Raw genomic sequence first — 49,102 nt, forward strand, 5'->3', positions numbered from 1 at the left:
CCAGTGTGTTGACGAAGAAGCCGACCAGGTCGTCGAGCGCCTCGTCCGAGCGGCCGGCGACCACCGAGCCGATCGGTACGTCGGTACCGGCTCCGAGCCGGGTCAGCAGCGCGGCCAGCGCGGCCTGGAAGGTCATGAACAGGGTGACCCGGTGCTCGCGGCTCAACTCGACCAGGGCCCGGTGCAGTGCGGCGTCGATCGGCAGGGCGACCCGGTCGCCCCGGTGGTCGGCGCGGGCTCCGCGCGGCCGGTCGACGGGGAGCGTGAGCTCCTCCGGGAGGTCGGCCAGAGTGTCGCGCCAGTAGGCGAGTTGGCGTGCGGCCAGGCTCTCGGGGTCGTCCTCGTCGCCGAGCAGCTCGCGCTGCCACAGCGCGTAGTCCGCGTACTGGACGGGCAGCGGCTGCCAGTCGGGCGCCGAGCCCTCGCTGCGGGCGGTGTAGGCGGCGGTGAGGTCGCGCAGCAGCGGGCCCATCGACCAGCCGTCGCCGACGATGTGGTGCAGGGCGACGACCAGGACGTGCTCCTCGGCGGCGACCCGGAGCAGGGTGACCCGCACGGGCGGTTCGGCGGCCAGGTCGAAGGGGCGGCGGACGGCCCGGTCGATCTCGGCTTCCACCGACTCCGGTGCGCAGTCGAGCGGTTCGACGGGCAGTGCCGCCTCGGCGGGGGCGAGGACCAGCTGGTGGGGTTCGCCGTCGTGCTCGGCGATGACGGTGCGCAGGATCTCGTGCCGGGCGACGAGGTCGCCGAGGGCGCGTTCGAGTGCGGCCGGGTCGAGCGGGCCCGTGAGGCGCAGCGCGAGCGGCATGTTGTAGAGCGCGCTCGGCCCCTCCATCCGGTCGATCAGCCAGAGCCGCTGCTGGGCGGAGGAGAGGGGCAGGCGCTCGGGGCGCTCGCCGGCCGTCAGCGCGAGCCGGGCGCCGGCGCCGCCGTCGAGCCGCTGGGCCAGGCCGGCCACCGTCGGCGCCTCGAAGACGTCCCGGATGCCGAGTTCGGCACCGAGCACCGCACGGACCCGGCTGAGCAGTCTGGTCGCGAGCAGCGAGTGGCCGCCGAGGGCGAAGAAGTCGTCGTCGGCCGAGACCTGTCCCGTCACCCCGAGCACCTCGCCGAACAGGCCGCAGAGGATCTCCTCGCGCGCCGTCCGGGCCGCCCGGCCGCCGGTGGCCGCCGCGAAGTCGGGGGCGGGCAGCGCGGACCGGTCGAGCTTGCCGTTGACGTTGAGCGGCAGCGCGTCGAGCAGTACGAAGGCCGCCGGGACCATGTAGTCCGGCAGTGCGGCGGCCGCGTGGGCGCGCAGTGCGGCCGGGTCGAGCGGGGTGTGCGCGACGACGTAGGCGGCCAGCCGGGTGCCGGCCGCGGCGTCCGCGCCGTCCCGGTGCGGCAGCACCGCGGCCTGCAGGACGTCGGGGTGCGCGGCCAGGACGGTCTCGATCTCGCCGGGTTCGATCCGGAAGCCGCGCACCTTGACCTGCTGGTCGGTGCGGCCCAGGTACTCGACGCGGCCGTCGGGGCGGCGGCGGGCGAGGTCGCCGGTGCGGTACATCCGCTCCCCCGGCGCGAACGGGTCGGCGACGAACCGCTCGGCGGTCAGGGCCGGGCGGCCCAGGTAGCCGCGGGCCAGGCCGGCGCCGGACAGGTACAGCTCGCCGGGGACGCCGGGCGGGACGGGCCGCAGTCCGCCGTCCAGGACGTGGGCGCGCAGGTTGGGCAGGGGGCGGCCGATGAGCGGGCGCGGGTCCGCTGTGAGCCGGTGGTGCAGCGCGTCGACGGTGCACTCGGTGGGGCCGTACATGTTGAGGGCGACGGTGTCGGGTGCGGCCGCGAGCGCGGCCCAGAGGGTCTGGCCGAGGGCCTCTCCGCCGACCATCAGCAGGGCGGGCCGGCAGCGGTCGAGCAGGCCCTCCTCGACCAGCCGCTCGGCCTGGCCGGGGGTGACGTCGAGGACGTCGGCGCCGGTGTGCTCGGCGTAGCGCACGAGCGCGGCGGCGTCGCGGCGCAGGTCGTCGTCGAGCAGGTGGAGTTCGTGGCCGGCGACCATCCAGAGCAGCGCCTCCAGGGCCGTGTCGAAGGAGAGCGAGGCGGTCTGGGCGAACCTGAACCGGTGTCCGGGGTGGTCCTGCCGGGCGGCGGGGATGGTTTCGGCGCGGTGGAAGGCGAGCAGGTTGGCGAACCCTCCGTGGCGGACCACGACGCCCTTGGGGCGGCCGGTGGAGCCGGAGGTGTAGATGACGTAGGCGGCGTTCGAGGGGTGGAGGCGGACGGAGGGGGCGCCGGCGGGCCGGTCCGCCCAGGTCCGTTCGTCGGCGTCCAGGACGGCGAGGCCCTCCAGTACCTCGGGCAGCGGCCAGCCGGGACCGGTGAGGACGGCCGCCGGGCGGGCGTCGGCCAGCATGTGGGCGATCCGCTCGCGGGGGTAGTCGGCGTCCAGCGGGAGGAAGGCCGCACCGGCCTTGAGTACGGCGAGGACGGCGACGAGGGAGTCGGCGGAGCGCGGCAGGGCGAGCGCGACCACGTCCTCCGGGCCGGCGCCCGCGGCGATCAGGCCGTGGGCGAGCCGGTTCGCGCGGGCGTCCAGCTCGGCGTAGGTCAGCCGGGTCTCCCCGAAGACCAGCGCGGTGTCGTCCGGGGTCGCGGCCGCCTGGGCGGCGAAGGCCTCCGGGACGAGGACGTCGGCGCCGGGCCGGTCGGTGTCGTGCCACTCGGCGAGCGCGGCCCGGCCGGCCCCGCCCAGGACGTCCAGCTCGGCGACCGGGCGGTGCGGGTCTTCGGCGACCTGGGCCAGCAGGCGCGACAGGGCTTCGGCGAGCCGTTCGGCGGTGGCCTGGTCGAACAGTTCGGTGGCGAACTCCAGGCCGCCTTCGAGGCCGGCCGGGGCGCCGTCCGGGTGGTGGCGCTCGGCGAGGTTGAGGGTGAGGTCGAAGGCGGTGGTGGGCAGGCCGAGCGGCTCGTAGGCGGTCCGGGTGCCGGGGAACTCGGGGCCGCCGCCCGCGGTGTTGTCGAAGGCGATCATCACCTGGAAGAGCGGGTGGCGGGCCAGCGTGCGGGCCGGGTTGAGCTCTTCGACCAGCCGCTCGAAGGGCACTTCCTGGTGCGCGTAGGCGGCCAGGTCGGCCTCGCGGACCCGGGCCAGCAGCTCGGCGAAGGTGGGCCGGCCGGTGAGGTCGGTGCGCAGGACCAGGGTGTTGGCGAAGAAGCCGACGAGCTCGTCGAGGGCCGGGTCGAGGCGGCCCGCGAGGGGGGTGCCGATGGGGAGGTCCTCGCCGGCGCCGAAGCGGTGCAGCAGGGTGGCGTAGGCGGCCTGGAGGACCATGAAGAGGGTGGCTCCGTGCCCGGCGGCCAGCTCGGCGAGCCGTGCGTGCAGGTCCGCGTCCAGCTCGACGGGGACGACGTTGCCGCGGTGGCCGGCGACCGCCGGGCGGGGGCGGTCCAGCGGGAGCGGCAGCTCGTCCGGCAGCCCGGCCAACGCCTGCTTCCAGTAATCGAGTTGGCGGGTGAGCCGGGACTGCGGGTCGGTGTCCGCGCCGAGCGTCCGGTACTGCCACAGGGTGTAGTCGGCGTACTGGACCGGCAGCGGCTCCCATGCGGGCGTCTCGCCGCCGAGCCGTGCGGTGTAGGCGTCGGCGAGGTCGCGGAAGAGCGGCCGCAGCGACCAGCCGTCGCTGGCGATGTGGTGCATCACCAGGAGCAGTACGTGCTCCTCGGGCGACTCGGGGCGCAGATAGGCGTGCAGGGGCACGTCGGTGGCCAGGTCGAAGGTGTGGCCGACCAGCTCCTGCACCGGGCGGTCGGTGATGGTGAGCAGCGGGGCCGGCGGCGCGGACAGGATCCGCTGGTACGGAACGCCGTCGTGGTCGCCGAAGACCGTACGGAGCGTCTCGTGGCGGGCGACGACATCGCCGAGGGCGCCTTCCAGGGCGGCCGCGTCCAGCGGTCCGGTGAGCCGCAGGGCGAGGGTGACGTTGTAGGTGGCGGCGGGGCCTTCGGCCTGGCCGAGGAACCACAGCCGGCGCTGGGCGAAGGAGACGGGCAGGCGCTCGGGCCGGGCTTCGGGGCGCAGCGCGGGCCGGGCCGGCTCGGTGGCGAGCTTGGCGGCGAGGTCGGCGACGGTCGGGGCCTGGAAGAGGTCGCCGATGGCGAATTCGGCGCCGAGCTCCGTACGGGCCCGGCCGACGAGTCGGGTGGCCAGCAGCGAGTGGCCGCCGAGTTCGAAGAAGTCGTCGTCGATGGTGATGTCGTCGATGCCGAGGATCTCGCCGAAGAGCGCGCACAGGGCCTGCTCGCGCTCGTCGCGCGGGGCGCGGCCGTCGGTGTCGGCGCCGAGCTCGGGGGCGGGCAGCGCGCGCCGGTCGACCTTGCCGTTGGCGTTGAGCGGGAGGGCCGGCAGGACGACCACGGTCGAGGGGACCATGTAGGCGGGGAGGGTCTCGGCGGCGAACCGCTTGAGTTCCGCGCCGAGTTCGGGCTGCTCCTCGAGCGTGGCGCCGAGCACCGAGCAGTAGCCGGCCAGCCGGGTGTCGCCGGGGCGGTCCTCGCGGGGGATCACGATGACCTGGCGGACGGCGGGGTGGCGGGAGAGGACGGCCTCGATCTCGCCGAGCTCGATGCGGAAGCCGCGCAGCTTGACCTGGCCGTCGATCCTGCCGAGGAACTCGATCGCGCCGTCGGCCCGGCGGCGGACCAGGTCGCCGGTGCGGTACATCCGCTCCCCCGGCGCGTACGGGTCGGCGACGAAGCGCTCGGCGGTCAGCGCGGGCCGGTTCCAGTAGCCGCGGGCCAGGCCGGCCCCCGCCACGTACAGCTCGCCGGGGACGCCGGGCGGGACGGGCTGCAGGCGGGCGTCGAGGACGTGGGCGCGCATGTTGTCGAGCGGGCCGCCGATCGGCGGCCGGGGCCCGGCGAGGTCGGCCGGGGCGAGGTGGTGGTGGGTGGCGAAGGTGGTGGCTTCGGTCGGCCCGTAGACGTGGGCGAGCAGCAGGTCGGGGCAGTGGTCGAGGACCCGCCGCATGAGGGTGCCGGAGGCGGCCTCGCCGCCGGTGCAGACCGTGCGCAGGGCGCGGAAGGTCTCCGGGGCCTGCTCGGCGACCAGGTCGAACAGGGCCTTGGTGAGGAAGACGGCGGTGACGGCGTGCCGGGTGGTGACGGCGTGCAGGGCGGCGGCGTCGAGGCTGCCGGGCGGGGCGACGACGACCGTGCCGCCGGACAGCAGCGGCGTCCACAGCTCGTAGGTGGCGGCGTCGAAGGCGTGCGGGGAGTGCAGCAGGATCCGGCGGTGCCGGCCGTCCTGCCAGCGGCGGTCGGCGGCGAGGCCGACGACGTCGCGGTGGCGGACGGCGACGCCCTTGGGGGTGCCGGTGGAGCCGGAGGTGAACATCACGTAGGCGAGCGCGTCGGGGTGGACGGGGACGCCGGGGTCGTGGGCCGGCGCGGCCGCCTCGTCGCCGGGCCGGACCACGGTGGCGGTGTGCGGGAAGCCCGGGTCGGGGCGGTCGGTGAGCAGGACGGGGGCGGCGGTGTCGGCGAGGAGCGCGGCCATCCGCTCCGGCGGCAGGCTCGCGTGCATCGGGACGTAGCAGCCGCCGGCCTTGGCCACGGCCAGGGTGGCGACGACCAGGTCGACCGAGCGCTCCATCAGCAGGGCGACCGGGGACTCCGGGCCGACACCGGAGGCGATCAGGTGGTGCGCGAGCCGGTTGGCCCGGGCGTTGAGCTCGGCGTAGCCGACGGTGCCGCCGTTGTGGGCGAGGGCGACCGCGTCCGGGGTGCGGGCGGCCTGGGCCTCGAACAGCTCGGGCAGCGAGCCGGACGGCAGGGGCGCGGCGGTGGCGTTCCACTCGTCGCGCAGGAGGCCGCGCTCCTCGGGGGCGAGGATGTCGAGGGTGCCGATCGGTGCCCCGGGGTCGGCGGCCGCGGCGGCCAGCAGCCGTCCCAGGCGCTCGAAGAGGGTGGTGACGGTGGCGCGGTCGTAGAGGTCGGCGGCGTACTCGACCGATCCCGTGAGGCCGTCGGGCGCGCCGTCGGGGGTGCGGCGCTCGGTGACGCCGATGTTGAGGTCGAACTTGGCGACGCGCAGGCCGAGCGGTTCGGGCGCCGACTCCAGCCCCGGCAGGCCGAGTTCGCCCTCTTCGTGGTTCTGCATCACGAGGAGGGTCTGGAACAGCGGGTGGCGGCCGAGGGCGCGGGCCGGGTTGACCTCCTCGACCAGCCGCTCGAACGGCACGTCCTGGTGGGCGAAGGCATCGAGCTGGGACTCCCGTACCCGGCCGAGGAGTTCGGCGAAGGACGGGTCCCCGGAGGTGTCGGTGCGCAGGACCAGGGTGTTGACGAAGAAGCCGACCAGGTCGTTCAGCGCCTCGTCGGAGCGGCCGGCCACGCCGGTGCCGAGCGGGATGTCGGTTCCGGCGCCGAGCCGGGTGAACAGCGCGGCGAGGCCGGCCTGCAGGACGGAGAACAGGGTGGCGCGGTGGCGGTGGGCCAGGCCGGTGAGCGCGGCGTGCAGTTCGGGGCCGTAGCCGAAGGGAACGGCGTCTGCGGCTCCGGTCGGCGCGGGCGGGCGGGGGCGGTCCACCGGCAGCTCCAGCTCCTCCGGCAGGCTGGCCAGCAGCCCCCGCCAGTAGCCGAGCTGACGGCTCATCAGGCTGTCGGGGTCGGTCTCCTCGCCGAGCACTTCGCGCTGCCACAGCGCGTAGTCGGCGTACTGGACCGGCAGCGGCTCCCAGTCGGGGGCGCGGCCGCCCCTGCGGGCGGCGTAGGCGTCGGCGAGGTCGCGCAGCAGCGGGCCGAGCGACCAGCCGTCGCCGGCGATGTGGTGGAGCACGAGGAGCAGCACGTGCTCGGCGGAGTCCCGGTCACAAGACTCGGGGGAGAGCGAGAAGACCGTGACCCGGATGGGCAGTTCGGAGCTCAGATCGAAGGCGTGGGCGGCGGCCCGGTCCCGCAGGGCGGGGTAGTCGCCCGGTGCGCAGTCCACCGTCTCGAAGGCGATCTCCGCCTCCGCGGACGGCAGGATCCGCTGCACCGGGACTCCCCCGGCGACCGGGAACACCGTGCGCAGGGCTTCGTGCCGGGCGACCACGTCCGCCGTCGCGGCGCGCAGTGCCGCGGTGTCGAGCGCGCCGCGCAGGCGGACCGCGAACGGCAGGTTGTAGAGCGCGGTCGGCCCTTCGATCTGGTCGATCAGCCAGAGACGCTGTTGTGCGTACGAAACCGGGATCACGGTGCTTCCTCTGCTCACGTCACGGCGCGGATGGTGTTCGGGGTGCCTCAGGCGGGGACTGCGGTGGTGGGGTGCACCGTGGGCCGGCAGTCCGCGAGGTCGACGGGGCGGCCCATGGCGACGGCGATCTTCCGGTCGCCGCCGAACGGGTCGCGGCCGTGCGCGCACAGCACGTTGTCCACCAGCATCACGTCGCCGGCCTGCCAGGTCTCGCGGACGGTGGCGGCGTCGTAGGCCGCGTTGAGGGCGTCCACGTCCTCCCGGGTGAGCGGTTCGCCGTCACCGAAGCCGGTGTTGAACGGCAGCCCGTCCGGGCCGAACTCGTCGACCATGGCCTCCCGGATGTCCGGGTCGAGCGACCACTCGTTCCAGAAGGCCAGGTGGTTGAACCAGACCTCCTCACCGGTGTGCGGGTGGTGGATGGTGGCCGAACGCAGCTGGCTCGTCCGCAGGTTGCCGTCGGGCTGCCACTCCACGGAGATGCCGTTCTCCCGGCAGTACCGCTCGACGTCGGCGCGCTCCTCGGTCCCGAAGGCGGTGCGCCAGCCGAGCGAGATGTAGTCCGAGTAGCTGCGGGTGAGCGTCCAGCCGGAGGTCCGGCCCCGCTCCGCCAGGTGGTCGGGGAGCGCGGCGAGCACCTTGCGGACGTCGGCGGTGGGCGTGGCGCCGCCCGTCGCGGGGGCGGTCAGGCAGGCGAAGAGCAGCCGGCCGGGGAAGGTCAGGGTGTAGCTGTTCTCGTTGTGCATGCGGATCGACTGGGCGGGAGGCAGGTCGGTGGAGGAGAAGACGCCGTTGCCGAAGTCGCTGCGCGGGGTGGCCTTCTCCCGGTACGGGGTGGGCTCGGGGATCAGCACGTCGCGGACGGCGGCGACGTCCGCGCTCTGCGCCACCGGCAGCCCGCGCAGGAAGATCGTGCCGTGCTCGTGCAGGGCGGCGGTCAGCGCGGCCTCGTTCTCCCGCAGCCATGCGCAGGCCTCGGCGAGGTCCGCGGTGGCCGGCACCCGGGCGAGCGCCGGGCGGCCGGGGTTCAGCTCCCAGGTCGGCATGGCGGCGCTCACCGCTGGTCGAGGGTGGCGAGCAGGCTCGCCGGGCGGATGTCGGTCCAGTTCGCCTCGATCCAGTCGAGGCACTCCTGGCGGGTGGCCTCGCCGTGGGCGGTGGTCCAGCCGGCCGGCACGTCGATCCAGACCGGCCAGAGCGAGTGCTGGTTCTCGTCGTTGATCAGGACCAGGTAGCCGGAGTTGTCGTCCTCGAACGGGTTGCTCATCATGGTCTCCGCAGGGTGAGAGGTGTTCTGGGGTGTGATTCGAAGGTATGGGTGCCGGGCGGGCGCGAGCGGCACAAGCTCCGGCAGGTGAGCGGCAGTTGCGGCGTCCGCCGAAGGCGGCCTCCTGCCGCCTGGTCGGCCGTGGCCGAGGGGCGGGCAGGGCGAGCGGGGCCAGGGGGTGTGGTGCGGTCAGCGCGGGGTGAGGCGGACCGGGAAGTGGTCCAGGCCGAAGTTGATGATCGAGCGGTTGTAGCGGACCGGCTCGGCCGGCTCGATGAGGGCCGCCTTCTCCAGCGCGGCCGAATACAGCGCGCTCAGCTCCGCCTTGGCCAGCGGGGCCCCGATGCAGTAGTGGGCGCCCAGGCCCAGCGCGAGGTGCTTGTTGGGCGAGCGGTCGAGCCGGATCTCCTCCGGCCGGTCGAAGGCCTCCGGATCCCGGTCGGCCGACCACACCCAGACCGCGACCCGGTCGCCCCGGCGGATCCGCCGTCCGCCCAGTTCGATGTCCCGGGTGGCGGTGCGCAGCGTGTGGAGGCCCACCGAGGTCCAGCGCAGCAGCTCGTCCACGGCGGAGTCCATGGAGACCTCGCCCCGCTGCAACTTCTGCCACAGGTCGGGCCGTTGGACCAGGGTGTGCAGTCCCATGGCCGCGGTGTGGCGGACGGTCTGGACGCCGCCGACCACGATGTTGTCCAGGTTGAGCACCACGTCCTCGATCGGCAGCAGCCGTCCGCCGACCTTGTACGTGGCCATCATGGAGATCAGGTCGTCGCGCGGGTCGGAGCGGCGCAGCATCACCTGGTGCAGCAGGTAGGGGATCAACTGCTGGTGCCCGGCGCGGCGTTCCTCCGGCGTACGGCCGAGGAACGCCACGTCGCAGACCCGGACCACCATGTCGCGGTCCTTCTCGGGCACGTCCAGCAGGTCGCACATGACCGCGAGCGGCAGCGCGGACACCACGTCGACGAGGTCCACCTCGCCCTGCTCGACGGCCTGGTCGAAGAGCTCGCCGGCCCGTTCGGCGATCGAGCGGGCGGCGCCGCGCACCCCGCCCTTGGAGAAGAACGGGTTGGCGGGTGCGCGCAGGTCGCGGTGGCGGGGCGGGTCGGTGAGGGCCATCATCCGGCCCGAGCCGACCGGCACATTGCCCTCTCCCGAGCCGAGCAGCGAGCCGGACTCCGAGCTGAACACGGCCGCGTTGCGCAGTACGTCCGCCGACTCCTTGTAGGTGAGCACCGACCAGACCGGGCCGTCGTCGGCGGTGTCGGTCAGGTGCACGGGCGCCTCGCGGCGCATTTCGGCGACCAGGGCCGGGGTGTCGGGGCGGGCCCACAGGTCGGGGTCGGTGAGGTCGACGGAGCCGCCGAGGGTAGCGGTCGAGGTGGCGGCCATGGCGGCGTTCGTGGCGGTGGTGGCGGTGGTGGTCGTCATCAGTGCTCCCCGGGGGTGTGGTGGAAGGGGGCGGATGCGTGGCGGTCCGCCAGAAGTGCGGTCAGGAGGTCGACCGGGCCGGGCAGGTCGACGGTGGCGAGGAGGTGCCCGCCGGGGACGACGCGGTGCCCGAAGGCCCCGCGGGTGTGGGCGGCCCAGCCCGCAAGTCCGGTGGTGGCGAGCAGGTCGTCGGCCCCGGCCAGTGCGTGGATCGCGGAACCGATCGGCGCGTGCGGGCGGTGCCGGTAGGTGGCGCTGACGGCGAGGTCGGTACGGATGGCCCCGAGGGCCAGCTCGGCGAGGTCGGGCTCGGCCCGGACCACCTCCTCCAGCCCGTTGAGCCTGAGGAGTTCGGCCGCGTCCAGGTCCTTGGAGGTGCGCTCGGCCCACTCGGCGGGGCAGGGCGCTCCGGCCGCGACCACCAGCTCGGGCCGGCGGTCGGCGGGCAGGGCGCGGGCGACCTCGTAGGCGAGCAGCGCGCCGAAGCTCTGTCCGTAGAAGGCGAACCGGCCGTCGGCCGCGCCGGCCAGGTGCGGGGTCAGCGCCTCGGCGACGGCGGCCACCAGGGAGTCGAAGTCCGGCGGCATCGGATGGCGGCTGCGGCCGCCCCGGGCCGGCGGGCGCAGCGCCCAGACCTCGGCGGCGGGGGCCAGGGCGCGGGCCAGCGGGGTGTAGGCGGTGGCGTCGCCGCCGGCGTGCGGGAAGCAGAACAGCCTTACGGGGCGGTGGGGTTGGGGGACGGGTACGAGGAGCCAGTCGCCCTCGATCCGGGGGCGGGCGGTCCGCGGGGCGGGAGCACCGAGCCTGGTGGCCGGGGCGGTCGGGGCGGTCCGGGTGGTTGAGGCGGTGGAGGCGGTGGAGGCGGTGGAGGTGGCCGAGGTGGTCGTGGTCGTCATCGGACGGCCTCGCGGCGGGCGGTGAGGGCGGGGCGGACGGCGGCCGGACCGGCCTCGGCGGCGCGCCGGACGGCGGCGGTGAAACCGGCCAGGTCGGCGGCGTCCAGCAGGTCGCGGAGCTGGAGTTCGACGTTGAGCTTGCGGCGCAGCAGGTGGACGACGCGCAGGGCGGCGAGCGAGTGGCCGCCGAGGGAGAGGAAGTCGTCGGTCGGCTCCACGCCGGGCACACCGAGCACGGTGCGCCAGACCTCGGCGACCTGCTCGTCGACTCCGCCCGGTGCGTACGGCCCGGCGGCCGTGCCCGCCCCGGCGGCTTCCGCCGCCGGGGCGGGCAGGGAGCGGTGGTCGACCTTGCCGTTCGGGGTGAGCGGCAGGGCGTCCAGTACGGTCACGGTGGACGGCACCAGGTGGGCGGGCAGGGTACGGCGCAGCTCGGCCAGCAGGTCGGCGGGGCGGACGCCGGCGCCGGTGACGTAGCCGGCCAGCCGGTGGTCCCCGGGCGCCGCCTCGTGGACGGCGACCGCGGCCGCGCTCACCCCGGCCAGGGCGCCCAGCGCGTGCTCGACCTCGCCCGGCTCGACCCGGAAGCCGCGCAGCTTGACCTGGCGGTCCACCCGGCCCGCGTACTCCAGCAGGCCCTCGGCTGAGCGGCGGGCCTGGTCGCCGGTGCGGTACATCCGGGCGCCGGGCTCCGGCGCGAACGGGTCCGCGAGGAACCGGCCCGCGGTCAGGCCCGGGTGGCCGGGGTAGCCGTGCGCCAGGCCGGGCCCGGCCAGGTACAGCTCACCGACCGCGCCGGCGGCCGTGACGGGGGCGAGCCGGCCGTCGAGCAGGTAGGCGCGCACGCCGGGCAGCGGCTCGCCCAGGTGCGGGCCGGGGCCGGTGACGGGGGCGGTGATCGCGTCGACGGTGCACTCGGTGGGCCCGTACAGGTTGAGCGCGTCGATGCCGGCGTCGGCCAGCTCCCGCCAGGTCCGGGCGGGCACGGGCTCGCCGCCCATGAACAGCCGCGGCACGCGGGCGCCGGCCAGCGGCTCGCGCAGCAGCTGCCAGTGCGAGGGGGTCAGGTCGAGGTCGGTGACGCCGTGTTCGGCGAGCAGCCGCACGAGGCGGGCCGGGTCGGCCCTCCGGGCGTCGTCGATCACCACGAGGGTGTCGCCCCGGCAGATCCGGATCCACTGCTGGACGGAGGCGTCGAAGGAGACGCTGGCGTTCCAGGCGACGACGCCCGGCTCGGGTCGGTAGGCGCCGCTGAGCTCCAGGGCCGCCGCGAGGTCGGCGACGGCCCCGTGCGGGACCTCCACGCCCTTGGGGCGGCCGGTGGAGCCGGAGGTGTAGATGACGTAGGCGGAATCGAGCGGGTGCGCGGTGAACCCGGCCGCCGGCCCGTCGGACTCCGGGGCGTCGGCGTCCGGGCGCAGCACCGCGACCCCGGCCGGTACGGGCGGCGCGGCGTCGGCGCTGACCACGGCGGCGAGGCCGGCGTCGGCGGCCATGAAGGCGATCCGCTCGGCCGGATAGGCCGGGTCGAGCGGAACGTATGCGGCGCCGGCCCGCCAGGTGGCGAGCAGTGCGACCGGCAGGTCGGTGGTGCGGGCCAGATGGATCCCGACCCGGTCGCCCCGCCGGACCCCGTGCGCCCGCAGGGCGCGGGCCAGGGCGGCGGTACGCCGGTCCAACGCGGCGAAGTCGAGGCTCCCGTCCACGGCGTGCACGGCGGGCCGCGCGGGGTGCCCGGCGACGACGGCCGCCAGTCGGGCCAGCAGGTCACCGGCGGGGTCGGGGTCGGGGGTGGGGGTGATGGTGGCCGGCTCGGCGAAGGTGGTCATGCGAGGGCGCTCCTCGAAGGTCGGTGGGACGGGATGGATGGATCACGAAGGGTCGATACGACCGGCGCGTCGGGCGGGGCGTTGGGTCGGGGCGGGCGGCCGAAACCGACAACCGGCCGTACGAGTCCGGCCGTACGAGCCGCGCCGGACCGGCCCGCCCTACCGGGCCCGCGGCGGGGGTCCGGCTGTACGAGAGGGGCCGCAGGCGGTCCCTCTCGTACAGGGCCCGGCTGTACGGGTCCGGGGCAGGGGCCTGGCCGTACGGGCCCGGCCGTACGCAGCCCGCCGTGCAGGTGCGGTCGTACGGGACCGGGCAGTTCCCGGTGGGCGGGCCGGCCACGGGTGGGGTCGGCGCTGCGACGCCTGTGCGGGCTCCGCGGTCCCGGGCTGCCGTACCGCCGACCGCTCGGGCCCCGAAGGCCCAGGCGACGGCCGTGCGGCCGACTCCACGGGCCCGGCAGCGGGCCCGGCCGCCCGGGCCGGTGCGGCGTGCGGTGGTCAGAGCTCGGCGGCCAGTCGGGTCAGGGCCGTCGCGTAGGTGTCGATGAACTCCTCCGCCGTCGCGTCGTCCACCAGCGCGCGCTGGTGGTCCACGGCGAGGAGCACGCGCTGGGACACCGGGTCCTGGATCAGCGAGGCGCCGAAGGCGAAGCTGTTGGGCTCGTGCCGCAGGGTCGGCTCGCAGCCGATCCGGCCGTCCTCGATCCGGGCGGCGCTCAGCCGGCCCAGCGCGTGGAACCGCAGGTAGCCGAACTGGCTGTCCAGCGCGGTGTCGGCCATCATCCGGGCCAGCCGGGCGAACGGCACCCGCCGGTGCGGCATCATGTCCAGCTCCTCCCGGTGCACGTGCCGCACCAGCGCGGCCAGGTCGTCCCCGTCCGGCTCCGCGACCAGCGGGACCGTGTTGAGGAACAGTCCGTACACCTCGGTGCCGCCGAGCCGTTCCAGCCGGCCGTTCATCGCCAGCCCGGTGGTGACCCGCCGGCGCCCGGTGATCCGGGCGAGGGCGTGCAGGTGGGCGGCGAGCGCGACCGACTTGACCGGGACGGCGAGCGCGTCGGCGACCGCCCGCAGCTGCCCGGGGGCGTCGGGCAGCACCCGTTCCACCGTGCGCGGCAGCTCGTGGACGTCCTCGCTGCCGGGCCAGAGCTGGCCGGTGGCCCCGTCGAGCCGCTGCTGCCAGTACGCCAGGGACTCCCGGTCGGCGGCGGCCTCCCGTTCCACCGCGACGAAGTCGCGGAAGGCGGTGCGGGGCGGCGGGGTGGGCGCGGAGGCCTGGTCGGCGGCGATCGCGGAGTGCCGTTCGAGGATCTCCGTGAGCAGCGAGGTGAAGCTCCAGCCGTCGAGGATGGCGTGGTGCTCGGAGATGGTGAGCTGGAAGGCGTCGTCGGCGAGCCGTTGCACGGTGATCCGGAAGAGCGGCGGTTCGGCGAGGTCGAAGGGCCGGTCCCGGTGGTGCTCGAAGACGGTGCGGATCCTGTCGTCCTGCTCAGCCTCCGGCGTCCCGCGCAGGTCCGCGCACTCGACCGGCGCGGGCAGCGTGCCGTGCACCAGTTGGAGCGGTTCGCCGTAGCCGGAGAGGTCGAGGCCGGTGCGCAGGACGGCGTGCCGGGCCATCGCCTCCTCGACCGAGCGGCGCAGGGCGCTGTCGTCGAGGTCGCCGGTGATCCGGTAGGAGTTGACGTTGTGGTAGCTGTCGGTGCCGCCGGCGACCTCCATGTGGAAGACCATGGAGAGCTGCATCGAGACCATCGGGTAGGCGTCGACGATCCCGGTCGGCAGGTCGGCCCGGTCCTCCTCGGAGATCAGCGCGAAGGGCCGTTCCGCGGCGGGGTCGGCGGCCACCGGGCGGGCCAGCGGCAGGAGTTCGGCGACGGTGGGCGCGTTGAAGACGTCCCGCAGGCTGACCTGCCAGCCGCGGTCGTGCAGGGCGCCCGCCAGCTGGACGGCGCGGATGGAGTCCCCGCCGAGGTGGAAGAAGTCGTCGTGGACGCCGATCCCGCCGACCCCGAGGACGTCCGTCCAGACGCCGGCGAACAGCTCCTCCTCCGGGGTGCGCGGCTCGACGTGCCGGCCGGCCGTCCCCGGCGCGGCCCGGTCGGGGTCGGGCAGCGCGGCCCGGTCGACCTTGCCGTTGACGGTGAGCGGCAGCGCGTCCAGCACGGTGACACTGGCCGGGATCATGTACTCGGGCAGTGTGCGGCCGAGGTAGGTGCGCAGGTCCGCGGGCTCGGCCGGGGTGCGGCCGGTGATGTACGCGGCGAGCCGGTCGTCGTGCACGGTGACCACGCAGGCGTCGATCTCGGGGTGGGCGGCGACGGCGTTCTCGATCTCGCCGAGCTCGATCCGGAAGCCGCGCAGCTTCACCTGGAAGTCCGCCCGGCCGACGTACTCCATCCCGCCGTCCGGCAGCCGCCTGGCGACGTCGCCGGTCCGGTAGAGCCGGGCGCCTGGCGGGCCGTACGGGTCGGCGACGAAGCGGCCGGCGGTGAGGCCGGGGCGGCCCCAGTAGCCGTGCGCGAGGCTGCCGCCGCCGATGTACAGCTCGCCGGGGACGCCGGGCGGGCAGGGGCGCAGCCAGTCGTCGAGGACGAGCGCGGTGAGGTGCGGCATGGGTTCGCCGACGAGGCTGCGTTCGAAGCCCGCGCCGCCCTCGGCGACGTCGTGGACGGTGACGTGGACGGTGGTCTCGGTGATGCCGTAGAGGTTGCAGAGCCGGGCGGGCGGCAGCGGGTCGAGCTCGTGCCAGCGCTGGACGACGCCCGGGTCGAGCGCCTCGCCGCCGAGCATGATCCACCGCAGTGCGGGCAGGGCTCTCGGGTGGCGGCGCAGCGCCGGTTCCAGCTGCCGCAGCGCCGAGGGGGTCAGACAGAGGTGGGTGACCCCTTCGTCCTCGAGGAGGCCGGCGAACTCGTCGGGCGAGCGGCTGGTGAGGTGGGGGACGACGACCAGGCGGGCGCCGTGCAGCAGGGCGCCCCAGAGCTCCCAGACGGTCCAGTCGAAGGCGTAGCTGTGGAAGAGGGTCCAGACCGTGTCCGGGCCGAAGCCGAAGTGGTCGCGGCCGGAGTCGAGGAGCCGGCTGACGTGCTCGTGGGCCACGGCGACGCCCTTGGGGCGCCCGGTGGAGCCGGAGGTGAAGATGAGGTAGGCGAGGTCGCCGGGGCGGCCCGCGGCGGGGGGCCGGACGGCCGGGTGGGCGGCGATCTCCTCGGCCCGGGCGGCGAGGTCGAGGACCTGCCAGGGGCCGTCCGGGGCGCGGTCGGGCCGGTCGGTGAGCACCACGGTGACGGCGGTGTCGCCGAAGACCAGGGCGGCCCGGTCGGCCGGGGCCGCGAGGTCGACCGGCACGTAGGCCGCGCCGGTCTTGAGCACGGCCAGGATCGCGGCCGGCACCGCGGTGGTGCGCTCCAGCAGCAGCCCGACCCGGTCTCCGGGGCGTACCCCGCGGGCGAGCAGGGCGTGGGCCAACCGGTTGGCGCGGCGGTCGAGTTCGGCGTAGTCGAGGGTGCCGTCGCGGTCGCTGACGGCGGGCCGGTCGCCGTACGCGTCGGCGGCCCGCTCGAAGAGGTGGTGCAGGCAGTGGCCCGGGTCGAGCCGGGCGGGGCGGTGCGGCTGCCCGGCGGAGGTGAGCCGGAGCACGGTGGTGTCCGGGTCGGCGAGGGCGGCGTCCAGCAGGCCGGCGTAGTCGGCGGCGAGGCGGCGCACGGTGTCGGCGTCGAAGAGGTCGCTGCTGTACTCGGCCTCGCCGCGCAGTTCTCCCCCGCCGGCGTCCTCGAAGACGGACCAGGTGAGGTCGAACTTGCTGGTGCCGTTGGAGCGGACGGTGCGCTCGGCGGTGGCGGCGCCCAGTGCGAGCGGCGTGCGGTCCTCTGCGTGCGCGCCGAACACCACCTGGACCAGCGGCGGGTGCTGCGGGGTGCGGGCGGCGGCGAGCAGGTCGACCAGCTGGTCGAAGGGGACGTCGAGGTAGCCGAAGGCGTCGAAGGCGACGTCCTGGAGGTCGGCGAGCAGCCCGCGGAAGGTGGCGTCGGGGGCGAGCCGGACGCGCAGCGGCAGCAGGTTGACGAAGTAGCCGAGCAGATCGGCGACTTCGGGCCGGTTGCGGGTGGTGACCGGGGTGCCGACGAGCAGGTCGTCGGCTCCGGTCCAGCGGCCCATCAGCAGGGCGAAGGCCGCGAGTTGGACGGTGTACGGGGTGACGCCCTCCTGTTCGGCGAGCTCCCGGACCCGGGCCGCGGCGCCGGGGGCGAGGCCGAACGGCTCGGTGGCCCCGCGCTGGCTGCGCTCGGCGGGCCGCGGCCGGTCGCCGGGCAGCTCCAGCAGGGTGGGCGCGCCGTCGAGGCTCCGCTTCCAGTGGGCGAGGTGCTCCTCGTACGAGGTGTCCTGCTCCTCCTGCGCCCAGTCGGCGTACTGGGTGGTGAGCTCCGGTAGGACGGGGGCCCGGCCTTCGGCCGACGCGTTGTAGAACTCGGCCAGTTCGCGGTCGAAGATCTCGGCCGACCAGCCGTCCCAGATGATGTGGTGCACGACGAACAGGAGCGTGGTGCGGTCGTCGGCGAGCCGGAGCGCCTCCGCGCGCAGCAGCGGACCCTGCGTCAGGTCGAAGGGCCGGGCGGCCCGTTCGGCGATCAGCTCCTCGGCGCGGTCGCCCCGCCGGGGCTCGGGCAGCTCGCGCAGGTCGTGGACGGTGAGCGGCACGGCGAGGGTGCGGTGGACGTACTGGCGCGGGCCGTCGGGGTACAGGGCGAAGGTGGTGCGCAGCGCCTCGTGCCGGGCGACGACACCGTCGAGCGCCCGCTGGAGTCGTGCGAGGTCGAGCGGGCCGGTGACGTCGTAGGTCCACGGGGTGGTGTAGGTGGCGGCCCCGGGGTTCCACCGGTCGAGGAACCACAGGCCGCGCTGGAGCCCCGGGACGGGCGCGGTACGGACCAGGCCGGCGGGCAGTTCGGCCGGCGGAGCGGCGGGCAGGTCGGCCGGCGCGGTGGCGGGCAGGTCGGCCGGCGGGGCGGCGGGCAGGTCGGCCGGCGGAGCGGCGGGCAGGTCGGCCGGCGGAGCGGCGGGCAGGTCGGCCGGCGCGGTGGCGGGCAGGTCGGCGGACGGGCTCACGGCCTCGTTCCCTTCGGTCGGTCGGGTGGGCTGGCGGGCGGGCGGGCCGGGGGGCGCGGCATCACGAGGCCAGCCGCTCGGCGATGGCGCCGATGGTCCGGCCGCGGAAGACCGCCTGCGGCGGGACCTTGGCGCCGGTCTGCTGGGAGAGCCGCATGGCGACGCGTACGGCGGCCAGCGAATTGCCGCCGATCCGGAAGAAGTCGGCGTCCGGACCGAGGCCGTCGGCCAGCCCGAGGACGGCGCGCACGGCGTCGGCGACGAGCCGCTGCCGCGGGGTCAACGGGTCGGCGGGGGCGGCCTCGGCGCGTTCGGCCGGGGCGGGCAGGGCCCGGCGGTCGACCTTGCCGTTGGGGTTGAGCGGGAGCGTGTCCAGCACGTCGAGCGTGCCGGGCACCATGTGCTCGGGCAGCAGCGCGGCCAGGTGGTCGAGCAGCGCGCCCGGGTCGGGTGCCGGTGCTCCGGCGGTGGCGGCGAGGGTCACGTACGCGGCGAGCCGGCGGTCGCCCGGGGCGGGTTCGTGCACGGTGACGGCGGCCTCCCGCACGGACGGGTGGCGGGTCAGCGCGTCCTCGATCTCGCCGGGCTCGACCCGGAAGCCGCGGATCTTCACCTGGTCGTCGATCCGGCCGGTGATCTCCAGCACCCCCTCCGCCGTCCGGTGGCCGAGGTCGCCGGTGCGGTAGAGCCGCTCGCCGGGCGCCCCGAACGGGGAGGCGACGAACCGCTCGGCGGTCAGCCCGGGCCGGCCGACGTATCCGAGGGCGAGCCCGCCGCCGGCCGCGTACAGCTCACCGGTGGCGCCGTCCGGGACGGGGCGCAGGTGCTCGTCGAGTACGTGGACCTCCTTGCCGTGTAGTGCGCGGCCGATCGGGATGGAGGCGCCGGCCGCGTCCTCGGGGGTGGCGCGGTGGCAGGTGGTGAGGCCGAGGCTCTCGACCGGGCCGTAGCCGTTGGCGACGACCAGGTCGGGGTACTGGTCGAGGGCTTTGCCGACATGGGTGACGGAGGCCCGCTCACCGGCGGTGAAGGCCACCTTGAGGTCGTCGTAGGTGTCCGGGAACTCCTCGAGCAGGAAGTTGAACAGGCTGGCGGACAGCTGGAGTTGGGTGACGCGGTGGCGGCGGGTGAGGGCGGCGACGGCCTGCGGGTCGGGCCGCTGGCCGGGCTGGAGCACGCAGGCCCCGCCGAAGGCCAGCGCCCCGTACAGCTCCAGGGCGAAGGCGTCCCAGGAGACCGGGGAGCACTGGAGCCAGACCTCGTCGGGCCCGCAGCGGGCGTAGTCCTGGCCGAGGTAGGTGGTGGTGAGGGCGCGGTGCGGGACGGCGACGCCCTTGGGGCGGCCGGTGGAGCCGGAGGTGAACATCACGGTGGCGAGGTCGGTGCCGGTGACCGGCAGGCCCGGGTCGTGGCCGGGGCGGGCCGCGACGGCCGCGGCCTCGGCGTCCAGGTCGAGGTGGCGGGCGACCGGGAAGGGCGGGCTCGCCCGGCGGTGGGTGACCAGCAGGGCGGCGCCGCAGTCGGCGACCGCGCCGGCCAGCCGCTCGGCCGGGAAGTCCGGGTCGAGCAGGGTGTAGGCGGCGCCCGCCTTGAGCGCGGCGAGCAGGGCGACCACCAGGTCCGGTCCGCGCTCGACGAGGACGGCGACGGTGTCGCCGCGGCCGATGCCCGAGGCCCCGAGGTGGTGGGCGAGGCGGTTGGCCCGCTCGTTCAGGGTGCCGTAGTCGACGCGGTCCTCGCCGGAGACCAGCGCCAGCGCCTGCGGGTTCCGGGCGGCCCGGTCCTCGAACAGGGTGTGCACGGGCGCCTCGACGGCGGCGGCGAGGGTGCCGAGCCAGGCCTCGCACAGCTCGGCCATGGTGGCGGGGTCGAAGAGGTCGGAGTCGTACTCGAAGCGGCCGGTGAAGTCGGTGCCGCGGTCGTCGACGGAGATCGACAGGTCGAAGCGGGAGACCGGGTTGGAGTGCAGCTCGCGGGTGACCTCGGTGCCGCCGATGGTCAGCGGGCGGCTGTCCAGCGGGTGCAGTTCGAGCAGCACCTGGCAGAGCGGGTTGCGGTCCTCGGTGCGGTCGTCGGGGCGCTCCTCCATGACGGCGCCCGCGATGGCGTCGAACGGCGCCTCCTGGTGGCGGTAGCCGTCGATGGCCACCTCGCGGACGTGCCGGACCAGATCGCGGAAGTCCGCCCCTTCGTCGAGCCGGACGCGCAGGGGCAGCAGGTTGACGAAGTATCCGATCAGTGCGTCGAGTTCGGCGCGGCCGCGGACGCTCACCGGGGACCCGATCACCAGGTCGCGCCGGCCGGTCCGCCGGTGCAGGGTGAGCGCGAGCCCGGCGAGCAGCACCATGAACGGCGTCGCGTCCTCGCTGCGAGCCAGGGACCGGACGGCGTCGGCGACCGGGCGGGGCATCGCGAACCGGTGGAACGCACCGCGGAAGGCCTGGAGTTCGGGGCGCGGCCGGTCGGTGGGGAGCAGCGGTTCGGTGGGTGCGTCGCGCAGGTACTCGCGCCAGTGGTCGAGTTGCCGCTCGGCGGTGCCGTCCTCGTGCTGCCAGCTGCTGTAGTCGGCGTACTGCACGGCGAGTTCGGGCAGTTCGGCCGGGCGGCCGGCGGCCAGGGCCTCGTACAGGGCGGCCAGCTCGGTCTCCAGGACGGGCAGCGATCCCTCGTCCCAGACGATGTGGTGGCAGAGCAGCAGCAGGGTGGACGTCCCGCCGGTGCGGTAGAGGTGGGCGCGGACCAGCGGGCCGGTCTCCAGGTCGAAGGGAACGAGTGCGGCCTCGGCGACCAGGCCGTCCAGGGCCTCGGCGGTGGTGTCCAGGACGGTGAACGGCAGCTCCACGGAAGGGTGGACGACCTGCCGGGGGCCTTCCTCGCCCAGCGCGAAGGTGGTGCGCAGCGCCTCGTGCCGGTCGACCACCCCGGCCAGGGCGCGGCGCAGCAGCTCCGGGTCGACCGGACCGGCGAAGCGGAACACCCAGGGCACGATGTAGGTCGGCGCGCCCGGGTTCCACTGGTCGAGGAACCAGAGTCCGCGCTGGAAGTTCGCGAGGGGCGCCTCGGTGGCGCCGGTCCGGTGCAGTGCCGGGCGCTCGCCGCCGTCCGAGGCGGCGGTGACCGCGGCGGCGAACTCGGCGAGGGTGGGCGCGTCGAAGATGGTGTACGGGGACACCATGCCGAACACGTCGTAGACCCGGCCGACCACGCGCACGGCGGTGAGCGAGTCCCCGCCCAGGTGGAAGAAGTTGTCGTCGGCGCCGACCTCGGGCACTCCGAGCACGTCCGCCCAGACGGCGGCGATCAGCTGCTCGGCGGGGGTGCGCGGCGCGCGCCGGACGGCGGCCGGCAGGGCGGGCGCGGCCAAGGGCTCGGGGAGCGCCGTCCGGTCCACCTTGCCGCCGACGGTCAGCGGGAAGGCGTCCAGCGGGGTGACGGTCGCCGGGACCATGTGCTCGGGGAGCCGCTCGGCGAGGTAGGCGCGCAGCTCGGCGGTGTCGGGGGCGGTGCGGGTCGCTGCGTCGGTCGCGGCGTCGGTCGCGGCGTCGGTCGCGGTGCGGGTCGTGTAGGCGGCGAGCCTGCCCTCGTGGGCCACCACGACCGCTCCGGCGACGTCGGGGTGGCCGGCCAGGACCAGCTCGATCTCGCCGGGCTCGACCCGGAAGCCGCGGATCTTCACCTGGTGGTCCGCACGGCCGACGAACTCCAGCGGGGCGTCCGTACCGGACCGCCGGACCACGTCACCGGTGCGGTACATGCGGGCGCCGGGCTCCTGTGTGAAGGGGTCCGCGAGGAACCTGCCGGCCGTCAGACCCGGGCGGCCGTGGTAGCCGGAGGCCAGCAGCGGCCCGCCGAGGTACAGCTCGCCGGAGGCCCCGGGCGCCACCGGCCGCAGCCGGTCGTCCAGTACGTACGCGCGGCGCGCGCCGAGCGGGCGGCCGACCGGGACCGTGTCGCCCTCCCCCGCGGCCGGGCCCGCCGCCGCGTGGACGGTGGCGGTGACGACGGTCTCGGTCGGCCCGTAGGCGTTCAGCAGCGGGACGCCGGTGGCGGCGCTCCAGTGGGCCGCGGCGTCCGGGTGGAGCCGGTCGCTGCCGGAGATCATCAACCGCAGGGTGCGGGGCGGCCGGCCGTCCTCGCGGAGCGCGGCCACCACCTCCTGGAAGTATCCGGCGGCGAGGTTGGCCACGGTGACGCCCTCGGTGTCCAGCAGCTCCATCAGGGCGGCGGGGGCGAGGAGTTGCTCCTCGGGTACGACGAGGCAGGCGCCGGCCGACAGGGCGGTGAGCACCTGCTCGACGGCCACGTCCACGGTCGGGCGGGCGAAGTGCAGCACCACGTCGTCCTCGGTGAGGCCGAAGCACTCGGCGGCGGCGGCCAGATGGCCGGCCAGCGCGGCGAGCGGGACGTGCACGCCCTTGGGGCGGCCGGTGGTGCCGGAGGTGTAGATCAGGTAGCCCGCGGCGGAGTCTCGGCCGCGCCCTGACGGCTCCGGAGCCCCCGCCGCTGCGGCGGGCGCCGCGGGGCCGTCGGCTTCGAGGAGCTCGCCGTCGGTGTAGGCGAGCGTGGCGCCGGCGTCCTCACGGATCCAGCGGTTGCGCTCATCGGGCGCCTCCCGGTCCAGCGGAAGGTAGGTGGCGCCGGCGCGGAGGGCGGCGAGCAGGCCGACGACGTGGTCGACCCGGTCCCGGCCGGCGACGGCCACCGTCCGCCCGGGGCCGATCCGGGCGGCGAGGTCACCGCTCTCCTCGTCCAGCTCCCCGTAGGTGACGGTCCGGGCGCCGTGGCGTATGGCCGGGCGGTCCGGGAACCGGCGTGCGACGGATATGAAAGGGAAATCCCGAGATTCCATCATCCAACCCCGATGAATTAGCGACGCTGCGTGTAGTGATCTCGACGATAGGGCGGCGCGGCGGGGGCGATCGGCAGAATGCACGGAAGACCGTCGGCAGTTTCAACTGCCGGTTGAGCAGCGGGGTTGTCAGGGAAGAGCGGATAAATGGAGCAGCCCACCGAGACACGCGCGGGCGTCTCGGCGGGCTACGGAAAAGGGCTTGCCGGTTATGCGGTGGCGGGAATTGCGGGGAAATCCCGGGACCATACGTCGTCCCGGTCCAGCGCGGCCGGCGCGTATTTTCCGAGCGCGCTGACCAGCAATCGGATTTCGAGCGCGAGGCACTCGGCGAAGCGGATCAGCCCGGTCTGCGGGTCCTCGGCCGTTGCGAGCAGCGCCGCCCGGCCCAGGCCCACCGCGCGGGCGCCGAGCGCGAGGCTCTTCACGGCCCGGCCGCCCTCCCAGATCCGTCCGGAGACCAGCAGACAGGGCGGCGGCCCGGCGACCGCGAGCCGGCGCAGGCACTCCGCCAGCGGCAGCCCGACCTGGTCCGGGAAGGCGCCGGGCGCCCAGCCGGTGCCGCCCTCGGCTCCGTCCACCGTGACGGCGTCCGCTCCCGCCTCGGCGGCGACCCGGGCGGCCTCGGCGATGTCCCGGCCGGGGTGCAGCTTTACCCAGACCCGGGCCCGCGGGAAGTTGTTGCGCATCAGCCGGATCTGCTGGCGCAGGATCTCCGCCGTGAAGGTGCCGGGCGCACTGGAGCGCAGCACCCGGCCGTCGCCGAAGACGTCGTCGAGCCCGTACCGGTGGCCGAGCCGGGCGGCCGCCTCGGCGTCCAGCACGGTCATCCCGCCGAGGCCCGGCTTGGCCCCCTGGCCCACCTTCAACTCGAAGGCCAGCCGCCCGGTTTCGAGCAGGGGCAGCGCGGCCGGGTCGCTGTAGACGAGGTTCCACACCTCGGCGTCGGCATCCTCGGTGGACTGCTGGACGGCGACCCCGCCCTGCCCGTCCGGCAGCTCCCCCGCGTAGGCGCGCAGGCGCCCGAGCAGGGCCCGGTCCGCCGCCTCGCCGAGCCGGCCGTAGCCGTTCACCGGGACGACGTTCTCGCCGATCACCATGGGCAGGCCCAGCGCGCCCGCCTGCCTGCTGAGCGCGAGGCCGAGATCGCCGCCGGCGGCCCGGGTGGAGCCGAGCGCGGACACGTACACGGGCAGGGTGGAGCTGAACCCGCCGATGGCCGTGGCCAGTTCGACATCGCGGTAGTCCGGCTCGCGGCCGAGGTCGATCAGCCGGGCGAGCCGCTGCGGCATGAAGACCGGCGGGACGATCCGCAGGGCGTCGAGCGGATCCCGCTCGCCGTCCGGGTACCGCTCGCCCGGGTGCTCCGCGCCGAACAGGACCCGGCCGTACTCTTCGGGCGGCGGGAAGGCCGCGGCCACCCCGGCCCGGGCGCGCCGGCGGACCTCCTCCTCCGGGAAGCCGGGCGCCGAGAGGTCGCTCACGGCGACACCACCCCGGCCAGCTTGGGGAAGGCCGCCGCCTGCCAGACCGCGTCCAGCCCGGCGACGTACCGGGTGAGCCGCTCGACACCGATGCCGAATCCGGCGCTGCCGGGCACACCCTCGCGGACCAGGTCCAGGTACCAGCGGTACTTCTGCGGGTTCTCGCCGGTCTCCCGGATCCGGGTGACGATCTCGGCGTAGTCGTTGGTGCGCTGGCTGCCGCTGCACAGCTCGCCGAAGCCCTCGGCGGCGATCAGGTCGAAGTTCCGCAGCAGGCCGGGCTGTTCGGGGTCCTCGCAGTCGTAGAAGCCGCGCGAGCCCTTCGGGTAGTCGGTGACGAAGAACGGCCGGTCACGCTGAGCGGAGAGCAACGCCTCGCCCTCCCAGTCGAGTTCGGCGTCGGGACTCTGCGGGTGGCCGAGCCCCTGGAGCTCGGTGACCGCCTCGGCGTGCCGCATCCGGCCGAAGGAGCCCCCCAGCAGCCCGGCGAACGCGCCGACGTCCCGGCCGAGCCCCGCGAACTCCTTGGGCAGCTCCCGGACCGCGCTGTCGACCATGTGCACCACCAGCTCCTCGACCAGCGCGACGGCGTCGTCCCTGGTCGCACCCGCCACCTCCACGTCGAGCTGGTGGAATTCGGCGAGGTGGCGGTTGGTGCCCGCGGTCTCCAGCGGCTCCAGCCGGACGTTGGGAGCGATGCAGAAGATCTTGTCGAAGGCCAGCAGCGAGGCCTGCTTGTAGAGGATGGCGCTCGTCATCAGCTTGTACCGGTGGCCGTAGAAGTCCACGTCGACCTGCTTGGAACCACGCGAGCCGGGGTCGGTGACCGGCCCGATGATCGGCGGGAGCAGCTCGGTGAACCCCCGCTCCCGCAAGAACTCACGTGCGGCGGACAGGAGTTGGTGCTGGATCCGGAGGGCGCTCCGGGTGGCCGGGGCGGTCAGGTGGCGGCCGGGGTCCGGGAGGGGCGCGGAGGCCGTGAGCCCGTCAGTGGTCATGCTGGAGTCCCAACTCTCGTCGGTGCGTGGGCGTCGTGCGGGGCGGTACGGACGTGCGAGGCGTGTCGGGGGCGCCGCCGACGGCGCACTGCGTCTCGGCGCGGGCGTCGTAGGTCCGCTGGACCTGGGAGAGCGCCGAGATCAGCCCGGCCGAGCCCAGGATCGGCGGGCGCGGCCCGTCGTCCGCCAGGCCGGCGATCGGCATCGACCCGATGCTCGACCAGAGCAGCCGGCCGTCGGGAGCCAGCGAGGTGCGGGCCCGGCCGGCGTTGTCGGGGTGCAGGCAGTAGGGGACGTCGAGATAGCCGGCGGCGAAGGCCCGGACCAGCGCACGGCCGATGTCCGCGTCCAGCTCCAGCACGGCACCGATCAGCGCCCGCGCCTCGGCCTCGATGCCGGTGTCCTGGACGTCGGCGCGCTGGATTCCGGTGTGCCGGATGCCGGCGGGCCCGATGCCGGTCTGCCCGATGCCGGTGTGCCGGATGCCGGCGGGACCGGCGTCGGCGGACCGGATGCCGTCGGGACCGGTGTCCGTGTGCTGGAAGCCGGTGTGCAGGAGGTGCCTGTGCTGGAGGTGCGTGTGCTGAGGGTGCGTGTGCGGGAGGTCCGTGTGCTGGAGGCCCGTGTGCTGGAGGCCCGGGTCCTGGAAGCCCGGGTCCTGGAGGCCCGGGTCCTGGAGGCCCGCGTACGAAAGGTGCCCGCCGGAAGCCTCGGCCCGTCGTCGGCCCGCGCGCTCGTCGGCCGCGGCCGCCGCGGCCGTCTCCAGCGCCCGGATGTTCTCGCCCACGGTCGGGATCCGGTGCGCCTCGGCGGTGGTCTTGACGATCAGCCGGTCCGCGCCGGCCCGCACCGCCAGCCGGGCCGCGTCCTCCAGCAGCAGCCGGGCCCCGCCGGGCGAGCGCGGGAAGACGCCCATGTAGGCGTAGAGGACGAGGTGGTGGTCGACGTCCGGCAGCAGTTCGCCGGCCAGCCGCCCGAGCACGGTGAGCGCCTCCTCGTCCTGGCGCGGATCGGCCTGCTGGGCGTAGCTGAGGGAGAGGGAGCGCAGCCCGTGCTGCCGGAAGAACAGCGCCTCCAGCACGCTGACCGCGATCAGCAGGCTCGGCGGGCAGAGCTGCCCCATCAGGCAGCCGCCGAACGTCTCCAGATGCGGCTCGGCACCGAACTCCGCGGCCGAGGCGAGCAGTTCGCAGCTGCGCTGCCAGTTGGCGACCGCCTCGCGCAGCGGCGTCCGGCTGTACGGCAGGCAGTACGAGACCGGGCCGCCCTCCGTGGCGTCCAGGCCGAGCGCCAGCAGTGCGCGGACGATGTGCTCCGGCATCGCCGAACCGTGCCGGACCTGCACCGGGAAGCGCGCGTCCGCGACGCCCCGCAGCACGGCGCGGGTGGTGTCCGCGGGGTGGGTGGCGATCGGGTAGCCGTTGAGGCCGACGCCCTCGTCGAGGGCGCGCCGGGCGGCCGCGAGGTCGCCGGTTCGGGTGTAGCTGTCGAGGGTGATGGTGCCGACGGTGACGGCGTCCGCGTCGCGGGTGGCGATCAGTCCGTCGCGCATCCGCAGCGGATCGGCCATGCCCATCCGGGGCTGGACCACCAGCGTGCCGGCCGCCCGGGCGCGGGCGACGAAGGCGCCGAAGCCCGACGACGGGACGGCGGCGGTGGTGTCCGGGCGCGCGGCGAGGGCCTCGCCCGCGGCTCTGTCTGAGGCGGTCACAGCAGCACCCCCGACCCGGCGGGCAGCGCCTCGGGGCCGGCGGACAGGGCTCCGGAGCCGGCGGACAGGGCTCCGGAGCCGGCGGGCAGGGCCTTCGGTCCGGCGGGCAGGGCCTTCGGTCCGGCGGGCATCGCCCGGGATCCGGCAGCCAGCGAGCCGAGGAAGGAGTGGAAGTCCAGTACGGAGCCGCCCTCTTCGAAGACCCCGTCGAAGCCCGCCGTCAACAGCTCCTGCTGCCGGGCGGGGCTGCCGGTGCCCGCGATCCCGAGCTTCCCGCCGATCACCGTCGGGGTGCGGCCCAGCTCCGGGCAGGCCCGTAACGCCGCGATCACCCGTAGTCCGTCGTGGAAACCGTGCCCGTTGACACTGCTCAGCACGATCAGGTCCGGCTCGATCCGGCGACACTCGGCGACCAGCAGCTCGTCCGGCACGCATGCGCCCAGGTTGGTGACCCGGTGACCGAGCTCTTCCAGCAGCAGCTGGAGGAAGACCAGGTTCCAGGTGTGCGAGTCCGAGGCCATGGTCGTCACGACGACGTCCAGACCGCTCGGCTCGGCCTTTCCGTGCTGCTCCACGGCATGCTGCTCCACGGCGCAAACCCTCTGTGTCGGTAGGTGGTGGAGAGACCCGGTAGGTGTAGGCCTCCGTGAACAGAACGCTAGGGAGGATCAGAACGCCCGACCGGCAGCTCACCCGGCAGGAACCGGGCAGTATCGGGCCAAGCCGGGGCCTTCGTACGGGAGTCAGCCGACGGCCGCCAGCTCCGGGTACGCCCCGGCCCCGCACAGGCGCCGGCACAGGTTCAGCACGGTGAACCGGACCCCGTCGCGGGCCGGGACGCTGCGGATCAGCCCGCTGGCCAGCAGCTCGTGCACCGCCGCCAGGCACTCCTGCGGCGGTCTGCCGCTCAGTTCGACGGCGTCCTCGCCCGACCAGTCCCCCGGCCTGGCCGCGAGCCGCTCCAGCAGGTCCCGCTGACCGAGCGTCAGCCGGTCCAGGGCGGCCCCCAGGGCCGCGCCCACGTCCGCCCGGCCGCCGAACCCGGCCGGCGGCGGGGCCAGATGGAACGGCCCGTCGGCCAGCCGCGCCACCAGCTGGCGCGGGGACAGCACCGTGGACCAGCCGGCCACGAGCTCCAGCGCCCCGGGCAGGCCGTCCAGTTGGCGGCAGAGCGCGGCGACGGAGGGCGCCTCCTCGGGCTCCAGGCGGTAGCCGGGGCGCAGCCGGCGCAGGTGCGAGAGCAGCAGCCGTACGGCTCCCACCTCGGCGAGCGCCACCGGGTCGTGGTCGAGCTCCGGCCCCGGGGTGGGCAGCGGGGCCAGCGGGATCACCTGCCCGCCGGACAGCGGCTGCGGGACCCGGGCGGTGATCAGTACGCGCAGGCCGGGGCAGCGCTGGAACAGCTCGTCCAGCAGGGCCGTGTCCACGCCGGCGTCGGCGCCGTCCAGGACCAGCAGCGTGGGCCGTTCCCCGATCGTCCGGGCGAGGTCCGCCCGGCGTTCGAGCCGGGCGCCCGGCAGCCGGCCGCAGTCGATCCAGCGCACGGACCATCCGGACGCGAGGTAGAGCCGGCGCGCGACCTCCAGGACCAGCCGGGTCTTGCCGGCCCCGCCCAGCCCGGCCACCGTGACCAGCCGGTCCCCGTGCACGGCGAGGGCGTCAGTCAGCACCTCGGCCTCCAGCTCCCGGCCGATGATGGCGCCCCGGGCGACCGGCGGCGCCGTCGGCTCGTCGCCCGGCTCCTCGACGAGGGCCTGTCTGCGCGCGGCCGCCTCGAAGTCCGCACGGCTGCGGCCCTCCAGCCGCAGCGCGTCGGCCAGCAGCCGGACCGTCTCCTGCCGAGGCCGCTGCACCCGTCCGCTCTCCATGTCACGGATCGCCCGGACGCTGAGGGTCGCGTGATCGGCGAGCACCTGCTGGGTCAGCCCCACCCGCTCGCGCCGGATCCTGAGCAGCTCTCCGAAGCCCGCCGTCGACCGCAGCAACTGAACACCGTGCATGCCTCGTCCACCTTCCGTGGGTTGGCCAAGTACCGGGGACCGGGGGGCCCGGGCGGCCGTACGGGACGCCGAGGGCGGCTGCGACCGGTGGTGACCGCCGAGCCGTGTTCCCCTTGGCGCCGATGGTCCACGGCGCGGCTCTACGGCCGATCAACACCCGATCACCACACGTTCACGCCCTCTCCACACACCCCGCCGAAAGCGGCCGGCGCCGCGTCCGACAGCACCCGCCGGGGCCGGAACCCCGGCCCCGGGCCGGCGCCTTGGCCCCTTCGGACCGGAACGGGGGCTTTCGCGCTGCGGGCGGTGCGACGCGTGCGAGGATGTCGCCCGTGACCGGATCGTCCTCCTCGCCCGTCGCCGAGGGCACGCCTCAGGACCAGGGCCTGGGCCCCCGTACCGCCGCCGTGCTCGTATTCGGATCGTCGGCCGCGGTCCTGGTGGTGGAGATCGTCGCCCTGCGGCTGCTCGCTCCCTACCTCGGCCTCACCCTCGAGACCAGCACCATGGTGATCGGCATCGCCCTCACCGCGATCGCCTTCGGCTCCTGGCTGGGCGGGCGCATCGCCGACCAGGTCGATCCGCGCCGGCTCATCGGGCCCGCGCTCGGGGTGTCGGGGGCGGCCGTGGCGCTCACCCCCGCCATGCTGCGCACCACGGCGGAGTGGGCACCGGCCGTCCTCCTGCTGACCGCGGCGCTGACGGTCCTCGTGCCGGGCGCGCTGCTCTCCGCGGTGACGCCGATCGTGACGAAGCTGCGTCTCACCAGCCTCGCCGAGACCGGAACGGTCGTCGGCCGGCTGTCGGGGGTCGGCACCGTCGGCGCCATCGTCGGCACGGTCCTCACCGGCTTCGTCCTCATCGCGCGGTTGCCGGTCAGCGGCATCCTGATCGGCCTCGGAACGCTGCTGGTGGTCGGCTCCGCGCTGGTCGAGTGGCGCACGCGCGGGTGGCGGGGCACCCCTGCCCTGATCCTCGTGGTCGTGGCCGGCGGCCTGGCCACCACGGTCGCGCCCGGCGGCTGCGACGCGGAGACCCGGTACCACTGCGCGCGGGTCGTCGCGGACCCCGACCGGGGCAGCGGCCGCACGCTCGTCCTGGACGGGGTGCGGCACTCCTACGTCGACATCGACGATCCGACCCTGCTCAAGTTCGAGTACGTGCGCGCCATCGCGTCGGCGGTCGACGCCGCCTTCCCCCAGGGCGAGCCGCTCGCCGCCCACCACCTGGGCGGCGGCGGGCTCACCTTCCCCCGCTACCTCGCGGCCACGCGGCCCGGGACGCGCAGCCTGGTGTCCGAGATCGACGGCGGAGTCGTACGCATCGACCGCGAGCGCCTCGGCCTGAGCCCCGACGGCGGTATCGACGTACGCGTGGAGGACGGCAGGCTCGGCCTGCGGCGGCTGGACGCCGGCAGCCGCGACCTCGTCGTCGGCGACGCCTTCGGGGGCGTCAGCGTGCCGTGGCACCTCACCACGGTGGAGGCGATGACCGAAGTACGGCGGGTGCTCGACGAGGACGGCCTGTACGTCGCCAACCTCATCGACCACGGCGCCATGGCCTTCGCACGGGCCGAAGTGGCCACCATCGGCAAGGCGTTCGAGCACGTCGCCGTCCTCGGCAAACCCGCCGACCTCGGCCTGGACCCGGCCTCCGCCCCCGCGGGCGGCAATCTGGTGGTCCTCGCCTCCGACCGGCCCGTGGACCTGCGCGCGACCCAGGCGGCCCTGGACGCCCGGGAGACCGGCTGGAAGATCGCCACCGGCGGCGACCTCACCTCGTGGATCGGCGCCGCCCGACCGCTCACCGACGACCACGCACCGGTCGACCAGCTCCTCCAGCCGTACAGCCCGCCGAGCGGCCGGTAGCAGCCGGACACACGAAAAGGCCGTCCTCCCACTCATGAGAGAACGGCCTCCGACGTGCGTAAAGCACCGTCGGGACGACAGGATTTGAACCTGCGACCCCTTGACCCCCAGTCAAGTGCGCTACCAAGCTGCGCCACGTCCCGATGCCCGTTGACCTGGGGTTTCCCCTGAATGAACGCGCAGGAGAACAATACCGCACTTCGCGGGGTGGTCGCGCGCACCTTTTCCGTCAGCGATCCGGGCCGGGACCTTCTTGACCTCAACCAGGCTTGAGGTTGCATGATCCACTCATGACGCAGGCAACCGCGGACATGGACTTCCGCTACGAGGATCTGGGCCGGCTGATCGGCCTCATGACCGGGGCCGAGAAGCACGGGCCCGCCGCCACCTCCACGCTCGACGTGCTGTGGGTGCTCTACGACCGGGTGCTGCGGGTGACGCCCGAAACCGCCCGGGATGCCGGGCGGGACCGGTTCCTGCTGTCCAAGGGGCACGGGCCGATGGCGTACTACGCCGTACTCGCCGCGAAGGGGTTCTTCCCCGTCGACTGGCTGCCCGGCTTCGGGTCGTACGACTCGCCCCTCGGGCACCACCCGGACCGCACCCTGATACCCGGCGTGGAGATCGGCAGCGGGTCGCTCGGGCACGGGCTGCCGCTGGCCGTCGGCAGCGCGCTCGGGCTGCGCGCCCAGGGGCTGGCCGACCCGGCGGTGTGGGTGCTGATCGGGGACGCCGAGCTGGACGAGGGCAGCAACCACGAGGCGCTCGCGTACGCGGGCTCCGCCGGGCTGGAGAGGCTGCACACGGTGGTGATCGACAACGACTCCGCCACGCACGGCTGGCCCGGGGGGATCGCGGCCCGTTTCGAGGCCGCCGGCTGGTCCGCGGCCACCGTCGACGGGCGGGACCACGCCGCGCTGCACGCCGCCTTCACCGCGCCGCACCCCGGACGGCCGCACGTCGTGGTCGCCCGGGTCGAGAAGAAGCAGTAGAAGAAGCAGGGGAGCCGAGACTTACATGGACACCATGCGGGAACGATTCATCTCCGTCACCTCACGACTGCTCGACGAGGATCCGCGGCTGGCCCTCGTACTCGCCGAGATCACCATGGACGGGTTCCTCCCCGCCCAGCGGCGCCACCCGGACCGGGTGATCAACGTCGGGATCCGGGAGCAGCTGCTGGTCGGCGTGGGCGGGGGCCTGGCCCTCACCGGCCTGCGGCCGGTCGTGCACACCTTCGCCAGCTTCCTCGTGGAGCGGCCCTTCGAGCAGGTCAAGCTGGACTTCGGACACCAGGGCACGGGCGGTGTGCTGGTCAGCGCGAGCGCCAGCTACGACTGGCCGTCCGGCGGGTTCACGCACATGGCGCCGGGCGACGTGGCGCTGATGGACACCCTGGAGGGCTGGACCGTCCACGTGCCCGGGCATCCCGACGAGGCGGAGGCGCTGCTGCGGCACGCCTATGCCGCCGGGGACGACAAGGTCTACGTCCGGCTCTCGCAGCAGTCGAACGCGGCGCCGCGACCGGTGGAGGGCCTGCGCTTCCGGACCGTACGGGAGGGCGCCGGCGGCGTGGTGCTCGCCGTCGGGCCGCTGCTCGACAACGTGCTCGCCGCGACCGAGGGCCTCGGCCTGACCGTGCTGTACGCCTCCACCGTGCGCCCCTTCGACGACGAGGCGCTGCGCGAGGCCGCCCGGAGCGCCGGTACCGGCGACGTGGTCCTCGTCGAGCCCTACCTCGCCGGCACCTCCACGGCCGCCGCGAACGACGCCCTGGCCGATACGCCCCACCGGGTGCTGGGCCTGGGCGTGGGCCGCGCGGAGCTGCGCCGCTACGGCACGATCGACGAGCACACCGCCGCCCACGGCCTGGACCCGCGGTCCCTGCGCGAACGCGTCACCGCCTTCCTGCACCCGGCCGCCCGGCGCTAGGCCGCCACACCCGGGCCGGACGCCCGGACCGGACGCGCGGGCCCGGGCGCGCGGGCCGGACGCGCGGGCCCGGACGCGCGGGCCCGGGCGGCGGGGCCCGCGCGATATCCGGTGGAACGCGGGCCGCGCCGGTGGCAGGCTCGCCCGCATGCCGCACGCCCAAGACCCCCGGGTCGAACAGCTCCTGCGCGAGCTGCACGCCACGCTCGGCTGGCGCAAACGCCCCGAGGACGTCGCGCACCTGGTCCAGGACCTCTTCGCAGCCCAGGGCGCCGATCTCGACGCCGCCACCCGTACCGCCCTCGCCAAGGCGACCGAGACCTCCCTGCGCACCTTGTGGCACGGATACACCTCGATGCGCGAGGAGTTCGCCGCGCCGTGCGGAGCCCAGCGCCAACTGGCCCGCGCCGCCGAGCTGTTCCCCGCCGTACCCGACCTGCCGGCCGAGGCGGGCGACGATCCGGACCGGATCGAGGCGGTGATCCGGCTCGCAGGCGAAGAGATCCACCGCGCCTACGGGCAGAACGACTTCGGGATGGACCGCCTGGACCGGGCCGAGCGCGCCGAGGCGGGGCTGGGCGGGGTGTCCAAGCGCCGGTACAACAAGCGGTTCCGGCTGCTGGTGCGGATGGAGGCCAAGCTGGCCCGGCTGCTGGCGGAGCAGCGCCGGCGCGAGGTCGTGCTCACCGGAAAGGGCGCCCTGGCGCACCGGATGCCGTACGAACTGTTCGCGGCCGACCCCGGCACGGCCGCCTTCGTCGCCTACATGACCGCCCGGGCGCGGATGCGCAGCCGGTTCACCTTCGACGTGCAGCGCAGGCCGTACGACGAGGTGGCGGCGGCCCTGTTCGAGCGGTTGCGCGCGGCTCCCGGGTCCACCGGCTGGTACGCGATCGCGCACGTCCATCCGGTCGCGGAGGTGCTCGGCCACCTCGACGACCGGAGCCTCGGCCGGCTGCTGGTGCACTGGAACGGGGTGCTGCGCGAGGTGGCGGGGGTGCTGGAGGAGGCCTGGAACCGCTGCCCGCTGGAGCGCGGCACGATGATCGTGCGGCGCGGGAACGACTCCTCGACCTGGAACCAGGCCGCGCAGGCCTGGACCACCGCCCGCAACCACTGGTTCGCCCTGCTCACCGAGCTGGGCGAGGACGGCATCCTCGACCGGTACTGCCCCGGCAAGGTGCCGCGGCTGATGGCGGCGGACGTCGCCTACGGGCACCTGCGCCGGGGCCGCGGGCTGCACCCGGACACCTTCGTGTGGTCCGAGCTGCCGCTGCCCTGGGAGGTGCTGCGCGGCGAGGCGGAGTGCCCGCGGTCGCTGGTGGAGGCGGTGTGCGCGCGGCACCGGGTGGACCCGGTGGCCACCGGCTGGACGGCGGCGCGCCCGGCCGCGCAGGCCGTCGCCTTCGGGGCCACGCCGGAGCTGGTGCACGGAGTGGCCGTGCGGGACCCGCTCATGGCGAGCGCCCTGCGCTCGGCCGGGGTCTTCTCGGGCCGTGGCAAGCGGGCCGCCGCCGAAGAATGGAGTTGACCGGCCCGACCCGCTCCCCCGAGGATCGGACCGGCGAGGAAGCTCTGCGGAGGAGCGCCCGGCTCGACATTCCGGGTGGACGCAGGTTCGAATCCTGTCCTCGTCGTCGCCGCGGCGGCACGGTCTCCGTGCCGCCGCGCGCTCAGTCCTCGCCGCCCGTGCCGCCGCCCAATCCGGCCGCCAGCTCCGGATGGGCCGCGGCCAGCCGCTTCGGGGCCGCCTGGAGCCAGGAGTCGGTCAGGATCGCGCGCAGTTCCGCCGCGTCCTCCACCGCCTCCAGCCGGACCCGGAGCCAGGCGTAGTTGTCGTCGTGGCCCTCGCGTACGAAGAACTTCTCCGGCTCCGCCGCGATCAGCCCGGCCCGCTCCTCCTTGGGGCACTTGACCCCGATCGAGGTGTCGTCATCGGCCAGCGCGGCGAAGATCTTCCCGCCCACCCGGAAGGTGGGCATGCCCCAGGCCTGTTTCTCGCTGCTGTCCGGGAGCGACAGCGCGATCGTGCGGACGTCCTGCGCGGTGGTGGCCATGCAACGACCGTAGACCCAGCCACCGCCATCCGCCGGGCTACGCCGTCCACCGCCGGTCCTCCCGGGCGTGCAGGAGCTCCACCAGCTCCGCCGCCAGCGACTTCACCGTGGCGAGGCCCTCCGTGCCCCACCGGCGCGGCACCACGTCCACCGCGCACACCGTGCCCAGGACGAACCCGCGCCGGTCCGTCAGCGGCGCGCCCGCGTACGAGCGCACCCCGCTCTCGTCCACCACCGCGTTGCCCGCGAAGCGCGCGAAGTCCCGTACGTCCTCCAGCACCAGCGCCCGGCGCCGCACCACCACGTGCGGGCAGTAGCCGTGGTCGCGGGCCAGCACCCGCGCCGGGTACTCGCTCGCCGGCGCCCCGGCCGCGTGGTGCAGTCCGGCGAAGAACTGCCGTTCCTCGCCGATGAAGTTGACCCCCGCGTACGGCGCCGCGAGCACGTCCGCGACCCGCCGGGCGAAGGCGTCCAGTTCGGCGTCCACCCGTTCCCCCAGGCCCAGTTCCCGCAGCCGGAGGACGCGCGCCGGCGCCTCGCGGTCCACGGGTGTGAGCAGCAGGTGTCCGGTCGATTCGTAGTACGTCATGACGGTTCCCCCGACTCCGAAGACGAAGAGCTGGCTGTGGCCCCCGTGGCCGTGCACAGGAGATGGCGGACGAGGGCGGCGAGCGCCCCCGTCCCGGAGCTGGTCAGGCGCGCGTCGCACCGTACGACGGGCACCTCGGGCCCCAGCCCCACCGCTTCGCGGACCTCCTCGGGCCGGTAGCGGTGACCGCCGTCGAACTCGTTGACGGCGACGATGAAGCCGATGCCGCGCCGCTCGAAGAAGTCCACGGCGGGGAAGCAGTCGGCGAGGCGGCGGGTGTCGGCGAGCACCACCGCCCCGAGCGCTCCGGCGCACAGCTCCTCCCACAGGAACCAGAAGCGGTGCTGGCCGGGCGTGCCGAAGAGGTAGAGCACGTGCCGCTGGTCGAGCGTGATCCGGCCGAAGTCCAGCGCGACGGTCGTCGTGGTCTTGGCCTCGACCCCGTCCAGCGGGTCCGCGGTCTCGCCGATGCCGCTGAGCAGCTCCTCCGTGCTCAGCGGCTCGATCTCGCTCACGGCGCTCACGAAGGTGGTCTTGCCCGCCCCGAAACCGCCCGCGACCAGGATCTTCAGCGTCGCGGGCGCGGTCCCGGGGGCGGGCACGTCACAAGCGTTTGTGGAGGCCATCGAGCACCGCCCGGAGCAGGGACTGGTCATCGGCGGCGAAGGAACCGCCGCCCGGGAACCGCGGCGCCTGCGCCATGACGGCCCCGTAGTCCATCAGATCGGCCAGCAGCACCTTCACCACCACCGCGGGCAGCCGCAGTTGCCCGGCGACCTCGGCGACCGTGACCGCCGCGGCGCCCGCGCACAGCCGGAGGGCGAGCGTGTGCTCCGCCCCCAGCGGTACGCGCGGCCGCACTCCGGTCGCGGTCACCAGCGAGAGCAGGTCGAGCGCGACGCCCGGCCGGGTCCGCCCGCCGCTGGCGGTGTACGGGCGCATCACCCGGCCCGCCGAGTCGTCGAGCCAGGGGGTGTCCCGTCCCTTCGGGTACGCGCCCGCCGCGCGGCCCCTCATCGCTCCGCGTCGGCGACGGGCCGCCGCGGCGGGGCCGCCAGGTACGGCCGTACGCTCTTGACCAGCATGGCCATCTCGTAGCCGAGCACCCCGGCGTCGGCCTCGCGGTCGGCGAGGACGGCCAGACAGGTACCGGAGCCGGCGGCCGACACGAAGACGAGCGCGGTGTCGAGTTCGACGACGACCTGGCGGACCTCCGCGCCGTCCGCGAAGCGGGATCCGGCGCTGCGCCCCAGCGAGTACAGCCCGGACGCGAGGGCCGCCATGTGGTCGGCGCTGTCCGCGTCCAGGCCGTGCACGCAGGTCACGAGGCCGTCGGCGGTGAGCAGCACGGCGCTGCGCGTGTACGGAACGCGCTGCACCAGGCCGCTGAGCAGCCAGTCGAGATCCGAGAGCCGGCTGCCGGTCTTCGTCGCCACTTCGCCGCCCATGGGGGTGCGCTCCTTGCTGAGGTGAGGGGTCGGGGTCATGCCTGGTTGTCCGACTGCGCGAGGCCGAAGCCCCGTTGGAAGGCGGCCATCAGGCCGGGGTCGTGCACGGGCGGCTCGGGATCCGGGGCCCGCCGCGGAGCGGGCGCCTCCCGCAGCTGCGGTGCGAGGTGCGACTGCGCCCGCCGCCGGGGCAGGGCCGGCCGGTCCGCCGCCGCGGTCCCGGCCGCCTGCGCTCCCGCCGGGGGCGCGGTCACGGGGACGGGCTCGGTCCACGTCTCGGGCAGGGCCGGGTCGGCCGGTGCCCCGGCCGGGTCCGTGCCCGGTGCGCCGGGGTGCGCGGGCCCGGCCCACGTCTCGGGCGGGGCGGGCACGGGCAGGTCCCGGTCCCCGGACCGGGCGCCGGCGGGCGCCGGAGCCTCGGCCGCCCCCGCCCGGGGCGCCGGCACGGCCCCGGCCGGTTCGGTGCGCGGGCGGGCCACTCGTACGGGTTCCAGCGGGGGCGGGAGCGGCGCGGCCTGGCCCGTCCCCCAGGAGGTCGCGCGGGAGCCCCCCGCGTCGGCGGCGCCCGGCGCCTCCGCGCCCAGCAGCTCCTGCGGCAGTACCAGTACGGCGAGCACCCCGCCGTAGATGTTGGACTTGAGCTCGACGGCGATCCCGTGCCGGCGGGCCAGCGCCGAGACGACGAACAGCCCGATCCGCCCGTCCGCGAGCAGGTGCCGGACGCTGATCTGGTCGGGGTCGCCGAGCAGCGCGTTCATCCGGTGCTGTTCCTCCGCCGGCATGCCCAGCCCGCGGTCCTCCACCTCGACCGCGATCCCGGCGGTGACCCGCTCGGCGCGCAGCACGACGTCGGTGTCGGGGGCGGAGAACACGGTGGCGTTCTCGACGAGTTCGGCCAGCAGGTGCACCACGTCGGCGACGGCGTGCCCGCGTACGCTGCCGCCCGCCGGGGGCACGACCTTGACCCGGGTGTACTGCTCGACCTCCGCGACCGAGGAGCGCAGCACCTCGCTGAGGTCGATGGGCCGGGTCCACTGGCGCCGCGAGGCGGCCCCGCCCAGCACGGCGAGGTTCTCGGCGTGGCGGCGGATCCGGGTCGCGAGGTGGTCGACGTGGAAGAGCTCCTTGAGCAGGTCCGGGTCCTCGACCGTGTCCTCCAGCTCGTCCAGCAGCGAGATCTCGCGGTGGACGAGGGACTGCAGGCGGCGGGCGAGGTTGACGAAGACCTCGACCTTCCGCTCGCTGTCGGACGGGGTGGCCGGCCCGGCGAGCCGTACGAGGGTCGCGTGGGCCTGTTCGCGGGCGCCGCGCAGCTCCTGGGCGAGCAGCCAGAACTCGTCCACGCCCGCCGGATCGCCGCCGGCCGGGGTCCCGGTCGGGCCGCCGCGCACCGGCCGTCCGGGGGCCTCGCCGCGCTCCAGCCGGTCGGCGGCGCCGCGCAGCTCCTGGCGGCCGCGCACGCTGGAGCGGCGCAGCGACTCGCACCGGTCCCGTACGGCCTTGGCGGCGCGCTGCGCGCCGAGCAGGGCCGCGGCGAGGGCTCCGGCCACGAGCAGGGCGCAGCCGGTGAGCACCGGCCAGAGCCGGGCGTCCCGGTCTCCGGCTCCGCCGCCGAGCTGGAGGGTGAAGATGACCGCGGCGGCGCCGCTGAGCCCGGCGGCGAGCGTGGGCAGGACGGCGGCGCGGACCAGCTGGGGGCGTATCTGCCGGCCCGGACCGGTGACGGCGTGTCTCGACGGGGCGTGGCGGGCGGCGCGGAGTCCGGACATCGGCGTCCTCGGTACGTGGGGCCCGGCCCCCAGCGTTCCCGGGGCCCGGTGTTGATCACCGGATACCCACGCTAGACCGCACCGTCCCGCCCCGGACGGCCAGTTGGGGAAGTTCGCCGGGGTGCTTCCCGCTCCCGGTGGAGCGCTCGTACAGCCGCCCGAATCCCCCGGGTCGCCTTCCGGCGGGCACCGGCGGCGGCCGCGCGCCCCCGCCGTCCCGGGGCGCCGCCCCTGCCGCTGCCGTACGACCGCCCGCGCTCCGGCCGCACTCCGGCCGACCGGGCCCGACATGCGGCCGCGCAGAGAGAGCGGCCGGCCGCACTGCCCGCTCCGGCCCGCCTGGCCCAACCCGCGGCAGCGCCGACAGAGCGGCCCGGCCGTGCCGCATCCCGCGCGGGCTCCGGCGCCGCCCGGCCCGGCCCGCGGCTGCCCGGCCGGCAGCCGCCCGACCCCGACCCCGACCCCGCCTGCGGCGCGAGCTCGGCCGCCCGTCAGGACCCGACGGCCTCGGGCTCCTCGCGGATCACGCCCGTCACCCGGCCCGCCGTGACCGCGGCGACGGCGACCTCGGGTGCGGCGTGGCCGCCGGCCACGAAGGGCCGCCACCACGGCTTCGCGGGGGCGTCCGCCGCGCCCGGCTCGAAGGGCTGCCCCGGGATCGGCAGGGCGATCGCGGCTCCGGCCCCCTCCGCCGCGGCGAGGGTCCCCTCGCCGGGCTCGTCCCACGGGTGGGGGGCCAGGTTGAAGGTGCCCCAGTGGATCGGCAGCATCGTGCCGTGGGGGGCGCCGCCCTGGAGGTCGAGGTGGGCGCGCATGCCCTCCTCCGGCGTCATGTGGATGTCGGGCCAGTACTCGGAGTAGGCGCCGATCTGGATCATCGTCGCGTCGAAGGGCCCGTGCTCGGCGCCGATCTCCTTGAAGCCGGGGAAGTAGCCGGTGTCCCCGCTGTGGTAGATCCGGTGCTCGTCCCCCGCGACCACCCAGGAGGCCCACAGGGTGTGCTGCTGGTTGCGCAGTCCGCGTCCGCAGAAGTGCCGGGCCGGGGTCGCGGTGAGCGACAGCCCGGCGACCTTGGTGCTCTCGTTCCAGTCCAGCTCGCGCAGCCGGTCGGCGGGCACGCCCCAGCGCTCGAGGTGCGCGCCGACGCCGAGCGGCACGGCGAAGACCGTGTCCGTGCCGGCCAGCTCCTTGATCGTCGGCAGGTCGAGGTGGTCGTAGTGGTCGTGCGAGATCACCACGACGTCGACCGGGCCCAGCGAGGCCAGCGGTACGGGGACGGGGTGCAGCCGCTTGGGCCCGGCGAAGGGAAAGGGAGAGCACCGCTCTCCCCACACCGGGTCGAACAGCACGCGTCGCCCGTCGATCTCCGCGAGCACGCTGGAGTGTCCCATCCAGGTGATCCGCAGTCCGCTCGCGGGCGGCTTGGCCAGCTCCGCGAGGGTCGTCGGGTACACGGGGATGGGCGCGCCGGGGGTGCGCCGGATCCGCTGTTCCCGGTGGAAGTAGATCTTGGCGAACTCCGCCATCGACCCCGAGGGCCTGGTCCGGGCACCGAGCGGGTTCTGGAAGACGCCGTCGGCGAAGTTCGGCGAACGGTGGATCCGCTCAAGCCGTGCGCCGGACGGGTCGGCGCCGAAGGCCTCGGGCCGCAGGGCACGCAACCGCGGACGCAGGGGACGCGGGGGACGGGAGCCGGTCAAGGCGCCTCCTGGGGGGATGGGGTCGGGACGGTCGTCGGTCTACGACCATCCCAACGCACACATACACCGAAGGATTCCGCTTACGGCGCTCGTCCCCCGTCTGCTGCCCCTCCCCTACAGGGGCAGCAGGTCCGGGCGCTTCGCCTCGACGTGGTCCCCGGAGGACTCGCCGCGCAGCCGCCGCCCGATCCAGGGCACGAGGTGCTCGCGCGCCCACTGGATGTTGTCCCGGGTCACGTCCACCGAGCCGCGCGGCCGCTGCGGCGGCCAGGGCTGGTCCGGGTCGGCGGGCACCTCGAGCCCGAGCACCTGTGCGGCGCGCAGCGCCACCCGCGTGTGCCCCTCGGGCGACAGGTGCAGCCGGTCGGCGTCCCAGGCGCGCCGGTCCTGTACGGACTTCAGCGACCAGAGGTCGAGCACCGGGCAGTCGTAGCGGTCGGCGATGGCGCGCACGTGCGCGCTGTACGTCGCCACCTTGCCCCGGAGGTGCTTGAGGACCGGCACGCCCCGGGTGTCGAAGCCGGTGGTGATCATGACCAGGCCGACGGCCCCGGTGAGGTCGGCGACGGCGGCCTCGAACCGCTCCGCCACGTCGTCGGGGTCGGTGCCGGGCCGGATGATGTCGTTGCCGCCCGCGCAGAAGGTCACGAGGTCCGGCGCGAGCTCCTTGGCCCGCGGTACCTGCTCGGCCACGATCTGGTCGAGGAGCCGGCCGCGCACGGCCAGGTTCGCGTACCGGAAGTCGTGTTCGTCGCGCTGGTCGGCCAGGAGCACGGCGAGCCGGTCCGCCCAGCCGAGATGAGAATCCCCGGGTCCCGGGTCCCCCACGCCCTCGGTGAAGCTGTCCCCGATCGCCGCGTACGAGCCGATGGTCTTGAGTGTCGTCGTCGTCGCTGCCACGGGACGACATCCTTCACCCGCGCACACGACCTACGCCAACGTAAGCAGGGGTTGACGGACCGTGATCTATACCACGCGTGGGATAAGGAATAAGTACACATCAGGCCGGGACCCCCCTCGGGTCCCGGCCTGACGCGTGTCCGTGCTCCGGCGGCTGCTGCCGTCAGAGGGTGACGCCCTTCGAGCGGAGGTAGCTCACCGGGTTGACGTCCGAGCCGTAGGACGGGCCGGTGCGGATCTCGAAGTGGAGGTGCGGGCCGGTCGAGTTGCCGGTGGAGCCGGAGAGGCCGATGCGCTGCCCGGCCGTGACGCTCTGGCCGGCCGAGACGGAGAGCGAGGAGAGGTGGGCGTACTGGGAGTACTTGCCGTCCGCGTGCCTGATGACGACCTCGTTGCCGTACGATCCGGCCCAGCCGGCCGAGACCACGGTGCCCGCGCCGACGGCCTTGACGTCGGTGCCCGAGCTCGCGATGAAGTCGACGCCCGTGTGGTAGCCGGAGGACCACATGGCACCCGAGGCCCGGTACTGGGTGGATATCCCACCGCCGACCGGGGCCACGAATCCGGCGGCGCCGGGGGTCTTCGCATCGGTGGAGGAGCCGCCGCCCTGGGGCTTCTGCTTGGGCTGCGGGGCGGGGGCGGGGGCGGCCTGCCCGTCGGAGGAGCCCTCGTCGGCGGACGGGGCGCCGGTCGAGGACCGCTCGGCGGGAGCGGGAGCCGGAGCCGGAGCCGTTTCGGCCGGGGCCGCCGACTTCGCGCCGAGGGTCAGCTTCAGGCCCGGGTGGATCAGGGACGGGTCGGAGCCGACGGCCTCGCGGTTGTCGGCGTACAGCTTCTCCCAGCCGCCGGAGAGGTGGCGCTCCGCGGCGATCTTGGAGAGGTAGTCGCCGGGCACGACCGTGTAGACGGTCGGTGCGGCCTCGGCGGCGGCGGGCGCGGCCTGGAGTGCGACCGGGAGCTGCGGGGCGACGGCGGGGGCCGTGGCCGGGGCCGTGGCCGGAGCGGCGGCCGGAACCGTGGCCGCGTTGGCGCCGGCGGCACCCATGAGGGGCAGCGCGAGAGCGGCACCACCCGTGCCGGCGACGGCGAGACCGCGGGAAAGGGAACGGGACTTGGGACGGCGGTGCTTACCCTTTGCAGGCATGGCGAATTCCTCTCCGTCGCCTGCGAGGTGAGCTGTCGGGTTCGGACTGGAGATGTCCGGACGTACATGAACGTGAACGGAACATGTACGACTTCACCCCAAGCCGTTCCGGAGAAAGATCCGGGACGGCGGCTTACCTGGTTCCCCCGCTCCTGCCGCGCGCGTGAATAGTCGGGTGCGGTTTCCGGGAGGCGGCAGGATTAGGCGGTCCACCCGGATCGATCGCGAAGGTAATCGAGTCCGGCCGCGCGGAACAAGCCATGAATTCCCCGAAGGAATCACCGGGGTGAGGGATCGACGGAATTCCGGTCACCCTCCGTCTATTCCGCACCGTCAACAACCGTCCCGGCCGGGCCATTCGGCTTTAGCGATCAGGCACTCACGGTCACCGTATGATCTGGCTCACGGGGCCGTGCCCGATCTCGCCGCCGGGTATGGCAAGTTGGAGCCAACCAGCTCAATACGGACAAGATGTCCCATGACGAAGCGGAGGAGTTCCTTTGACCCAGCAGATACAGGAGCCGGAACTGTCCGGAGTGCGCAATTTCCGCGATGTGGGTGGATTGTCAACTTCTGACGGACGACGGGTCGGGCCGGGACGACTGTTCCGAAGCGGACATCTCGCACATGCCACCGAAACCGATGCGGAGTTCCTCGCCTCGCTCGGGCTCCACACCATCTTCGACTTCCGCAACGACGCCGACCACGCCCTGGAGGGGCCGGACGTCGTCCTCCCCGGGGTGCGGAACGTCAACATCCCGCTCTCGGACCCGGCCGACGGACGCGAGTTCTGGGCCATGGTCCGCGAGGGCGCGCTCGACCAGCTCCGCTCGGTCCTGGGCGACGGCAAGGCCGCGGCCCGGATGGCGCAGTCGTACCGCACGATCATCCGGCACCGCACGGCCGAGCACAGCCGGGTGGTGCGCGCCCTCGCCGAGGACAGCGTCCCCGCCCTGCTGCACTGCGCGGCCGGCAAGGACCGGGCGGGCCTGTCGGTCGCCGTCGTCCTGCTCGCGCTCGGCGTCGAGCGGGAGGCGATCGTCGCGGACTACCTGGAGTCGAACGCCCCGCACCGCCGCTACCGGGTGCGCCGCAGCAGCGAATCGCAGGAGGCCCGCTCCCCCGAGGTGATGGAGCTCCTCGCCCCGCTCTTCGACGCCCGGGCCGAGTACCTGACGGCGGCCTTCGACACCATCGACGAGCAGTGGGGCGGACGCGAGGGCTACCTCGCGGAGGGTCTCGGGCTCACGCCCGAGACCCTCGCCCGGCTCCGGGACCGGCTGCTGGTCTGACGCCCCGCCCGCCCCACCGCCTGCCGGAGCAGGCCGTCACCGGTTGCCGACGGCCTGCTTCACCAGGGTCCTGCCGAATTCCCACATCAGCCCCGACCCGCCGTGCGCCTCGTCCATGACCTCGCGGAAGGCGCCGACGAACCGGTCGACGTCCCGCTCGTCCACGATCAGCGGCGGGATCAGCTTGATCACCTCCAGGTGGTCCCCGGACACCTGGGTGAGGATCCGGTGCTTCTGCAGCAGCGGCACCACGACCATCTGCGCGAAGAGGCCCTTGCGGGCGGCCTGGAGCATGGCCCACCGGCTGCGCAGCCCCAGCGAGGACGGCCGGCCGAACTCGATGCCGATCATCAGCCCGCGCCCCCGCACCTCGTGCAGCAGCTCGTACTCGTCCACCAGGGCCGCGAGCCGGCCGCGCAGCAGGTCGCCCGTGGCCCGGGCGTGCGCGACGATCTCCTCGTCCTCCATGACCGACAGCACCGCCAGTCCGGCCGCCATCGCCTGGGCGTTGGAGCCGAAGCTGGCGGAGTGCACGAGCACCCGGTCCATGGACGAGTAGACCTTCTTGAAGATCCAGTCCTTCCCCAGGGTCGCGCCGACCGGCACGTAGCCGCCCGAGAGTGCCTTGGCCACGCACACCAGGTCGGGCTCCACGCCCGGCTCGTGCTGGTACGCGTAGAAGTCACCGGTCCGTCCGAGGCCGGTCTGCACCTCGTCCGCGATCAGCAGCGCCTTGTGGCGGTGCAGCAGTTCCTGCGCGGCGGGCAGGAACCCGGGCGGGGCGGCGAGAACGCCCTTGCCCTGGATCGGCTCGACGACGAGGGCCGCCACGTCGCCCTTGCGCAGTTCCCGCTCCAGGGCGCCCAGATCCCCGAGGGCGATCTTCGTATCGGGCAGCAGGGGTGCGAAGCCGTCCCGGAAGCCGCCCTCGCCGTTCACCGAGAGCGAGCCCGTGGTGAGCCCGTGGAAGGCGTGGTCGCAGTAGAGGACCCTGGGCCGGCCGGTGGCGTACCGGGCGAACTTCAGGGCCGTCTCCACCGCCTCGGTGCCGCTGTTGCCGAAGAAGACCCGGTCCAGGTGGGGGCTGTACGAGAGCAGCTTCTCGGCCAGCAGCCCGGGCAGCGGCTGGCAGTCGAAGCGGGTGAGGTCGGCGAGCCCGGCGTCCAGGACGTCGTGCAGGGCCCGGCGGACCACCGGGTGGTGCCGGCCCAGGCCCATCACCCCGAACCCGGCCAGCATGTCGAGGTAGTCGTTGCCCTCGGCGTCCCAGAAGTGGGCGCCCTCGGCCCGCTCGTAGACCTTGTCGAAACCGATGGTGTGCAGCATCCGCGGCAGTTGGTGGTTGAGGTGCCGGGCGTGCAGCTCGTACCGCTCGCCGCCGCGCTCGGCCAGCAGGGCGCCGAGGTCGAAGCCCTTGGCCCGGCCGCCCGCCGCCTCCCCTCCCGGTGGCGGCGTCATGCCGACGCGTCCCGGTTTCCGCCGATCGTCTCCCGCGCCGCGCGCAGGGACTCCTTGAGGGAGCCCATGGTGGCGAGGACGGCGGTGGGCTCGTACCCGCAGTGCGCCATGCAGTTCGCGCAGCGCGGGTCCTTTCCGCGGCCGTACTTGCTCCAGTCGGTGTCGTTGATCAGCTCCCGGTACGTCGGCACGTATCCGTCGCTCATCAGGTAGCAGGGGCGCTGCCAGCCGAAGAGGGAGTAATTCGGAATGGCCCAGGCCGTGCAGGGGAAATCGGCCTTTCCTTCCAGGAAGTCCAGGAAGAGCGGCGAGTGGTTGAGCCGCCACCGCCTGCGGTTGCCGCCCGCGAAGGCCTTCCTGAAGAGTTCGCGGGTCTGTTCGACGCCCAGGAAGTGCTCCTGGTCGGGAGCCTTTTCGTAGGCGTAGGCGGGCGAGATCATCATCTCGTCGACCTGGAGGTCGTCATTGAGGTAGTTGAGCACCTCGATGATCGTCTGCGGGGTGTCCGTGTTGAAGAAGGTGGAGTTGGTGGTGACCCGGAAACCGCGCCTCTTCGCCTCCTTGATGGCCGCGACCGCCTCGTCGAAGACGCCTTCCTTGGCCACCGACTCGTCGTGCCGTTCGCGCAGCCCGTCGATGTGCACGGCGAAGGCGAAATACGGGGACGGGGTGAACTTCTCGATCTTCTTGCGCAGGAGCATCGCGTTGGTGCAGAGGAATACGTACTTCCGCTTCGCTACCAACTGGCGGACGATCTCGTGGATCTGCGGGTGCATCAAGGGCTCGCCGCCCGCGATGGACACCATGGGCGCACCCGACTCCAGCACGGCGCCGACCGCCTGGGCGACCGGCATGCGCTGCTTCAGCACCCCGGCCGGGTGCTGGATCTTCCCGCACCCCTCACAGGCCAGGTTGCACGCGTAGAGCGGTTCCAGCTCGACGATCAGCGGGAACTTCTCACGCTTGCGGAGCTTCTGTTCGAGCAGATACGTCCCGACCCTGATGGTCTGGCGCAGCGGCATGGCCATCTGGCTCACCTCCTGGGGAGCAGCAAAGAACGGTGCCAGTCATAAAACGCGGGCAGTACGGCACGCAGTACGCGGAAGGCCGATATTCCACCGCGGACCGTGCCGATGCGGACGAGCTCATGCTCCGGAGCGTCCACGATCACCCGGACGGCCGCAACCGGGCGTCCTCCCTCCGACGGGGGGCGGCCGCCCCGGGTGGCAGCCCACAGGGTGGCCGCGGACTCCATGTCGACCGCGATGGCGCCGGTGGCGCGCAGCTGCGCGCGCTCCTGGCCGCGGACGACGTGGTCGGATCCGGTCAGTGCGCCGGTGTGCACGGTCCGGCCGGGGGCGGCCCGGGCCAGTGCCTCGGCGAGCAGGGTGGTCCCGGTACAGGCGACCGCCCCCTGCGGGTCCCGGGTCTCGTCGGCGACGACCAGGTCGCCGGGGTGCATGCCGGGCACCAGCCCGGCGCAGAACCCGGTCGCGAGGACGGCGGCCCGCTCCAGCCCGGGCCGCTCCAGCGCCCGGCCGACGGACCGCCCGGCCGCGCGCGGGCCCATGCCGGTGCGCAGCAGGGTGTGGTCGCCGCGGCCCGCGCTGCGCAGCGCCGCCTGCTCGATGCGCAGGGCGCAGGCCACCAGCAGCGGGCCGGGGTCCGCGGCTCCGTCTCCCCGGGCCGCGGACATCAGGATCCCCCGGCGGCCGCGAACGGTTCCCCGTGCAGGTAGCGGCCGAGCGCGGTGAGCGGGAACACCTGCCGGTACAGGTGGTAGTTGATGGAGAAGTCCCAGGGGAAGCCGGTGCCCGTGAAGTGCGGCTCGTCCCAGGAGCCGTCCTCCCGCTGGGCCGCCACCAGGTGGGCGACGCCCCGCTCGACCGCCTTGCCGTCCCGTTCGCCCGCCGACAGCAGCGCCATCAGCGCCCACGCCGTCTGCGAGGGGGTGGAGGCACCCTTGCCGGCCCACGACCGGTCCTTGTAGGACCGCTGGTCCTCGCCCCACCCGCCGTCCTCGTTCTGTACGGACTCCAGCCAGCGCACGGCCCGCCGGATCGCAGGATGCCCCGGGGCGATGCCGGCCGCGGTGAGGGCCGGGACCACCGACCCGGTGCCGTAGACGTAGTTGGTGCCCCAGCGGCCGAACCAGCCCCCGTCCGGCTCCTGTTCGGCGAGCAGCCAGGCGACGCCGCGCCGGGTCCGCGCGTCCCCGGCCTTGCCCTCGAAGGCGAGCATCTCCACCACGTGGGCGGTGACGTCGGCCGAGGGCGGGTCGATGACCTCGCCGAAGTCGCAGAAGGGCAGCCGGTTCGGGAAGGGGCTGGTGTTGTCGGCGTCGAAGGCGCCCCACGCGCCGTTCTTCGACTGCATGCCCAGGTTCCAGGACACCCCGCGGGCGATGGCCGCCTCGACCCGGGCCGGGTCGGGGTGCTTGACGCGGCGCAGCGCGAGGACGACCTCGGCGGTGTCGTCGATGTCGGGGTAGGTGTCGTTGTGGAACTCGAAGGCCCAGCCGCCGGGGGCGAGCCCGGGCCGTCGCACCGCCCAGTCCCCGGTGCGCGCGATCTCCTCGCCGAGCATCCAGTCGGCGGCCTTGACCAGGGCCGGGTGGTCGGGGCGCAGACCGGCGTCGGCCAGCGCGATCGCGGCGAGGCAGGTGTCCCAGACCGGGGACTGGCAGGCCTCGATCATCCGGGCCCCGTCCTCGCGCCACACCGCGAACCGGTCGAGGGATTCCAGTCCGGCGCGCATGACCGGGTGGCCGAGGTCGTAGCCGAGCAGGTGCAGGGCGATGACCGAGTACACGGCGGGCGGCTGGATGCCGCCCCAGCAGCCGTCGTTCTCCTGGCGTTCGACGATCCAGCGGGCGGCGGCGGACATGGCCGCCTTGCGCAGCCGGCGCGGGGCGAACCGCCGGTAGACGTGCAGGGCCCGGTCCATCCGCTGGAAGGCGCCGTCCCAGCTGGCCAGCGGGGCGAGCCGCCTGGCGGGGTTCGGCACCCGGGCGTCGGTGTGCAGCTCGTCGAGGGCGAAGGGGGCCGGGCGGACGGGGCGCAGCGCGGAGACGATCGTGAGCGGGACGATGGTCTGGCGGGCCCAGCAGCCGAAGTCGTAGATGTTCAGCGGCACCCAGGGCGGCAGGAACACCAGCTCGGGCGGGAGTTCGGGCAGGTGGTCCCAGCTCCACCAGCCGAACAGGGCCAGCCAGATGCGGGTGAAGACGCGGGCCGAGGCGATCCCGCCGTGGGCCCGGATCCAGGCCGACGCGCGGGCCATGTGCGGGGCGTCCGGGGCGTCGCCGGCCAGGCGCAGGGCCACGTAGGCCTCGATGGTGGCGGAGAGTTCGGGCGGTCCGCCGTGGAAGGTGGCCCAGGTTCCGTCGTCCCGCTGCTCGCCGCGGATGAACAGGGCGGCGGCCCGGGTGGTGGCCTCGTCGCGGATCCCGAGGAACTGCCTCAGCAGCAGGTCCTCGGCGTCCATGGTCACGTTGGTCTCGAGGTCGCCCTTCCACCATCCCGCGGCGTCCTGCCGCGCCAGCAGGTGCCGGGTCGCCCGCGCGGCGGCCTCGTACGCCTCCTGCCGCCGTGTGCCGTCGGGCGGTGCCGGCAGGTCCGCCGTGGTGGGACCGCCCCCGCCCCGACCTGTGCCCGCCGCGGCCGCCCCGGACCCGGCAGCGGATCCGGCCGGGCCCGTGCGGTCCGCGGATCCCGCCCCGACGGTCGGCCCCGGCTCGGCCGCCGGGCGGGCCGGACGGGCCCCGCCGGCGCCGGGGGTGCGGCCCGGCGGGCCGTACTCGGCCCGTGGGCCGGCTGCCGGGCGGGCGGCCGGCCCGGCGCCCGCCGCACCGGGGGCGGCGGCCAGTCCGTACCCGCCCGCCGGGCCGTCCGGTCCGGGGCCGTCCGGGGGGCCCGGGTCGGTGCCCGGGCCGGCGGCGGCGCCCGCGCGCGGGCCGGGCGCGGCCCCGGGGGCGGTTTCGCTGCCAGCGCCAGCGCCCTCGGCGCTGCCGTCGGTCGTCGCTGTCATGGCTTCCCCTTCGTGCAGTCTGTCCTCTGCTGTGCTGGGGTCTGCCGTCGGCCGGCGCGCCCCCCCCCCCACGCGGGGGGGGGGGGGCCCGCCCGCGCCAAGCCGCGGCAATAACCGTAACGCGGGCGG

31 protein-coding genes, 2 tRNA genes and 1 riboswitch are annotated in these 49,102 nt (G+C 74.7%); of the genes, 6 read left to right on the forward strand and 27 right to left on the reverse strand.

Features of this window, described 5'->3' with window-relative positions:
* The 13 genes from ACFWP3_RS28190 to ACFWP3_RS28250 form a co-directional block, all read right to left on the reverse strand.
* Positions 1-7,234: amino acid adenylation domain-containing protein (locus ACFWP3_RS28190; RefSeq protein WP_384226395.1), on the reverse strand; the 7,234-nt coding region annotated here is incomplete at its 3' end.
* A 29-nt stretch (positions 7,235-7,263) separates the two neighbouring features.
* Entirely contained in the window at positions 7,264-8,262 is a 999-nt protein-coding gene (locus ACFWP3_RS28195) for a TauD/TfdA family dioxygenase (RefSeq protein WP_384226458.1), read from the reverse strand.
* Between the two features lie 8 nt (positions 8,263-8,270).
* The gene (locus ACFWP3_RS28200) at positions 8,271-8,483 is read right to left on the reverse strand and encodes an MbtH family protein (protein WP_384226461.1); all 213 of its coding nucleotides are present in this window, start codon (positions 8,481-8,483) and stop codon (positions 8,271-8,273) included.
* 189 nt (positions 8,484-8,672) lie between these two features.
* Positions 8,673-9,914, reverse strand: a complete 1,242-nt coding sequence (locus ACFWP3_RS28205; protein ID WP_384226397.1) for a cytochrome P450 — start codon at positions 9,912-9,914, stop codon at positions 8,673-8,675.
* Positions 9,914-10,810: a thioesterase II family protein gene (locus ACFWP3_RS28210; protein ID WP_384226400.1), complete on the reverse strand. Its 897-nt coding sequence runs from the start codon at positions 10,808-10,810 to the stop codon at positions 9,914-9,916. Before ACFWP3_RS28210 ends, ACFWP3_RS28205 begins: the two co-directional genes overlap by 1 nt.
* Positions 10,807-12,639 (reverse strand): non-ribosomal peptide synthetase, encoded by a 1,833-nt coding sequence (locus ACFWP3_RS28215; protein WP_384226402.1) that lies wholly within the window; start codon positions 12,637-12,639, stop codon positions 10,807-10,809. Before ACFWP3_RS28215 ends, ACFWP3_RS28210 begins: the two co-directional genes overlap by 4 nt.
* 498 nt (positions 12,640-13,137) lie before the next feature.
* Entirely contained in the window at positions 13,138-17,745 is a 4,608-nt protein-coding gene (locus ACFWP3_RS28220) for an amino acid adenylation domain-containing protein (protein WP_384226405.1), read from the reverse strand.
* A 61-nt stretch (positions 17,746-17,806) separates the two neighbouring features.
* Positions 17,807-22,594, reverse strand: a complete 4,788-nt coding sequence (locus ACFWP3_RS28225; protein ID WP_384226407.1) for an amino acid adenylation domain-containing protein — start codon at positions 22,592-22,594, stop codon at positions 17,807-17,809.
* A gap of 209 nt (positions 22,595-22,803) precedes the next feature.
* Positions 22,804-24,078, reverse strand: a complete 1,275-nt coding sequence (locus ACFWP3_RS28230; protein WP_384226409.1) for a glutamate synthase-related protein — start codon at positions 24,076-24,078, stop codon at positions 22,804-22,806.
* Positions 24,075-25,076 carry an asparagine synthetase A gene (locus ACFWP3_RS28235; protein WP_384226412.1) on the reverse strand — a complete coding sequence of 334 codons (1,002 nt, stop codon included), beginning with the start codon at positions 25,074-25,076 and terminating at the stop codon, positions 24,075-24,077. The genes ACFWP3_RS28230 and ACFWP3_RS28235 overlap by 4 nt, the downstream gene beginning before the upstream one ends.
* Positions 25,066-26,787, reverse strand: a complete 1,722-nt coding sequence (locus tag ACFWP3_RS28240; RefSeq protein ID WP_384226414.1) for a hypothetical protein — start codon at positions 26,785-26,787, stop codon at positions 25,066-25,068. The genes ACFWP3_RS28235 and ACFWP3_RS28240 overlap by 11 nt, the downstream gene beginning before the upstream one ends.
* Complete coding sequence (locus tag ACFWP3_RS28245; RefSeq protein WP_384226416.1) at positions 26,784-27,377, reverse strand: cobalamin B12-binding domain-containing protein; 594 nt, start codon at positions 27,375-27,377, stop codon at positions 26,784-26,786. The genes ACFWP3_RS28240 and ACFWP3_RS28245 overlap by 4 nt, the downstream gene beginning before the upstream one ends.
* A gap of 153 nt (positions 27,378-27,530) precedes the next feature.
* Positions 27,531-28,787 (reverse strand): helix-turn-helix domain-containing protein, encoded by a 1,257-nt coding sequence (locus ACFWP3_RS28250; protein ID WP_384226419.1) that lies wholly within the window; start codon positions 28,785-28,787, stop codon positions 27,531-27,533.
* 323 nt (positions 28,788-29,110) lie between these two features.
* Between ACFWP3_RS28250 and ACFWP3_RS28255 the strand changes: the two genes are divergently transcribed.
* Entirely contained in the window at positions 29,111-30,655 is a 1,545-nt protein-coding gene (locus tag ACFWP3_RS28255; RefSeq protein ID WP_384226421.1) for a fused MFS/spermidine synthase, read from the forward strand.
* Between the two features lie 69 nt (positions 30,656-30,724).
* Here the strand turns inward: ACFWP3_RS28255 and ACFWP3_RS28260 are convergent.
* A tRNA-Pro gene (locus tag ACFWP3_RS28260) sits at positions 30,725-30,798 on the reverse strand.
* 147 nt (positions 30,799-30,945) lie between these two features.
* Between ACFWP3_RS28260 and ACFWP3_RS28265 the strand changes: the two genes are divergently transcribed.
* From ACFWP3_RS28265 to ACFWP3_RS28280, 4 genes are all read left to right on the forward strand, one after another.
* On the forward strand, positions 30,946-31,647 hold the full coding sequence (locus tag ACFWP3_RS28265; protein WP_384226423.1) for a transketolase: 702 nt from the start codon (positions 30,946-30,948) through the stop codon (positions 31,645-31,647).
* 25 nt (positions 31,648-31,672) lie between these two features.
* Positions 31,673-32,587: a transketolase family protein gene (locus ACFWP3_RS28270; protein WP_384226424.1), complete on the forward strand. Its 915-nt coding sequence runs from the start codon at positions 31,673-31,675 to the stop codon at positions 32,585-32,587.
* A gap of 148 nt (positions 32,588-32,735) precedes the next feature.
* Positions 32,736-34,118 (forward strand): hypothetical protein, encoded by a 1,383-nt coding sequence (locus ACFWP3_RS28275; protein WP_384226426.1) that lies wholly within the window; start codon positions 32,736-32,738, stop codon positions 34,116-34,118.
* A gap of 32 nt (positions 34,119-34,150) precedes the next feature.
* Positions 34,151-34,224, forward strand: a tRNA-Ser gene (locus ACFWP3_RS28280).
* Between the two features lie 36 nt (positions 34,225-34,260).
* On the opposite strand, the gene ACFWP3_RS28285 is transcribed toward ACFWP3_RS28280, so the two are convergent.
* The 9 genes from ACFWP3_RS28285 to ACFWP3_RS28325 all read right to left on the reverse strand — a co-directional run bounded on the left by ACFWP3_RS28285 (position 34,261) and on the right by ACFWP3_RS28325 (position 42,194).
* Positions 34,261-34,644, reverse strand: coding sequence for an MmcQ/YjbR family DNA-binding protein (locus ACFWP3_RS28285; RefSeq protein WP_384226429.1), 384 nt, complete (start codon positions 34,642-34,644; stop codon positions 34,261-34,263).
* 37 nt (positions 34,645-34,681) lie between these two features.
* A complete protein-coding gene (locus ACFWP3_RS28290) occupies positions 34,682-35,233 on the reverse strand; it encodes a GAF domain-containing protein (protein WP_384226431.1) in 552 nt (183 codons plus the stop codon).
* Positions 35,230-35,859: an ATP/GTP-binding protein gene (locus ACFWP3_RS28295; protein ID WP_384226434.1), complete on the reverse strand. Its 630-nt coding sequence runs from the start codon at positions 35,857-35,859 to the stop codon at positions 35,230-35,232. Before ACFWP3_RS28295 ends, ACFWP3_RS28290 begins: the two co-directional genes overlap by 4 nt.
* On the reverse strand, positions 35,837-36,250 hold the full coding sequence (locus ACFWP3_RS28300; protein ID WP_384226436.1) for a DUF742 domain-containing protein: 414 nt from the start codon (positions 36,248-36,250) through the stop codon (positions 35,837-35,839). Before ACFWP3_RS28300 ends, ACFWP3_RS28295 begins: the two co-directional genes overlap by 23 nt.
* A complete protein-coding gene (locus ACFWP3_RS28305) occupies positions 36,247-36,681 on the reverse strand; it encodes a roadblock/LC7 domain-containing protein (protein ID WP_384226463.1) in 435 nt (144 codons plus the stop codon). The genes ACFWP3_RS28300 and ACFWP3_RS28305 overlap by 4 nt, the downstream gene beginning before the upstream one ends.
* A gap of 35 nt (positions 36,682-36,716) precedes the next feature.
* Positions 36,717-38,450 (reverse strand): ATP-binding protein, encoded by a 1,734-nt coding sequence (locus tag ACFWP3_RS28310; protein ID WP_384226438.1) that lies wholly within the window; start codon positions 38,448-38,450, stop codon positions 36,717-36,719.
* Positions 38,451-38,941: 491 nt separating this feature from the next.
* Positions 38,942-40,150, reverse strand: a complete 1,209-nt coding sequence (locus ACFWP3_RS28315) for an MBL fold metallo-hydrolase (protein WP_384226441.1) — start codon at positions 40,148-40,150, stop codon at positions 38,942-38,944.
* A gap of 114 nt (positions 40,151-40,264) precedes the next feature.
* A complete protein-coding gene (locus tag ACFWP3_RS28320) occupies positions 40,265-41,050 on the reverse strand; it encodes an SGNH/GDSL hydrolase family protein (protein ID WP_384226443.1) in 786 nt (261 codons plus the stop codon).
* 163 nt (positions 41,051-41,213) lie between these two features.
* The gene (locus ACFWP3_RS28325; RefSeq protein WP_384226445.1) at positions 41,214-42,194 is read right to left on the reverse strand and encodes a peptidoglycan DD-metalloendopeptidase family protein; all 981 of its coding nucleotides are present in this window, start codon (positions 42,192-42,194) and stop codon (positions 41,214-41,216) included.
* 4 nt (positions 42,195-42,198) lie between these two features.
* A riboswitch (cyclic di-AMP (ydaO/yuaA leader) is annotated at positions 42,199-42,401 on the reverse strand.
* 293 nt (positions 42,402-42,694) lie between these two features.
* Here ACFWP3_RS28325 and ACFWP3_RS28330 point away from each other — a divergent pair.
* On the forward strand, positions 42,695-43,486 hold the full coding sequence (locus ACFWP3_RS28330; protein ID WP_384226447.1) for a tyrosine-protein phosphatase: 792 nt from the start codon (positions 42,695-42,697) through the stop codon (positions 43,484-43,486).
* A 36-nt stretch (positions 43,487-43,522) separates the two neighbouring features.
* On the opposite strand, the gene ACFWP3_RS28335 is transcribed toward ACFWP3_RS28330, so the two are convergent.
* Genes ACFWP3_RS28335 through shc form a run of 4 tightly spaced genes read right to left on the reverse strand, consistent with a single transcriptional unit; the run spans position 43,523 to position 48,973 of the window.
* Complete coding sequence (locus tag ACFWP3_RS28335; protein WP_384226450.1) at positions 43,523-44,944, reverse strand: aspartate aminotransferase family protein; 1,422 nt, start codon at positions 44,942-44,944, stop codon at positions 43,523-43,525.
* Positions 44,941-45,972, reverse strand: a complete 1,032-nt coding sequence (gene hpnH / locus ACFWP3_RS28340) for an adenosyl-hopene transferase HpnH (RefSeq protein ID WP_384226452.1) — start codon at positions 45,970-45,972, stop codon at positions 44,941-44,943. The genes ACFWP3_RS28335 and hpnH overlap by 4 nt, the downstream gene beginning before the upstream one ends.
* 5 nt (positions 45,973-45,977) lie before the next feature.
* Entirely contained in the window at positions 45,978-46,640 is a 663-nt protein-coding gene (locus ACFWP3_RS28345; RefSeq protein WP_384226454.1) for a 1-hydroxy-2-methyl-2-butenyl 4-diphosphate reductase, read from the reverse strand.
* Positions 46,640-48,973, reverse strand: a complete 2,334-nt coding sequence (gene shc, locus ACFWP3_RS28350) for a squalene--hopene cyclase (RefSeq protein WP_384226456.1) — start codon at positions 48,971-48,973, stop codon at positions 46,640-46,642. The genes ACFWP3_RS28345 and shc overlap by 1 nt, the downstream gene beginning before the upstream one ends.
* Positions 48,974-49,102 lie beyond the last annotated feature (129 nt).

It is taken from the genome of Streptomyces sp. NPDC058525, from assembly GCF_042719495.1.
In the GTDB taxonomy this organism is placed as follows: Bacteria; Actinomycetota; Actinomycetes; order Streptomycetales; family Streptomycetaceae; genus Streptomyces.

Bases quoted from the DNA above. Each gene is read 5' to 3' on its own strand.
- ACFWP3_RS28195 (WP_384226458.1), bottom strand. From the start codon at position 8,262: ATGCCGACCTGGGAGCTGAACCCCGGCCGCCCGGCGCTCGCCCGGGTG.
- ACFWP3_RS28200 (WP_384226461.1), bottom strand. From the start codon at position 8,483: ATGAGCAACCCGTTCGAGGACGACAACTCCGGCTACCTGGTCCTGATC.
- ACFWP3_RS28205 (WP_384226397.1), bottom strand. From the start codon at position 9,914: ATGACGACCACCACCGCCACCACCGCCACGAACGCCGCCATGGCCGCC.
- ACFWP3_RS28210 (WP_384226400.1), bottom strand. From the start codon at position 10,810: ATGACGACCACGACCACCTCGGCCACCTCCACCGCCTCCACCGCCTCC.
- ACFWP3_RS28215 (WP_384226402.1), bottom strand. From the start codon at position 12,639: ATGACCACCTTCGCCGAGCCGGCCACCATCACCCCCACCCCCGACCCC.
- ACFWP3_RS28225 (WP_384226407.1), bottom strand. From the start codon at position 22,594: ATGGAATCTCGGGATTTCCCTTTCATATCCGTCGCACGCCGGTTCCCG.
- ACFWP3_RS28235 (WP_384226412.1), bottom strand. From the start codon at position 25,076: ATGACCACTGACGGGCTCACGGCCTCCGCGCCCCTCCCGGACCCCGGC.
- ACFWP3_RS28250 (WP_384226419.1), bottom strand. From the start codon at position 28,787: ATGCACGGTGTTCAGTTGCTGCGGTCGACGGCGGGCTTCGGAGAGCTG.
- ACFWP3_RS28255 (WP_384226421.1), top strand. From the start codon at position 29,111: ATGTCGCCCGTGACCGGATCGTCCTCCTCGCCCGTCGCCGAGGGCACG.
- ACFWP3_RS28265 (WP_384226423.1), top strand. From the start codon at position 30,946: ATGACGCAGGCAACCGCGGACATGGACTTCCGCTACGAGGATCTGGGC.
- ACFWP3_RS28270 (WP_384226424.1), top strand. From the start codon at position 31,673: ATGGACACCATGCGGGAACGATTCATCTCCGTCACCTCACGACTGCTC.
- ACFWP3_RS28275 (WP_384226426.1), top strand. From the start codon at position 32,736: ATGCCGCACGCCCAAGACCCCCGGGTCGAACAGCTCCTGCGCGAGCTG.
- ACFWP3_RS28285 (WP_384226429.1), bottom strand. From the start codon at position 34,644: ATGGCCACCACCGCGCAGGACGTCCGCACGATCGCGCTGTCGCTCCCG.
- ACFWP3_RS28290 (WP_384226431.1), bottom strand. From the start codon at position 35,233: ATGACGTACTACGAATCGACCGGACACCTGCTGCTCACACCCGTGGAC.
- ACFWP3_RS28295 (WP_384226434.1), bottom strand. From the start codon at position 35,859: ATGGCCTCCACAAACGCTTGTGACGTGCCCGCCCCCGGGACCGCGCCC.
- ACFWP3_RS28300 (WP_384226436.1), bottom strand. From the start codon at position 36,250: ATGAGGGGCCGCGCGGCGGGCGCGTACCCGAAGGGACGGGACACCCCC.
- ACFWP3_RS28305 (WP_384226463.1), bottom strand. From the start codon at position 36,681: ATGGGCGGCGAAGTGGCGACGAAGACCGGCAGCCGGCTCTCGGATCTC.
- ACFWP3_RS28310 (WP_384226438.1), bottom strand. From the start codon at position 38,450: ATGTCCGGACTCCGCGCCGCCCGCCACGCCCCGTCGAGACACGCCGTC.
- ACFWP3_RS28325 (WP_384226445.1), bottom strand. From the start codon at position 42,194: ATGCCTGCAAAGGGTAAGCACCGCCGTCCCAAGTCCCGTTCCCTTTCC.
- ACFWP3_RS28335 (WP_384226450.1), bottom strand. From the start codon at position 44,944: ATGACGCCGCCACCGGGAGGGGAGGCGGCGGGCGGCCGGGCCAAGGGC.
- hpnH (WP_384226452.1), bottom strand. From the start codon at position 45,972: ATGGCCATGCCGCTGCGCCAGACCATCAGGGTCGGGACGTATCTGCTC.
- ACFWP3_RS28345 (WP_384226454.1), bottom strand. From the start codon at position 46,640: ATGTCCGCGGCCCGGGGAGACGGAGCCGCGGACCCCGGCCCGCTGCTG.
- shc (WP_384226456.1), bottom strand. From the start codon at position 48,973: ATGACAGCGACGACCGACGGCAGCGCCGAGGGCGCTGGCGCTGGCAGC.